Source organism: Corynebacterium alimapuense, assembly GCF_003716585.1.
Lineage (GTDB): Bacteria > Actinomycetota > Actinomycetes > Mycobacteriales > Mycobacteriaceae > Corynebacterium > Corynebacterium alimapuense.
Map to the genome: position 1 here is coordinate 56,449 of NZ_PTJO01000006.1, position 53,586 is coordinate 110,034.

The 53,586-nt window shown below is 56.2% G+C and carries 43 protein-coding genes, 3 tRNA genes and 5 pseudogenes (1 of these 51 only partly in view); 30 read left to right on the plus strand and 21 right to left on the minus strand.

Features of this window, described 5'->3' with window-relative positions; genetic code table 11:
* Positions 1–363, plus strand: the final stretch of a protein-coding gene (gene trpA / locus C5L39_RS09535) for a tryptophan synthase subunit alpha (protein WP_123048685.1). The gene continues 477 nt to the left of window position 1, outside the view; the window shows 363 of its 840 coding nt (coding positions 478–840); its start codon lies off the left edge, out of view; the stop codon is at positions 361–363.
* 1,384 nt (positions 364–1,747) lie between these two features.
* On the plus strand, positions 1,748–2,092 hold the full coding sequence (locus C5L39_RS09540) for a Rieske (2Fe-2S) protein (protein ID WP_123048686.1): 345 nt from the start codon (positions 1,748–1,750) through the stop codon (positions 2,090–2,092).
* 11 nt (positions 2,093–2,103) lie between these two features.
* Here C5L39_RS09540 and C5L39_RS09545 read toward each other — a convergent pair.
* Positions 2,104–3,219: pseudogene (locus tag C5L39_RS09545) on the minus strand (NADH:flavin oxidoreductase/NADH oxidase).
* Between the two features lie 32 nt (positions 3,220–3,251).
* On the opposite strand from C5L39_RS09545, the gene C5L39_RS09550 reads away from it, so the two are divergent.
* Positions 3,252–4,235, plus strand: a complete 984-nt coding sequence (locus tag C5L39_RS09550) for a bile acid:sodium symporter family protein (RefSeq protein WP_123048687.1) — start codon at positions 3,252–3,254, stop codon at positions 4,233–4,235.
* A 277-nt stretch (positions 4,236–4,512) separates the two neighbouring features.
* Positions 4,513–4,833 (plus strand): hypothetical protein, encoded by a 321-nt coding sequence (locus C5L39_RS09555; protein WP_123048688.1) that lies wholly within the window; start codon positions 4,513–4,515, stop codon positions 4,831–4,833.
* On the opposite strand, the gene C5L39_RS09560 is transcribed toward C5L39_RS09555, so the two are convergent.
* The 4 genes from C5L39_RS09560 to C5L39_RS09575 are packed head-to-tail and all read right to left on the minus strand — an operon-like array spanning position 4,830 to position 8,007.
* Entirely contained in the window at positions 4,830–5,192 is a 363-nt protein-coding gene (locus tag C5L39_RS09560) for an AzlD domain-containing protein (RefSeq protein ID WP_123048689.1), read from the minus strand. The genes C5L39_RS09555 and C5L39_RS09560 overlap by 4 nt on opposite strands.
* The gene (locus C5L39_RS09565; RefSeq protein ID WP_123048690.1) at positions 5,192–5,899 is read right to left on the minus strand and encodes an AzlC family ABC transporter permease; all 708 of its coding nucleotides are present in this window, start codon (positions 5,897–5,899) and stop codon (positions 5,192–5,194) included. Before C5L39_RS09565 ends, C5L39_RS09560 begins: the two co-directional genes overlap by 1 nt.
* Positions 5,899–6,510: a YqgE/AlgH family protein gene (locus C5L39_RS09570; RefSeq protein ID WP_281270231.1), complete on the minus strand. Its 612-nt coding sequence runs from the start codon at positions 6,508–6,510 to the stop codon at positions 5,899–5,901. Before C5L39_RS09570 ends, C5L39_RS09565 begins: the two co-directional genes overlap by 1 nt.
* A 12-nt stretch (positions 6,511–6,522) precedes the next feature.
* Complete coding sequence (locus C5L39_RS09575) at positions 6,523–8,007, minus strand: CCA tRNA nucleotidyltransferase (protein ID WP_123048845.1); 1,485 nt, start codon at positions 8,005–8,007, stop codon at positions 6,523–6,525.
* 89 nt (positions 8,008–8,096) lie between these two features.
* Here C5L39_RS09575 and C5L39_RS09580 point away from each other — a divergent pair, with 89 nt between their 5' ends.
* From C5L39_RS09580 to C5L39_RS09610, 7 genes are all read left to right on the plus strand, one after another.
* Positions 8,097–9,017 (plus strand): NUDIX hydrolase, encoded by a 921-nt coding sequence (locus C5L39_RS09580; protein ID WP_123048691.1) that lies wholly within the window; start codon positions 8,097–8,099, stop codon positions 9,015–9,017.
* Positions 9,014–11,638 (plus strand): hypothetical protein, encoded by a 2,625-nt coding sequence (locus tag C5L39_RS09585; protein WP_123048692.1) that lies wholly within the window; start codon positions 9,014–9,016, stop codon positions 11,636–11,638. The genes C5L39_RS09580 and C5L39_RS09585 overlap by 4 nt, the downstream gene beginning before the upstream one ends.
* A 26-nt stretch (positions 11,639–11,664) precedes the next feature.
* Complete coding sequence (locus tag C5L39_RS09590) at positions 11,665–14,946, plus strand: murein biosynthesis integral membrane protein MurJ (RefSeq protein ID WP_197714738.1); 3,282 nt, start codon at positions 11,665–11,667, stop codon at positions 14,944–14,946.
* A 129-nt stretch (positions 14,947–15,075) separates the two neighbouring features.
* Positions 15,076–15,633, plus strand: coding sequence for a sigma-70 family RNA polymerase sigma factor (locus tag C5L39_RS09595; protein WP_123048693.1), 558 nt, complete (start codon positions 15,076–15,078; stop codon positions 15,631–15,633).
* Positions 15,634–15,762: 129 nt separating this feature from the next.
* Positions 15,763–16,698, plus strand: coding sequence for a thioredoxin-disulfide reductase (gene trxB / locus C5L39_RS09600; protein WP_123048694.1), 936 nt, complete (start codon positions 15,763–15,765; stop codon positions 16,696–16,698).
* Between the two features lie 28 nt (positions 16,699–16,726).
* Entirely contained in the window at positions 16,727–17,050 is a 324-nt protein-coding gene (gene trxA, locus C5L39_RS09605) for a thioredoxin (protein WP_123048695.1), read from the plus strand.
* 91 nt (positions 17,051–17,141) lie between these two features.
* Positions 17,142–18,323, plus strand: a complete 1,182-nt coding sequence (locus C5L39_RS09610) for an N-acetylmuramoyl-L-alanine amidase (protein WP_123048696.1) — start codon at positions 17,142–17,144, stop codon at positions 18,321–18,323.
* Between the two features lie 10 nt (positions 18,324–18,333).
* Here C5L39_RS09610 and C5L39_RS09615 read toward each other — a convergent pair whose 3' ends face one another.
* From C5L39_RS09615 to rpmH, 8 genes are all read right to left on the minus strand, one after another.
* Positions 18,334–18,996 (minus strand): hypothetical protein, encoded by a 663-nt coding sequence (locus tag C5L39_RS09615; protein WP_123048697.1) that lies wholly within the window; start codon positions 18,994–18,996, stop codon positions 18,334–18,336.
* Positions 18,997–19,012: 16 nt separating this feature from the next.
* The gene (locus C5L39_RS09620) at positions 19,013–20,170 is read right to left on the minus strand and encodes a ParB/RepB/Spo0J family partition protein (protein WP_123048698.1); all 1,158 of its coding nucleotides are present in this window, start codon (positions 20,168–20,170) and stop codon (positions 19,013–19,015) included.
* Between the two features lie 42 nt (positions 20,171–20,212).
* Entirely contained in the window at positions 20,213–21,193 is a 981-nt protein-coding gene (locus C5L39_RS09625) for a ParA family protein (protein WP_123048699.1), read from the minus strand.
* 100 nt (positions 21,194–21,293) lie between these two features.
* Positions 21,294–21,944 (minus strand): 16S rRNA (guanine(527)-N(7))-methyltransferase RsmG, encoded by a 651-nt coding sequence (rsmG, locus tag C5L39_RS09630; protein ID WP_123048700.1) that lies wholly within the window; start codon positions 21,942–21,944, stop codon positions 21,294–21,296.
* 94 nt (positions 21,945–22,038) lie between these two features.
* Positions 22,039–22,998, minus strand: coding sequence for a membrane protein insertase YidC (gene yidC / locus C5L39_RS09635; RefSeq protein WP_123048701.1), 960 nt, complete (start codon positions 22,996–22,998; stop codon positions 22,039–22,041).
* A gap of 6 nt (positions 22,999–23,004) precedes the next feature.
* On the minus strand, positions 23,005–23,286 hold the full coding sequence (gene yidD, locus C5L39_RS09640; protein WP_123048702.1) for a membrane protein insertion efficiency factor YidD: 282 nt from the start codon (positions 23,284–23,286) through the stop codon (positions 23,005–23,007).
* Entirely contained in the window at positions 23,283–23,648 is a 366-nt protein-coding gene (gene rnpA, locus C5L39_RS09645; RefSeq protein WP_123048703.1) for a ribonuclease P protein component, read from the minus strand. The genes yidD and rnpA overlap by 4 nt, the downstream gene beginning before the upstream one ends.
* Positions 23,649–23,661: 13 nt before the next feature.
* Entirely contained in the window at positions 23,662–23,805 is a 144-nt protein-coding gene (gene rpmH, locus C5L39_RS09650; RefSeq protein ID WP_123048704.1) for a 50S ribosomal protein L34, read from the minus strand.
* A gap of 824 nt (positions 23,806–24,629) precedes the next feature.
* Here rpmH and dnaA point away from each other — a divergent pair.
* From dnaA to C5L39_RS09670, 4 genes are all read left to right on the plus strand, one after another.
* Positions 24,630–26,234, plus strand: coding sequence for a chromosomal replication initiator protein DnaA (gene dnaA / locus C5L39_RS09655; protein WP_123048705.1), 1,605 nt, complete (start codon positions 24,630–24,632; stop codon positions 26,232–26,234).
* A gap of 608 nt (positions 26,235–26,842) precedes the next feature.
* Complete coding sequence (gene dnaN, locus C5L39_RS09660) at positions 26,843–28,030, plus strand: DNA polymerase III subunit beta (protein WP_123048706.1); 1,188 nt, start codon at positions 26,843–26,845, stop codon at positions 28,028–28,030.
* Between the two features lie 26 nt (positions 28,031–28,056).
* Positions 28,057–29,244, plus strand: a complete 1,188-nt coding sequence (gene recF / locus C5L39_RS09665; protein WP_123048707.1) for a DNA replication/repair protein RecF — start codon at positions 28,057–28,059, stop codon at positions 29,242–29,244.
* The gene (locus C5L39_RS09670; protein WP_123048708.1) at positions 29,237–29,770 is read left to right on the plus strand and encodes a DciA family protein; all 534 of its coding nucleotides are present in this window, start codon (positions 29,237–29,239) and stop codon (positions 29,768–29,770) included. Before recF ends, C5L39_RS09670 begins: the two co-directional genes overlap by 8 nt.
* Before the next feature lie 36 nt (positions 29,771–29,806).
* Here C5L39_RS09670 and C5L39_RS09675 read toward each other — a convergent pair.
* Together C5L39_RS09675 and C5L39_RS09680 are read right to left on the minus strand one after the other, a co-directional pair.
* Positions 29,807–31,120 (minus strand): annotated as a pseudogene (locus C5L39_RS09675) (ISL3 family transposase).
* Positions 31,121–31,483: 363 nt separating this feature from the next.
* Positions 31,484–32,086, minus strand: a complete 603-nt coding sequence (locus C5L39_RS09680) for a hypothetical protein (protein ID WP_123048709.1) — start codon at positions 32,084–32,086, stop codon at positions 31,484–31,486.
* A gap of 828 nt (positions 32,087–32,914) precedes the next feature.
* On the opposite strand from C5L39_RS09680, the gene gyrB reads away from it, so the two are divergent.
* Complete coding sequence (gene gyrB, locus C5L39_RS09685; protein WP_123048710.1) at positions 32,915–34,969, plus strand: DNA topoisomerase (ATP-hydrolyzing) subunit B; 2,055 nt, start codon at positions 32,915–32,917, stop codon at positions 34,967–34,969.
* 76 nt (positions 34,970–35,045) lie between these two features.
* Here gyrB and C5L39_RS09690 read toward each other — a convergent pair whose 3' ends face one another.
* The 3 genes from C5L39_RS09690 to C5L39_RS09700 all read right to left on the minus strand — a co-directional run bounded on the left by C5L39_RS09690 (position 35,046) and on the right by C5L39_RS09700 (position 36,246).
* Entirely contained in the window at positions 35,046–35,486 is a 441-nt protein-coding gene (locus tag C5L39_RS09690; RefSeq protein WP_123048711.1) for a DUF6918 family protein, read from the minus strand.
* 257 nt (positions 35,487–35,743) lie between these two features.
* Positions 35,744–36,037 carry a TetR family transcriptional regulator gene (locus tag C5L39_RS09695; RefSeq protein ID WP_123048712.1) on the minus strand — a complete coding sequence of 98 codons (294 nt, stop codon included), beginning with the start codon at positions 36,035–36,037 and terminating at the stop codon, positions 35,744–35,746.
* Positions 36,034–36,246, minus strand: coding sequence for a CopG family transcriptional regulator (locus tag C5L39_RS09700; RefSeq protein WP_123048713.1), 213 nt, complete (start codon positions 36,244–36,246; stop codon positions 36,034–36,036). The genes C5L39_RS09695 and C5L39_RS09700 overlap by 4 nt, the downstream gene beginning before the upstream one ends.
* A gap of 123 nt (positions 36,247–36,369) precedes the next feature.
* On the opposite strand from C5L39_RS09700, the gene gyrA reads away from it, so the two are divergent.
* The 4 genes from gyrA to C5L39_RS09720 all read left to right on the plus strand — a co-directional run bounded on the left by gyrA (position 36,370) and on the right by C5L39_RS09720 (position 39,584).
* Positions 36,370–38,967: a DNA gyrase subunit A gene (gene gyrA / locus C5L39_RS09705; RefSeq protein ID WP_123048714.1), complete on the plus strand. Its 2,598-nt coding sequence runs from the start codon at positions 36,370–36,372 to the stop codon at positions 38,965–38,967.
* Between the two features lie 3 nt (positions 38,968–38,970).
* Complete coding sequence (locus C5L39_RS09710; RefSeq protein ID WP_123048715.1) at positions 38,971–39,315, plus strand: DUF3566 domain-containing protein; 345 nt, start codon at positions 38,971–38,973, stop codon at positions 39,313–39,315.
* A 112-nt stretch (positions 39,316–39,427) separates the two neighbouring features.
* Positions 39,428–39,504 (plus strand) — tRNA-Ile (locus tag C5L39_RS09715).
* 7 nt (positions 39,505–39,511) lie between these two features.
* Positions 39,512–39,584: transfer RNA gene (locus tag C5L39_RS09720), tRNA-Ala, on the plus strand.
* Positions 39,585–39,731: 147 nt separating this feature from the next.
* Here the strand turns inward: C5L39_RS09720 and C5L39_RS09725 are convergent.
* Positions 39,732–40,926: pseudogene (locus C5L39_RS09725) on the minus strand (IS1249 family transposase).
* 278 nt (positions 40,927–41,204) lie between these two features.
* Here C5L39_RS09725 and C5L39_RS10985 point away from each other — a divergent pair.
* From C5L39_RS10985 to C5L39_RS10895, 4 genes and pseudogenes are all read left to right on the plus strand, one after another.
* Positions 41,205–41,327, plus strand: coding sequence for a hypothetical protein (locus C5L39_RS10985; protein WP_484029505.1), 123 nt, complete (start codon positions 41,205–41,207; stop codon positions 41,325–41,327).
* Between the two features lie 835 nt (positions 41,328–42,162).
* Positions 42,163–42,333 (plus strand): hypothetical protein, encoded by a 171-nt coding sequence (locus C5L39_RS10745; protein ID WP_165858031.1) that lies wholly within the window; start codon positions 42,163–42,165, stop codon positions 42,331–42,333.
* Between the two features lie 610 nt (positions 42,334–42,943).
* A pseudogene (locus tag C5L39_RS09735) lies at positions 42,944–43,360 on the plus strand (transposase family protein); the annotation flags it as partial.
* A gap of 106 nt (positions 43,361–43,466) precedes the next feature.
* Positions 43,467–43,990 (plus strand): annotated as a pseudogene (locus C5L39_RS10895) (recombinase family protein).
* Here C5L39_RS10895 and C5L39_RS09745 read toward each other — a convergent pair.
* The gene (locus C5L39_RS09745; RefSeq protein ID WP_126268754.1) at positions 43,980–45,473 is read right to left on the minus strand and encodes a hypothetical protein; all 1,494 of its coding nucleotides are present in this window, start codon (positions 45,471–45,473) and stop codon (positions 43,980–43,982) included. The pseudogene C5L39_RS10895 and the gene C5L39_RS09745 overlap by 11 nt on opposite strands.
* A 204-nt stretch (positions 45,474–45,677) precedes the next feature.
* Between C5L39_RS09745 and C5L39_RS09750 the strand changes: the two genes are divergently transcribed.
* Both C5L39_RS09750 and C5L39_RS09755 read left to right on the plus strand, forming a co-directional pair.
* Positions 45,678–45,738: transfer RNA gene (locus tag C5L39_RS09750), tRNA-Ser, on the plus strand.
* 242 nt (positions 45,739–45,980) lie between these two features.
* Positions 45,981–46,898 carry a cation diffusion facilitator family transporter gene (locus C5L39_RS09755; RefSeq protein ID WP_123048718.1) on the plus strand — a complete coding sequence of 306 codons (918 nt, stop codon included), beginning with the start codon at positions 45,981–45,983 and terminating at the stop codon, positions 46,896–46,898.
* A gap of 99 nt (positions 46,899–46,997) precedes the next feature.
* Here C5L39_RS09755 and C5L39_RS09760 read toward each other — a convergent pair whose 3' ends face one another.
* Positions 46,998–47,744, minus strand: coding sequence for a hypothetical protein (locus C5L39_RS09760; protein ID WP_126268755.1), 747 nt, complete (start codon positions 47,742–47,744; stop codon positions 46,998–47,000).
* Positions 47,745–48,101: 357 nt separating this feature from the next.
* Between C5L39_RS09760 and C5L39_RS09765 the strand changes: the two genes are divergently transcribed.
* The 4 genes from C5L39_RS09765 to C5L39_RS09780 all read left to right on the plus strand — a co-directional run bounded on the left by C5L39_RS09765 (position 48,102) and on the right by C5L39_RS09780 (position 52,782).
* Positions 48,102–49,091, plus strand: a complete 990-nt coding sequence (locus C5L39_RS09765) for a methylenetetrahydrofolate reductase (RefSeq protein WP_123048720.1) — start codon at positions 48,102–48,104, stop codon at positions 49,089–49,091.
* Between the two features lie 95 nt (positions 49,092–49,186).
* On the plus strand, positions 49,187–51,502 hold the full coding sequence (gene metE / locus C5L39_RS09770) for a 5-methyltetrahydropteroyltriglutamate--homocysteine S-methyltransferase (RefSeq protein ID WP_123048721.1): 2,316 nt from the start codon (positions 49,187–49,189) through the stop codon (positions 51,500–51,502).
* A gap of 28 nt (positions 51,503–51,530) precedes the next feature.
* The gene (locus C5L39_RS09775) at positions 51,531–52,055 is read left to right on the plus strand and encodes a peptidylprolyl isomerase (protein ID WP_123048722.1); all 525 of its coding nucleotides are present in this window, start codon (positions 51,531–51,533) and stop codon (positions 52,053–52,055) included.
* Between the two features lie 79 nt (positions 52,056–52,134).
* Positions 52,135–52,782, plus strand: a complete 648-nt coding sequence (locus tag C5L39_RS09780; RefSeq protein WP_245974970.1) for a rhomboid family intramembrane serine protease — start codon at positions 52,135–52,137, stop codon at positions 52,780–52,782.
* Positions 52,783–53,586 lie beyond the last annotated feature (804 nt).

Here is a 53,586-nt window from a genome sequence, read left to right on the forward strand (position 1 = left end):
GCCGAGAAAACCCTTCAAGGCGTAGCCGCTCATTCCAAGGGCTATATCTATGCAGTTTCCCGAGACGGCGTCACCGGTACCGAGCGTGAATCTTCCGTCTCCGGCCTTGCCGAAGTAGTCAACAACGTCAAGCGTTTTGGGGGACCGCCGATCTTGCTCGGTTTCGGAATTTCATCCCCGGCACATGTGCGTGATGCCATCGCCGCTGGTGCTGCCGGAGCAATCTCCGGCTCAGCCATCACCAAGATCATCGATCGCTACGTCGAAGGGGAGCATCCTACTCCAGGACATATTCCCGACATGGCCGGATTGAAGGCAGAACTTAGCGAATTCATCTCCGCCATGAAAGCTGCCACCACATAGTTCTCGGTAGCCAATTTTGCGCCCGCCGAGCAGTGAGGGATTCTCTCACTGCTCGGCGGGCGCTTTCTCATGTTTCGCTACGAGGTGCTAGATTCCGCCCAGCCTCGAGGGAGATGTTTCACGTGAAACGTGCTTGTTTCGTGTTAAGGAATTGGAATAGGGCCATTCTTCTGATCGAGCGTGCTCTTGGTGCGATGAATCTAGCGACCAAAACAGTCCGCCCATTCGCCGCCACTTAGGTCAGGTCTTTCCGAGAATCATACGTTCCTGCATGGCCGGAAACCGCCACGGCCTTTCCATACTGGACGGGTAGCCCACGCTAGACCCGCGAGGAAAACAGTGCCTAAGCCACCACCAGGGGAGGAGCAACTGACGTCTTCTCCACTCACCGCTTGTTCGCTGACGATGGAAGCGTGAAACCAAAAAGCAATGAGGCCTACTCCGGAACCTGACCTCATAGTCGAATCTTCACACCTTCCCACTAGGCAGAGTGACAGCAATCTTCGACACCTTTAGCTCTAGCGCCTATTGCGGCCGGCGCATCACTCGCCCTCACGACAACACTCTCGCAGAATCACAACATAGTCAGCAGTATCTTCCACACACTCAAGACCTGCCGCCACGCCCCCTCGAGATATGCTCGGTCTCCTACATTGGGCCGTCCACCCAATGGGCCTAGACCACGAGGCCCCTATTCGACGTCTCCCTTTGCGCTATCAAGTTTCACGTGAAACATGGATCAGAGCATTCACTACTCCCAGAAGGACGAAGCTACTCAGCTAGGACAGATTCAGGCTGGGGCTAGCTAGATTCCACAAGCTGCCGATTATCGCCTGGCACCTATTCAAAGCTAACGAGCAGGGTGACCCTTAGTTAGGGGATCAAGGAGCACTCAACGGGGGAAGTCGATTTGATATAGGGGTTTAGTATGACCAATAATGGCCAGAACGGAACGCCTCAGTAGGGCTATTTACATGGACTATAATAGTCACAGTGACTAAATTAGAGGCCAGCTTGATATGACTCGATACCGCCCACCGATCATCGCCAACTAACATATTTGAGCAGGCTTTGGCAGGCTTGAGCAGATGTGCCGGTAGCGGCAAGGCATTAGTTTTAATTCAAAATGATAGGCAAATTCCAGGATTTGAAACACTCTTAATATTCCTGGATGCACAGCATGATCGTTGGAGATAAAGATCTGCTTTTCAGATAGTCACTATCGGCAATAGTGGGAGTGCCTTATCATTTATTAAACAAATGATATGGAAAGAAACTTTCTAGCTAATCAGGCATTTTCTTTGTCCCGAAACTGCAGGTGAAAGGGCATAATGGGATTATGCCTGAAATATCTTCTTCCAAAGACATCTCGTGTAATCGCCGAATGTTCCTGCTCGGCACGGCTACCACTTTCGCCGGCGTGTTCCTAGCCGCCTGCGGATCAGAGCCACCCGTGGAAATAGCAGCCACCGAAATTCCAATCGGTAGTGCTGTCATCATCGACAACACTATCTTCGCACAGCCCTCCGAGGGAAATTTCGTCGCTTACTCTACCGTCTGCCCCCACCAGCGTAACCCTATTACTGAGGTCGAAGGCAACACCGTTCGCTGCACCGTCCATGACTCAGTCTTCAATATCGCCGACGGTTCGGTAGTCTCCGGCCCCTCCCGAGATCCTCTAGTGGGCAAACAGGTAGAAGTCTCCAGCGATACCATCACCGCCAGCTAGCTAGGACCTCATCACCAAAAAGCTCGACTGTAGGACGGTGGGTTGGGTAGTTCATTCTTGCCCATCCCCAGCTCATGTCCCGCCCGCAGCGGCCAGACCGGATCCTTCAATGCCTGACGTCCAATCAAGACAGCATCGGCTTGGCCCTGCTCCAGGATGCTCAATGCCAGCTCCGGGCCTTCGATCATTCCGACATCAGTAGTGGGGATACCAGTCCGACGGCGAATCTCCTCCGCAAATGAAACCTGATAGCCGGGCCCGGTCGGGATCTTGACTTGGTCCGCGCCACCGGTGCTCACATCAATGAGGTCGGCCCCTTGTTCCTTGAGCAGGTCAACTAGTTCCACGGACTGTTCCAGATCCCAAGCAGGCCGGTCTTCCACCCAATCGGTTGCTGAGAGCCGTACCAATAGCGGCATGCCTTCGGGAAGCACTCCACGAACTGCAGCAACCATGGCCCAAATCAGTCGGGCCCGATTGGCAAAAGACCCGCCCCCATTGATCCTGTCGATGGTTTGCCAGGGGAGTGAGGAACTGGTGCAGGAGGTAACCATGCGCGGCATGGATTTCCACGAGGTCGACACCGGCATTGACGGTGCGTTGGGCCGCAGCAGCAAACTGACCTGGAATCGCTTCGATTTCTTCGGGCGTCAATTCGCGAGAGGCGGCCCGGCCATCGTTGGCCACCGCCGAAGATCCTACGGTCACCCAACCATCGTGGCTAGGAGGAAGGGTCTCGGTGTCATCCGCTGGGTGATACCCGGGCGACTCTGGGACCATCGAGCCTTTGCGCCCCGCATGATTGAGTTGGATTCTCATCGCGGATCCTCGAGCATGAACGAAATCAACAATGCGAGCCCAGGCTCGCTCTTGCCGGTCATTCCACAGACCAGTACATAGGGCAGTGATCCTAGCCTCGGGGACAATGCCGGCGACTCGGTGATAATCAGCCCGAAACCACCGGCTGCGCGTGCTCCGTAGTGGACAAAATGCCAGTCTTCGGGTGTTCCATTGCCATCAAAGGCATGGTACTGACACATGGGCGGAAGCCAGATGCGGTTAGAAATCCGCAGATCGCGTAGTTGCAAGGGCTCAAATAACCTATTCACCAAATTCAATATAAGCATTTTTCTAGCGGCCAAAATCGTAGACTCAGGGAATGCTGTCTCGACTCAAGCGCCCAGATCCGCTCATCGTGCTCATTGTGCTGGCCGCAGTGATTGCCCTTATCGCCCCTGCCAGGGGAGACTTCGCTGACTGGTTCTCAGTGGCCACCAACCTCGCCATCGCACTACTCTTCTTCCTCTACGGCGCCCGCCTATCTACTCGTGAGGCATTCAACGGACTCCTGCACTGGCGGCTCCACCTCATGATTCTGGCATTCACCTTCCTTGCGTTTCCCCTTATCGGATGGGCATTACAGCCCATGACCTTGATCATTCCTGAAGAGCTCTACCTCGGAATCCTCTACCTAACGTTGGTTCCATCTACGGTTCAGTCCTCAGTGGCTTTTACCTCGATCGCCAAAGGCAATGTTGCTGGAGCGATCGTTGCAGCCAGCGCCTCCAACCTGGCTGGAGTGTTCCTCACTCCATTATTAGTGATGGCGTTTATGTCTGCCGGCGATGGGATTACCGTAGATTCCCAGGTCTTTATCGATATCTCTCTGCTCCTACTTTTGCCCTTCATCCTCGGGCAGCTCCTGCAAAAGTGGGTAAAGGGGATCGCTGCCAACAAGGCCACCAAAATTGTCGACCGTGGCTCAATCACCATGGTTGTCTACTCGGCCTTCTCCGCTGGTGTAGTCGCGGGTGTCTGGCAAACAGTGACCGCAGGAGAGATCATCTTCCTCATCGTCTTCTCCTGCGCCCTAGTCGTATTTATGTTGTGGTTGACCAGATTCACTGCCCAGCGCTTGGGATTCAATGATGCAGATATGAAGACGATTCAATTCTGTGGCACCAAGAAATCACTGGCGACAGGCTTGCCCATGGCGTCAGTCATCTTCGGTGGCGCCAGTTTGGGTTTGTTAATCCTGCCGCTGATGATTTTCCATCAGGTGCAGTTGATGATCTGTTCCTGGCTCGCTGCCCGTTATGCCCGTAGCGCCCAAGAGGGCGAGCAGGAGCCAGCCATCGCTTGAAATGCCTTGCCCCGAAATGGAGTAGGGGAGCTGCCGGCGAGGAGCGCTAAGCATCGGGCTTCATCTCGGACGATCTCCCTCACGATGTCCCTCCTGCCGAATATCGATAGCTAAAGCGGCCGTACCGAATCGAAAGCGCGATGACGTGAGTGTGAAGGGATAGCCACGTGAGGGCCTAGCTCCTCAGAGTTGACTACGACACCTTGAGTAGAGGATCCCCGCCCATACTCGAGGCAAGGGACATCCTGGGTTGCCCTCTCGGAGAAAAGCAAGCACGATGTTTCACGTGAAACAAATCATTCATATTCGTATTGACATGACCATTCCCGGCGCAGGCTCTGTCACCCATATAGCCGAGCTCGAGGAGATCGATAGCAGCACCTGCACCATGCTCCGGATCATTGAGCTCGATCCTTCAGAGAGGATTCACGGCGCAGCAACCCAAAGCTCCAGCGTCGGAATGCCGAATAAGCCGAGCAGCACCGTTCCGCACCCAGATACCTACGCAGACTTTCCAGACATCAAGTCCCGCCCGCTCACCGCAGAAGAGTTCGAAGGCCTCTGGGCTGAAGCCCTGGCGGCATTCCCGGAACTCTAAAAAACTAGGTTCACCAACACCAGATACACCACGGTTCCACCCAGAATGGACAGGCCGGAATCCCTCCGCAGCCAATGCAAGCCTAGGGTAGCGACAACTGCGAGGAGTGCAGCATAGATGCCACCAGGGGCCGCTGATTGTCCCGACAGTGTGTAAACAACCAACACCACCATCACGCCCACTGGCATCATCCGACCCAGGAGTCCAAACAAGTCACTGCCCTTAAGTGCACGGACGAAACCAAAGGGCAGCCACCGCAGCGCCACAGTCACCAACGCGATGGGCACTAACACCGCGAGAGTGCCCACCAGGCTCACTCCCTCCGGCAAGCCGTACTCAGCCAGGATCGACACTCGCATCAGAGCTTCAACTCCAGCTTCCGGTCTAAACCAGGGGAAAAATACCTGGCGATCAACACCAAGAAGTAGGCGCTCAAGGCCACCATGAGTAATTGGCCGGGGATGATTAATGCTCCTAGAACGGCCAACCCGCCAGCAATCAACGGTAGGGAAAGGTCCCGGTTATTCTGGAAAGTCTCCCAAGCCAATACGACAAACAAGGCCACCAAGGCGAACTCCATTCCTTGAATGCTCGAGGGAATAACCTCACCGACCACCGCCCCCACGATGCCGGAGAACACCCAAACAGACTGGCAAAATACCTGAATCGACAGCAGGCGGGAGCCACTCAGCGATTCCGATGATCGCGCCGAAACGATGGCGTAGGACTCATCGGTCAGGGCATAGGTGGAGTAGGCACGTCCCAAGCGAGAGCGAATTCGGTCCCGTGGAAAAGTCAGCCCATAGAAGATATGGCGAAAGTTCACCATGAATCCGGTAATCGCCGCGGACACCGGACCAACACCAGCAGAGACCAAGTTGATGGCTAGAAACTCCATAGAACCGGCATAAATGAGGATCGAGAAGATCGGCGCCCACCACCAAGCGAAACCGACCTGGGTCATCAATAACCCAAAGGCTAATCCCAAAGGCACCAGCCCCAAGGCCACCGCCCAAGCATCGTGGATGCCCTCGCGGATCTCCGTGAGGGTCAATCCACGACCCATTAGTTGTCCACCAACTCCGCAGGGAAGGTGGAAAATAGCGGCAGGGGCATCTGCTGGCGACGCATCACATCGCCCCAGAGGTCAACGGAGCCAGGGGCAATGACATCAGTGGGCAAAGCGGGGGCAACAAACCAATCGCCGCGCTCAATCTCTTCTGCCAACTGACCCGGCGCCCACTCAGCGTATCCAGCAAATAGGCGGATACCTTCAACCAACTCCGTGATGTGTTCCGGATCAACTCTTAAATCAATATGAGCCAGCCGGTTAGCCAATCGCTTCAGCTCCGGCACATCAGCCGGGTCAACTCCGGCCTTAGTCATAGCCAAGCCAACAACAGACTGTTGGTTGAGTGGCCCACCGATATAGAGAGCCTGAGGTTTAGCCACGGCTGGCAGCCACTCGGGCATAACGTTAAATACCGCCACATCACTGCGTGATACGAGGTTGACTCCGAAAGTGAGGTATTCATTGTGCTCAATGATCAGCACAACGCTGCGCGCAAATTCCTCCGACTCCGTCCCTGGGGCAGCAACCAGTAACATCCCCGGTTCTGGCGTGTTGCGCTCAAGAGCGTTGAACATACGGTCGGCGTAGAAATCAAAATCAGACACGCTGCAACCTCTCTAGGAATCTTCTTCGGGCTTGTGCCCCTGTAACTGTTCAGCTTCCCACCACGTGTGCAGTTGTGCAATTGCTTCATCACGTTCAAGAGGACCGCATTCCAGCCTGAGCTCTTTGAGGAAGCTCCATGCACGACCGACCTCTGGGCCGGGGGAAAGACCGAGGATCTTCATAATCTCATTGCCATCAAGATCCGGACGTACCCGGGCAAGATCCTCCCGCGCGCTCAGATCCGCAATGCGTTCTTCAAGGTGATCATAGGTGCGCTGCAAGCGGGCAGCTTTTTTCCTATTTCGGGTCGTCGAATCCGCGCGCACGAGTTTGTGCAATCGAGGCAGCAACTCCCCAGCATCATTGACATAGCGCCGCACGGCGGAATCAGTCCACTGGCCCTCACTGAAACCATGAAAACGCATGTGCAAATAAATCAGCTGGCTGACCTCGTTGATGATCTGCTTGGGGTACTTCAAAGCGCGGAGGCGTCGGCGGATTAGCTTCGCTCCGACGACCTCATGATGATGAAAGCTCACTCCACCTTCGGGCTTAAACTCCCTGGTAGCAGGCTTACCGCAGTCATGCAGCAAGGCTGACCACCGTAGAACCAAATCTGGACCATCATCTTCACGATCCATAGCCTGACGTAGCACCTGCATGGAATGGGCATAGACATCCTTATGCTGGCGATGTTCATCTTGAGTCAGCTGCATTGCCGGTATTTCCGGGAATATCCGCTCAGCGATGCCAGTGTTGACCAACAAGTTTATGCCCGTCCACGGGGCAGCGCCCAACATGAGCTTGTCCAATTCCACTTGGATCCGCTCAGCAGTGATCCGGGAAATCTCCTCGGACATCTCAGTCATGGCCTTTTTCACTCGCTCAGCCACCCCAAAACCTAGCTGGGAGACAAAACGGGCCGCACGCAGCATGCGCAATGGATCATCATGGAAGGAGATCTCTGGAGCAGCTGGAGTATCGAGTCGACGGTGAACAATATCGTCCAAACCACCGACTGGGTCATGGAAGCTAGCAAGCATCTCACCGTTGACCATCGTCAGCTCAACTGCCATCGCATTCGCTCGGAAATCACGGCGAATCAAATCCCCCTCAAGGGTATCGCCGTACATCACCTCAGGATTCCGAGAAGCGCCATCATAGGTATCGGAGCGGAAAGTAGTGATTTCAATCTGCTGTCCATACTTATGAGCGGAGACGGTACCGAAATCAATTCCGGTGTCCCACACGACTTCTGCCCACGAGTCCAAGATTTCTTTAACCACCTCCGGTCGCGCCGGGGTAGTGAAATCAAGGTCGTTTCCTAAGCGGCCTAAAACCGCATCCCGAACTGATCCACCGACCAGATAGAGGGAAAGACCTCGCCGCTGAAACTCACTGGCCAACTCGCCAATTACGGGTTCTAGGCCAACGATTGTCTTCTCAGCCTGCGCCAGTAAAGCCAGGGGTGTCAGGTCGGAAGCGGCATCGAACATCTCCGGGGAATTCACAACGATTCATTCTAGCGGCCAGACACGGGCCCAGAGAATTTCTAAAGGTCCCCCCACCGGATAGGATTCAGAGAATGACTGACAACGATCCGCACCAGGCCCGCCCGCAGGCCAAAGATGGTGCCGGATCCGATTCCGCTGGATCGGATTCCCAGGGCCCGAAACGCCGGCGCCGGCGTCGGCCGCGTCGTCGTGTCTCCGGAAACCAGGCGAATACTTCAAACGCCTCGAATACCTCAAACGCCTCAAACGCGCAGCCGAAACAACAGCAGCAAAAGAAGCAACAAAAGCAGCAGAATCCGGAACAAGGCCAGACACAAGGCCAAGGACACAGCTCCGCCGGGGGAGAGGAAGCAAAGAAGAACACTCGCGGACGTCGAAAATCGGGTAACCGAAACCGACGGCGCAACTCCCAAACACAGCGCTCAGGTCAACGTGGCGCTCGCGGCGGACAGCAGGCGAACAAACGCCGCAACAATCAAAACAGCCGGATGGTCACTCGAGATGAGACCTCAGCTGGAGGGCTCGTTGTCTCTGGACTCGCCGAAGCTGTTTCCGAATCCGGGCAAGTCGACCTGAGCCGTGTTTATGTAGCACTAATCGGCCGACTCGATCGACGCAACCGTCTGCTGTGGTCGATGCCCAAAGGCCATGTCGAACCTGGCGAGGATCGTCGCGCCACCGCCGAACGCGAGGTCTGGGAGGAAACTGGTATTCACGGTGAAGCTTTCGCAGAACTCGGCGTCATCGACTACTGGTTCGTCTCCGAAGGTGTGCGGATCCATAAAACCGTCCACCATCACCTGCTGCGGTTCATTGACGGAGACCTCAATGATGAAGACCCTGAGGTCACAGAGGTGTCGTGGATTCCAGTCTCGGAGCTCATCGAACATCTCGCCTATGCCGACGAACGTAAATTAGCTAGGACTGCGCATAATCTTCTGCCGAAGCTCGCGCGGGAGGAGAAGGCCGCAGGAAAGGCGACACCACGGTGAAGTGGCGGGTCCACGGCCTAGCCGTCGCTACGGCATTGTGCCTGAGCACACCTGCGTGGCTAGCCCTGCCCGCACTCGCTGCCCCGACCCCGCAAAGTCCCACCGATCCAGAGGTAGCCAGCCAGTGGGCCAACCCAGCAATCCGTGCTGAAGTGCCAACAGACCAAGACGGTCAGCAGCTGATCGGGCTAGAGCTTATCGAAGCCGATGACTTAGCTACCGCTGAAATCGAACCTGGTCAACCGCTAACGCTCAAACTGGCGATCACTAATTACGCCGACGCTGCCATCAGCGATATTTCGCTGCAGGCCCGGCGCGCCGATACCGCTTGGACTACCAGTCAAGCCCGTAGAACCCTGAGCTTCGATATCTCCGACTACTCCCAACTGGGTGCAACCCAACAGTTGCTGGAGCCGATAGCCCCTGGCGAGAGCCGAGAAGTAAGTATCACGACGCCTACGGCTATCGATGCCACGGACTCACTACGCCTGAGTCCAGACACTGTGCAGGCCATGATGATCGCGTTGTCTGGCAACCTTGAGTCCGGAGATTACAACGGCAATCAGCTCTTGGCCACAGAACGGATGTTGGTTTCAGTAGGAGACTCGGATCCCGATGAACCCACGATTGCTGAAGACGCCGAAGCTGTAGTCACTCCTGATGAGCAGATTCCAGGCCTCGGTCTGATCTACCCGCTCAGCGCCACCGTCGATATTGTGCCGGGAGAAACCGGCACTGCGCCAGAAGAAGCCCCGTTGATTTTGGCCTCCGAGCAGTTGGCCGGACAGCTTGCACCTGGTGGTCGATTGGATGAACTCCTATCGGTCTACCGCACCGCCACTACGACTGGAAGCGGTGCGACAGAGCTCAACGAGAGCAGTTGCCTGGCCATCGATCCAGCACTAGTGGATACCGTCGAGCGAATGTCTCAGGGCTACACCGTCTCGGAAACTCGTCCTTCTCGAACTCCCACCGCCCAACGCCTGCGCGATAGTTGGAATTCCACTGATGCCAGCGAATCTGGGGAACAGGGCAGTGGCGTAGACGATGCTCAGCGCTGGCTTGAGCAACTACGTGAAACTGCCGCTCAAGGCTGTATCCTCGCACTGCCCTGGGCAAACGCCGATCTCAACGCCGTAGGCGCGACAGCTAATCAGTGGCTTTATCGGGAGGCACTCGAGCGTGGTCCAGCCACCCTGCAGTTAATTCTGGGCACAACTCCGACCGGAAATATTGTGGTCCCTGGGTCTGGATATATCACTGAACAGGCCGCACTGGGACTGGGCTGGGCAGATCAAAGCCAATCCGAGATCCTGGAGAAGGGGATGTCAGGGGCTTGGGAGACAGACGCAGCTACTCACACTTCTCAAGATTCAGACGATACCGAGGACTCATCTTTGGAATCGACCGATACTCCTGCTGAAAATACCGTGACCCCGCCGGAGCCTGCGAGCACGGTGTCCGTCTTAGTTTCCGACAACTCCATCTGGCAGATGCCCACTGCCGACCGTTTTGCCAGTCTCGCGCCGGGGATCAACGGGGTCACTTTCCAAGGTTCACTCGGGGCATTGCTAGCAGCTACTGGGCCGAATCCGAGCACCGTCGGCTATTCCGATCCTGTGGCTCGCTTCGACTACCGCTTGGATTCGGTGACCTCTCGTGCGATCTCGGCGGGTGCTGCCTTGCGCCTGAGTGTGGCGGAGGAGACCTTCCCTGGAGACTGGGCACAAACCGCTCAACCAGTGCTTGCTATTGCACCAACCGATTTAGACCCCACTACCGCTAGTGTTCTACTCGATACCACCTCCGATTTGCTTGCCGACGACCGCGCTAGCGCTTTGCCCATTGATGTTGCGGTAACCCCCACTCCACAGCAGCAGGCTGAGTTGGATTCCCAGCCTCTGACGGCTGGAGGCTCTGGGGTAGAGCGCTTCGGAAGCCCCTACTCCGATCCCACCTCCATCAGCGACACTGAGATTCTCAGCGCCAGCCAGCAGGCACGCTATACCGATGACTTAACCCGAATGACTGTCAATAGCTCCGGCATTGCGCTGAGCAGATATGGCTTCACTCTTCCGCTGCGTCGAGACATTCTCACAGCGTTGAGCGGAACCTACCGAAACAGCATCGGCACCCACGATGAGGCGGTGGACAACAGCAATCAACTTCTCGATGACAACCGAGAAACCCTCCAGGATTTACGCGGCTCGGTCGCGTTGATCCCGCCGGGCAACGTGTACACGAGGGCGTCGGAAAGCTCTCCGCTGTTGATCGTCGCTGAAAATGGTCTGCCTTTGCCTGTTACTGCCGAGCTGGCTTACTCCGGACCGGAAGGCGCTTATATCACTGTTCCTGAGCAAGTCAGCATTCCCGCCAATGGATCGATTACGGTGCAGATGACTGCAGAACTTCCCGCCGACCAAGATCAAACCCAATTGACGCTGTGGCTGTCCACTCTCGATGGCGCGCCGATCTCAACGCCAGTGGATATCACCGTGCAGACGCGGGCCGGTATCGTCAGCACTTATGGCATCGGCTTGTTAATTGTCGTCGGGCTGGCTCTAGCCTTGCTGTTCCGATTCGGCCGCCGTCGACGCGCACAACGCCGCACCCGTAGCTAAAGAACTATCCCGAGAATGGTTAAGCCGTGACAAACTCCAATAAGCCCACCTCTATAGGTCAGCGTTCTCGTTTTGTCACGCCGACCCCGCCAGCACCGGTGCCAACGGCACGAACCACCGCGGCAGCGGCAGCCAAGGAGCGATCACGGCTGGCGGTCGCGCCAGGCGGTTCACCACACTCATCGACCTCCGCGGAAGACAACCACAATGGTGTTGCCTCCGATGCTGACGTGGTCCGTTCTACCGGCTCCATGGCGATAGCGACCTTGATTTCCCGGATGACTGGCTTCCTAAGAAACCTGCTCATCGGTGCTGCACTTGGCCCGGCGGTGGCTTCGGCATTTAACACTGCCAATACTTTGCCCAACCTGATTACCGAGATCGTTCTCGGCGCGGTGCTGACCTCATTGGTGGTGCCGGTTCTTATCCGAGCGGAGAAGGAAGACCCGGATAAGGGAGCCGCCTTCTTCCGCCGTTTATTTACTCTGTCAGCGACTCTGCTGATTGTGGTCACGCTGATCTCAGTGGCGGCAGCTTCACTACTGACTCGATTGGCACTGGATCCCGATGGCCGAGTCAATGTCGTCCAGTCCACGTCCTTCGCCTTTTTACTGTTACCGCAGATATTTTTCTATGGCATTTTTGCGCTATTTATGGCGGTGCTCAATACCAAAGGAGTCTTCAAACCCGGCGCGTGGGCGCCAGTGGCCAACAATGTGGTCTCCATCGCCGTGCTCATCGCCTATTGGACGATTCCCGGCTCCCTAGACCCCAATGCTCCCGCTGGATTATCTGACCCACATGTCCTCCTATTGGGTCTGGGAACCACGCTGGGCGTGGTGGTGCAGACCGCCATCATGCTGCCTTCACTGCGCCGAGCAGGTATTGATCTGCGCCCACTCTGGGGCATAGACACTCGGCTCAAACAATTTGGCAAGATGGCGGTAGCCATCATCGTTTATGTGGCCATCTCCCAAGCTGGATACCTGGTCACTACCCGTATCGCCTCAGTGGCAGATGCCGCAGCGCCGATTATCTACCAGCAGGCCTGGCTGTTGCTGCAGGTTCCCTACGGCATCATTGGTGTCACCCTGCTCACCGCAATCATGCCGCGCCTATCGCGCAATGCCGCCGACGGCGATGACAAAGCCGTGGTCGGCGACCTGAATCTGGCCGCCAAACTGACGTTTATTGCGCTCATCCCCGTGGTGGTGTTCTTCACCGCCTTCGGTCCGCAAATCGGTAACGCTCTCTTTGCCTATGGCGCCTTTGATCCCGAATCCGCCACGTTGCTCGGATTGACCCTTAGCTCATCTGCTTTCACGCTGCTGCCTTATGCCCTGGTCCTACTGCATCTACGTGTGTTCTATGCCCGCGAAGAAGCCTGGACTCCGACCCTAATTATCGCTGGAATCACGGCTACTAAAATCTTGCTGTCAATGCTTGCTCCTTTAGTAGCTGACTCGCCTTCCCGCGTGGTCATTTTGCTCGGTGCTGCCAATGGCTTCGGGTTCCTTGCCGGTGCTGTCATCGGTTCGCTGCTGCTGCGTCGAAAGCTCGGAAACTTGGGAGTGCGTTCCCTGCTGCGTACCACCCTGTGGGCTGCTGCAGCTTCCTTGATCGGTATCGCCGTTGCACTATTGGCTGACTTCTTCTTATTGTCGCTGGCGGGAACACAACTACAAGCGTTGGGTTCCATAGGCTTTTTGCTGCGCATGGGCCTCGTGGGAGTGGTCTTCCTCATCATCACCGGCATCGCGCTATCGTTCTCGCGGCTACCTGAGGTTCAAAACCTCGGCCGCGCATTGGGCCGCATCCCCGGCCTGTCACGATTTATCCATCCCAACACTGATCGCGAAATTAAGCTTGAACAGCCCACCGACAGTGAGCTTTCCAGCCAATTGTTGGCGATGGATAGCTTCAACTCTTCTCCAGTGCCGCCACCTATGTCAGCCGGTGTGGTTCGCGGACCCCGGTTGGTACCGGGTGCCCCGGTCTCCGACGGCCGCTTCCGACTGCTAGCAGATCACGGCTCTGTCCCCGGGGCCCGCTTCTGGCAGGCGCAGGAACTAGCCACTGGCCGAAAAGTGGCACTGACTTTCGTCGATACCACCGGCAACGCTCCCTTGGCGCCGGCAACCCCAGCAGCAGCTGCTGGCGTTGCTTCAGAGGTATCGCGCCGCACTCGCAAGCTCGCGGATCTAGAGCACTCTGGCATCGCCACGGGCATCGAAGTCCTGGCTTATCGTTCGGGTTGCCTGATCGTTGCCGATTGGGTGCCCGGCTCTCCGCTGAAAACTGTCGCTGAGGAAGATGGCCCCCTCGACCCACAGGCAATTGCCTTGGCTGTTGCGCCATTGGCGGATGCTGCAGCGGCCGCACATGCTGCGAAGACCCCTCTGGGATTGGATAACCGAGCACGCATTCGCATCTCCACCGACGGTGCTGCCATCCTGGCTTTCCCAGCCGTGCTGGTTGATTCTTCAGTCGAGGCTGACCGCCGTTCAGTGGCCTCCACTCTCGCATTGTTGGCCTCCTCAAGTAGCGGACTCAATGACTTAGTCTCGGCTGCCCGAGAAAAGGACGTCGATATGCAAGAGCTGGCCCACCAGCTCTGGCAGTTCGGCGGTGTCAAATATGGCGAGCAACCGGTAGAAGAAATGCTCGTGGTCGAGGCCGAGCCTTCTCCGCACCCCAGTGCGCAACCTGGTTTTGGTTCTAAGTCCTACTCCGGAAAAATGACCGCGCTAATCGCACTACTAGCGATCGGCGCAGTCATGCTCGTAGCTAGCCTGACGGTTTCGCTCACCAGTCTGTTCTCCAATGAAGCAGATAACTCTCCGGGTCTGAGCGAAACGATCCAAGATTCCCAGACCGGGACGATTACCCGACCGCTACCCATCGTCCAGCCGCTGTCCTCTGCCAGTGACCCCGAGGTAGCCGACAATGAACAAGAGACCACGTGGAGTACTGATGACTTCCCAGATGGGGTAGTGCTCAATCTCCAAGACTTGGCCTACGTCGAGCGAGTACTGATCCAGACCACCTCCGAGGGAGCATCCTTCGAGATCTATGCCATCCCGGCAAATACGGAACCTTCGACGGTCACCGGCACCGCTGGTCTCTCGATCTTGGCTGAGGGAATCTTCCGCGACGGACGCAACAACATCGAATTCACGCGAGAGGTAGCCACCGACGGAATCTTGGTGTGGATTACCGACCCTGCTGATGGTGAAAGCTCCGCAGAGATCACCGAAGTACAGGTAATCGGCCGTAACGAAGAAGCTGGCGCCCCGCTGGTGTCGTGACTGAGCCAGCACTATTGCTGCAGATTTCCCCCTTCCGCCCACCACAGTGGGCGCCACGCCCCGTCCGGTGGCGGCCTCGTTGCCGCTAAGGTCCAATAGCGGTCAGGCACTATTTTCGGGGGGGAAATAATGACACAACCGGACGGCGCTCTAGTCCACGCCTATGTAGCGGGGGACACCCGCGCCTTCAGTCAGATCGTGGAGCGCCATCGCGCCCGTCTGCTGTGGGTGGCCCGCAAATACGGCAACAATGAGGATGACGCCAATGACATCCTCCAGGAGGCGTGGCTGCGGGCCAGCCGCAAACTTCACACCTATCGGTACGAAGCGAGCCTGAGCACCTGGCTACACCGCCTAGTCATGAATTCTGGCTGGGATTTCATCAACCACCGCCACCAATTGGAATCAGTGACTCTCGACGACGACGTTGTCCCACACGAGGTCAATCTTCGTCTCTCGGTTAATCCCATTGAGCATCGAGACGTCATCTTGCACTTGGAAGAATCATTGGCCAAGCTGCGCCCAGATCAACGTTCAGCGCTTTGGCTCATAGATATCGCAGGTTATTCCATTGCCCATGTCGCCAAGCAGGAGGGGGTGCGCCCCGGTACCATCAAGTCCCGCCGTGCCCGAGCCCGGGAGAGTCTCCGAGAAGACATGTGGGGTACGGCTGTCCATCCCGTCTGAGCTAACTCGGCGGAATGATTTTGCCCTTGGGCAGGTTGCACAACAATAGGATCATCAAGACCCAAGAATTTTTCATCACGCCAGTTTCACTGGCGAAATCAGATCAATAACTTCCAGGAGAACCACCACATGACTGCACCTGACACCGTCCACGACGTGGCCATCATCGGATCCGGACCAGCGGGCTACACCGCAGCGCTCTATGCGGCCCGTGCGGAACTCAAACCCATCGTGTTCGAGGGCTACGAGTATGGCGGATCGCTGATGACCACCACGGAGGTGGAAAACTACCCAGGATTCAAGGCCGGCATCATGGGTCCAGAGCTCATGGAGGAAATGCGTAGTCAGGCCGAGCGCTTCGGCGCAGACCTGCGCATGGAGCTAGTAGATCACGTCGAGCTGGACGGAGAGATCAAAAAGATCCACGTCGGCGACGGGATCTACCATGCCCGCGCAGTCATCCTGGCCACTGGCGCAGCTCCGCGCCTGCTGGGAGTACCCGGCGAAGACACTCTCATGGGCCGTGGTGTGTCGACCTGTGCAACCTGTGATGGTTTCTTCTTCCGCGGCAAAGACATCGCCATCATCGGTGGTGGCGACTCCGCAATGGAGGAGGCCATGTTCCTAACCCGTTTCGCCAACAAGGTCAGCATTGTCCACCGGCGCGAAGAATTCCGCGCTTCGGCGATCATGCTCGATCGGGCACGCGCTAATGACAAGATCGAGTTCATCACCAACAAGACCGTAGATCATGTCATCGAGGCAGATGGCAAGGTCGGCGCACTCAGCCTCCGCGATACTGTCACCGGCGAGCTCTCCGAACTGGCAGTAGCCGCAATGTTCGTCGCCATCGGCCATGATCCTCGCTCTAGCTTCCTCGGAGGCCAGGTCACGCTGAAAGAAGACGGCTACGTCAATGTGGATGAGCCCTCTACCAACACCAACCTCTCCGGCGTGTTCGCCTGTGGTGACCTGGTCGATGATCACTACCAGCAAGCAATCACCGCTGCTGGCTCCGGCTGCCGCGCAGCCATCGACGCTGAGCACTACCTCGCTAGCCTCTAAAAATGTACTCTGAGCAGGAGAAATAATCATGAGCAATGTAGTCAACGTCACTCAGGACACCTTCAAGGCCACCGTCATCGACTCGGATAAGCCGGTCATCGTCGATTTCTGGGCGGAATGGTGTGGGCCGTGTAAAAAACTCGGTCCCATCATCGAGGACATCGCCGATGAAATGGGCGAGAAGATCACCGTAGCCAAGGTCGACGTAGATGCTGAGCGCACGCTTGGCGCAACCTTCCAGATCATGTCTATCCCCTCTGTCCTGATTTTCAAGGGCGGGGAGAAGGTCGACGAGTTCATCGGACTGCGTTCCAAGAAGCAGATTGTCGCGAAACTTGAAGCACACCTGTAACTGGTAGCCTTGATGTTTCAAGAGGCATCACCGGTCGGCTTTAGCCCGCTCGGATGAGTTCTGTCGGCATCTGAGTTTGGAAAGGCGCGCCGTGACGAGGATATTTCGAGTAGGCGACCGGAGCCCGCGTGTAGCGGAAGCCCGGTCTACTCTCGCACGCCTAGGGTTAGTACCTGGGTTTGAAGGCGACGTCACGGACTGGAAGTCCCAAAAGTACGACGAGTCCGACATGCTCTTTGATCTTGAGCTCTCCAATGTTCTCAAGGCCTTCCAGCAATCTCGCGGAACCGTCCCCAGCGGCAATATTGACGAGATAACGCTGCGGGAATTGCGTCAAGCTTCCTATCAGCTCGGCGCCCGCGTCCTTTCCTATCAACCCGGTAGTGAACTGGTCGGCGATGACGTCTCGCAGCTACAAAATCAGCTGCAAGAACTTGGCTTCTACTCCCACCGGATTGAAGGTCACTTCGGTCAGTTCACGCACGAAGCTCTGATGAATTTTCAGCTCAATTCGGGTCTGCAAGATGATGGAATCTGTGGCCCCGACACCATCCGAGCGTTGAAGCTGCTGGGACGTCGGATAACTGGTGGCTCACCCCTAGCCATTCGTGAGCGCGAACATGTTCGTAGCGCAGGCCCCATGCTTGCGGGCAAGAGAGTAGTCATCGATCCTGCATTTGGCGGTGAAAACAAGGGGCGAACTGTCAATGGTCTGCACGGAGAAATCACCGAAGAGGAGATTGTCTGGGACTTGGCTTCTCGTATCGAGGGCCGGATGATTGCTGCTGGCATGGAGTGCATTATTTCCCGCCCGCGCATGGATGACCCCTCGACCAAGACCCGGGCCGAAATAGCCAACGCCTTCGGTGCTGACCTGATGCTCTGCCTGCAATGCGATTTCTATCCGAACGACAATGCTTCCGGGGTAGCTTCCTTCTACTTTGGCTCCGAGTTCGGTGATAGCTCATTGACTGGAGAGACACTCTCTGGCTATATCCAACGCGAGATCGTTGCCCGCACCAGCTTCCAAAACTGCGGTAATCACGGGCGAACATGGGAACTTCTTCGGCTGACGCAAATGCCTACCGTGGAACTGGTAGCTGGCTATCTCAGCAATCCAGGTGATATATCTCGATTGACTGACCCATCAGTGCGCGATGCGATGGCTGAGGCTGTTGTAGTAGCGGTTAAGCGCCTCTATCTGCTTGATCGAGATGACCAGCCCACCGGTACTTATAAGTTCTCAGAGCTGCTTCAAGCAGAGCAACGCTAACCTACCTGCTTCAGCAGGCTTCCACGCGCTCGCGCAGGAACTCGAAATCCGCCACCGATAGTAGATCCCGTTGGGGTGGTAATTCGAGGCGGAGCCTAGGCAGAACTGGGTGATCCGCTACCACTTTGAAGCCGGCAGCTTCCAACACGGAGACAGACATTAGTCCGATCTCCGGGGTAGAGCGCAAAATATCACCCACTGGGCCAGAGAGCAGTTCATCGGCATCCGTGCGATTAAAGAAGTCATCACGCCAGCCGAATGCTTCGATCGCGGAGATCTCTCGTCCCACCAGCTCCATGATGGCCGCATCGATGAGCACAGCTTCCATGCCGATTCCAGCAAACCCAGGATCTATGAACAAAGAGCTGAGCAACTCTGCGTCCGAGGACACTGGCGCGGTGGGCAGCTGAGCTGATCCTGGGGCGTGTTCACGCGCGCAATAAAAGACCGTGGCCACCGCATAAGCAGAGTCTGATCGGGTGGCGGAGAATCCGCAGGGACCATGGTCAATGAGAATCCCAGAGAGCCAGGCTTCCTTCTCAAATATCGGGTCACCAGAAGTAATCACCGTCGCGGCAGTCTCAGCATCGAGCTCCCAGAAAATCGACCGGGCTGCCTGCGGATGAATCCGTCCGAGGTTTTCCTGGTCCACCGGAATCAGAGTGACCGACACTGACAACCTGCCCTCATTAGTCTTTGCGCTCGATCAAGGCGAGGATGCGCTCAAAATCATCTTGGTCGCCGAATTCAACCACCATGCGGCCCTTACGTTTGCCCATGCTGACGGTAACCTTGGCATCCCACTCATCGGTGAGCCGGCCAGCCGCGCGAGTAAATACCTCGGGCTGAGCAACGGGTTCTACCGGCTTTTTCTCTGGTGCTTTTCCCGAATGATTAAGCAGGGTTACTGCTTCTTCGGCAGCGCGGACACTTAGTCCTTCGGCGATGATCTGCTCAGCAAGTTTTTCCTGGCTGAGAGTGGTCTCATCCCCAAGTCGGATGCCGAGCAAGGCTCGGGCATGTCCCGCAGAGAGCCCACCTGCTGCTACCTGCCGCTGGACTGGCAACGGCAGAGCCAACAGACGAATCATGTTAGTAATCACTGGACGAGAACGGCCGAGTCGTTGTGCCAGCTGTGCCTGGGTGACCCCAAATTCTTCCAGGAGCTGCTGGTAGGCGGAAGCCTCTTCCAGCGGATTGAGCTGAACTCGATGAATATTCTCCAGCAATGCATCACGCAGCATCGCACCGTCATCGGTGACCCGGACAATCGCGGGAATCTTAGTCAATCCAGCTCGGGTGGCTGCCCGCCAACGACGCTCACCCATGATGAGCTCATAGCCAGAATCATCAACCGCCGGACGAACAACGATCGGCTGCATGAGACCGAACTCGCTGATCGAATGGACTAACTCATCGAGCGCTTCCGCGTCAAAAACGCTGCGGGGCTGTTGTGGATTGGGGACAATCTCCCCGATGGGGATCTCGCGGTAGGTCGCACCGAATTCAACATCGGAAGCAGCCTGAGGCGTTGGCGTCGGCGTCGGCGTCGGCGTCTGAGTCGATGCCTTGCCTGCCTCCTCAACCTTGAACGGAGGCGCCTGAGTCGATGCTGGGCTAGGTCCAGTTGAGGTCTCTGCCTTCGGCTGCGAGACAGATGGGATAGGGCTAGCAGGGGAGGGGCTAGTCTGCTCCTGGCTGTCTCTGCGACCGCGGGCACCCTTGGTGCCGCCGAGGATGACATCCGCGGCGGATTCACCCAACCGAGGAGATTTCTCCGACGGGCCAGACGGGATTAGGGCGGCGAGGCCGCGGCCGAGTCCACCCTTGCGCGTTTCCTGTGACATGACGTCGGTGTGCCTTCCCGGACCTTCCAGGCCCGTTAGCTCTTAATCGGTTTCTGCAGATAAATCCGCCGGGCTTGCTGCCTCAGCGGAAAGACGAGCGGCCGTAGCTTGGCTAACGCCAATAGGTCCGGTGGATTCTACCGGCAGATAATCGCCGCGGGAAGCAAACTCGCGGGCAGCATCTAGATATGCCCTAGCCCCACGAGAAGTCGGTTCGTATTCCAAGACGGTCTGCCCATATCCCGGAGCCTCAGAGACCTTCACTGAACGAGGAATAACATTGTTCAGCACAACATCACCAAAGTGTTCTTTGACTTCACTAGCCACCTGCTCAGAGAGCTTGGTACGAGCGTCATACATGGTCAACGCGATAGCCGAGATATGGAGATTGGTATTGAGGTGCTTGCGAATCATCGCAATATTGTTGAGCAGCTGGCCCACACCCTCGAGTGCGTAGTACTCACACTGGATAGGAATGAGTACTTCATCGACTGCAGTCATCCCGTTGATGGTCAACAGACCCAACGAAGGAGGGCAGTCAATGATGACGAAATCAAAGCCAGCCTCATCTACGAAACCGGTGCGCAGCGCATCATGCAGACGATATTCACGACGAACCAGGCTAACCAGCTCGATCTCAGCACCAGCCAGATCGATGGTCGCTGGAATGCAGAAGAGATTCTCATTCGACGGTGACTGTTGAACAGCCTCCGCCGCAGTAGCCTCGCCGATGAGCATTTCATAGCTGGAGGTAATCCCCGCACTATGCGCAACACCCAAAGCGGTGGAAGCATTGCCCTGCGGATCCAAGTCAATGACAAGAACCTTCAACCCATGCAACGCTAGGCCAGCGGCAAGGTTGACGGAGGTGGTGGTTTTACCCACCCCTCCCTTCTGATTAGCAATGGTAATCAGGCGGGGTTGTTCCGGCCGAGACAATTTGGGCGGGCGCGAGCGTGTTGCCCGTGCGGCGCGGTGTCCCGGCGTGGCGATCTGGGTATCATCCCACTGCTGATCTTCCATGGATGTGCCCTGACCTCTTTCTTAATGTCTCACGTGCTATTGACACCGGCCGCTTAACGCGACCGGGACCTGCTCCCACCTTAGTGCGTGCTGATGAACATCACCGCACCCGTGGTATCCGCACCAACGTAGTCGGCTCAGAAAGCTGCGCGTTACCTACGGTGAGGATTTCTGGGCTGCCGCCACCAACCCGACGAATAGCTTCGCCATCGCGATCAAGTTCCTCAGGTGCGGTAGATCCCTTCATCGCCAGCATGCAACCGCCGATTCTGGCCAACGGCAAAGACCAGCCAGCTAATTTTCCTAGCGGTGCAACTGCCCGAGAAGTCACCACATCAACCCGACCCAAGCTCTGACGCAGTGATTTTTCCTCAGCACGACCCCGGATAACGGTGACGTTAACCAAGGAAAGCGAGTTGACCACCTCAGTTAGATACACCGACCGCTTGAGCAAAGGTTCTATGAGGGTGATTTCTAGATCTGGGCGAGCCAACGCGAGAGGAATTCCCGGCAATCCGGCGCCTGAACCGACGTCGACAACCGTGACTCCATAATCCATTGCTTCACCGATGACCGCACAGTTGAGAATGTGTCGTTCCCATAGGCGCGGTACCTCCCGCGGGCCGATAAAACCCCTGGTAGAGCCGTCCGTAGCCAGGGAGAGATGATAGGCCTCGGCAAGGCTCAGCCGGTCGCCGAAAATTTCAGCAGCGACGGCGGGGGTCGGCTCCAGATTGTGGGTCTCAGTCATAATCTAGACACTACCGGCACCCTGGACAGAAACTGACACAGCCACCGTATTCCGGTTCTGGAATGCGGTGGCTGTGTCAGAGTTGCTGTAAAAACTACTTCTTCTTCTTTTTTTGCACCTTACGGGCGCCTGGTGCAGGCGCTGAGGTTCGCTTGAGTGCCTTGCGAGCCTCTTCCTCGGCAGCTTCTTCAGCGTCCATTTTTTTGAAGATATAACGCTGCTGGAAGTAAGTCCAGATGTTGTTCGAGACCATGTAGAACAGCAGTCCGATGTGCCACAGGAAGCCGGTGAACAAGATGGTCAGGGGCATGACCCACAGCATCATCTTGTTCATCATGCCCATCTGATTCTGCATCATTTGAGCTGCATCGCCAACCGGTGCGGCCTGCTTACCGGAAGCAATCCGTGCCTTCTGCCGATCAATGGAGATACGGGCGTTGAAGTGAGTAGCCACCGCAATGACCAGGACCAACGGCACGGCCACCATGATGATGTCCCACCGACCGAAATCGACCGGCTGGAATGCCTGGTACATATCTTCCGGCATGGAGATATAGGCAGAAAGCGGCACGCCAAACAAACGAGCGTCGATAAAGGATTGAACGTCTTGGACAGAGAAGATGTAGTTCGGGGTGTTGTAGTTTTCCTCGATCGACATTCCCAGCTGACCGACGCCTTCACCCGTACGGTTGAAGGAGCGCAAGACGTGGAACAAACCGATGAACACTGGAATCTGCACCAGCATCGGCAAACAACCCATGACTGGGTTGACGCCCATCTCTTTTTGGAGCTTGCGCGTCTCCTCCATCATCTTCTGCTGGTCATTTTTATACTTGGCGCGAATTGCCTGCATCTGCGGCTGCATGTCCTGCATCTTCCGGCTGGAACGCAGCTGGTTGATGGTCGGCTTAAACAGCAGAGTCTTGATGGTAAATGTCAGGAAGACAATCGCGAGCACCCAGGAGATGCCAGAATCTGGATCCAACACGAAGCTGAAAACTTTGTGCCAGAACCACAGGACGGCCGAAATTGGCCAGTAGATGAAGTTGAGCACCGTGTGTCAGAACTCCTTGATATCAGTTGATGTCGGGTCATGTGTACAGACCGGGTCATATCCACCCGGATGCCAAGGACCACATTTGCTCAGCCGAGCCACCGACATGATGACGCCTTTAATCGCACCGTGCCGGGAAACCGACTCCAGAGCATAGGCGCTGCACGTAGGTTCGAAACGGCAGGTCGACCCCATCTTAAGGGGTGACAGATATTTTTGGTAGAAGCGAACCGCCGCCACCAGGACGTGTGCAATAGGCCCCTTAGGGGCCGGAATCTGCTCACTCATCCCAAAATCGCTAGCTTCCGCAGGGCTCGCCGCAGGTCACGTTCAAGATCGCTTGACGACGCCGCCCCTGCCGCCGGCAGTGCCCTCACCACAAGGTCTGTGGTGATTGGAAGATCATCGAAAAACGATGAGCAGACATGCCGAAGCCGCCGGGAGGTGCGGTGACGGATCACTGCATTCCCGACGGCTTTGGAAACTATGAGCCCGACTCGAGGCCCACCCTGATGGGAGACCTCAGCGCCTGCTGCTCGGGAGTGGTCCATTGCATGGACCACCACGGTGCGCGTTCCGGTGCGGCGTCCACGCTTGATCGTCCGGCTGAATTCAGCTGGCGAGGTGAACTTGTGCTGCTTCGGAAGCACCGAGGTAACTCCTTTAAGCAGTCAGCTTGGCGCGACCCTTACGGCGGCGTGCCGAAACGATGGCGCGACCTGCGCGGGTGCTCATGCGGGTACGGAAGCCGTGCACGCGTGCACGACGACGGTTGTTCGGCTGGAAAGTCCGCTTGCCCTTTGCCACGGTAAAACTCCTCTGTGTAACGCGGCGACCGAGCGGGTTCGGTCATCCGTTAGATGAAATGTACGGTTCGAGATGCCTCCGACCGGAACCGAATTTAGGTTCCCGCCTGCGGCGCGCATAGTCCACACAAACGCGCGACGTTGATTACCCGGATGAGGGTTCGCCGCGGCCCGAATTCGGTGCCGACTTTGCTCTCACTCACATCCTCCGGCGGGCCGCCCTCATGTGGTTAAGACATGGGACTGCGTGCCCGGTGATGCGATAGACCATGTCAGACTACGCGTATTCCACAGTTTCGAACAAATCAAAGACACCAGCCCTCTACCACTTTCCATGGGTGCCCCTGAAATGACAACCATGAGATTAGGGGCAGGTCACTACCCAAGTTTCCCTGACGAGAGGGTGCCCTGGGGCGGCTTACACCTGCTTTCAACAACATCATCCATGCTCAGCGTTAGACAGCGGACGAGGCCACCGAGTAACAATAGAATAATCACAGAAAATCACAGACCGCTCATTGCTCGCCTGTGGACAACTTTTAGTTTTCCGTTGACCACTATTTATATCGACCGAAATGACGCAGGTCAACGCTAGAAATAGCGTAAATAGTGTTATCCACAGACATTCAAGTAGGCTGTGGACAACGAAAATCGCAGAATCTATCCACAGGTGTGGATACTTCTGTGCATGGCGAGGTAGCAGCCACAATCCCGTGCGGACAGGCCTGTGGAAACACGGTGGAAGTTATCCACCGTTAGACCCGGCAGCCACAGCCCAAAAGGGGAGATATGGGATGTCTCAATAACCCAAGGAACGAGGAATTAGTGTCGGATCAGCAAGCATCATTGGTGCAGACCTGGCGGGAAATCAAGGCCGAACTGCTCGAGCAGTCCGAACGGCCAGACTCTGAGATACCCACCTTTACGCACCAGCAGCGAGCATTCCTCGGACTGGCACAACCGATCGTTTTGGTCGATGGATATGCGTTGTTGGCCACTCCACATGCCATGGCCAAACAAGTCATCGAAAATGATCTCGGCGAGCATATCGTCAAGGTGCTCTCCCAGCGGACAGGTCGCCCCTGCAGCCTTGCGGTAAGCGTTCAGCCCGAGGCAATTCCGGATCCTCCAGCTACTCCGGTACAAACTCAAATGGATATGCCGATGTCCAACCAGCGGCCGACTTCTCGGGCGACTCCGGAGTGGACTACCTCGCATGCCCACGTTGAGCAGCCACCAGCTCCCGCGCCTAGCCCAGCCCCGTCTGCGCCAATGAATCAAGCGCCGGCGCAAACTCCGGGAAACCCAGTGCCGTGGGGTCCTGGACCATCATCGCCTGGCTATAATCAAAGCCAGCGATTGCCGCGAGAAAAGCCTGCTCATGACCCAAATAGAGAGAAATCTCTCAACCCGAAGTACACCTTCGAGAGCTTCGTGATTGGCTCCTCCAACCGTTTCGCTAACGGTGCAGCGGTGGCGGTATCCGAAAACCCCGCCCGGGCCTACAACCCGCTATTTATCTGGGGAGGTTCTGGCCTAGGAAAAACCCACTTGCTCCATGCGGCTGGCAACTACGCTCAGGTTCTGCAACCAGGACTGCGGGTGAAATATGTATCCAGCGAGGAATTCACCAACGATTACATCAACTCAGTGCGCGACGACCGCCAGGAATCTTTCAAACGTCGCTACCGCAATCTGGATATCCTCATGGTCGATGACATCCAGTTTTTGGAGGGCAAGGAAGGAACTCAGGAAGAGTTCTTCCATACCTTCAATGCGCTTCATCAGGCAGATAAACAGATCATTTTGTCCTCCGACCGTCCGCCTAAACAGCTGACCACGCTTGAGGATCGACTGCGCACTCGTTTTGAAGGTGGGCTGATCACAGATGTGCAACCTCCGGATCTAGAGACTCGCATCGCGATTTTGGAGAAAAAAGCCCAGGCCGATGGAACTCATGTCGACCGCAGTGTTTTGGAGCTCATTGCCTCCCGTTTTGAGTCTTCGATCAGGGAGCTTGAGGGCGCATTAATTCGTGTCTCTGCCTACTCATCGTTGATCAATGAGCCGATTAATCAGGAGATGGCGGAGATCGCTCTTCGCGATATCCTCCCGGATGCCGCTGATGTTGAGATCACCGCAGCCACCATCATGGAGGTGACCATTGAGTATTTCAGTATCACGATGGACACACTCACTGGTGCTGGAAAGACCAGGGCAGTAGCCCATGCCCGTCAGCTGGCAATGTATCTCTGTCGGGAGCTTACTGATCTCTCGCTTCCGAAAATTGGTGCTCATTTTGGTGGCAAAGACCACACCACCGTCATGTACGCAGATCGAAAAATTCGTAAAGAAATGACCGAAAAGCGCGATACCTACGATGAGATTCAGCAGCTCACGCAGATGATTAAAAATCGCGGCAGGCTTTAAGCCTAGGACTACTGAGATAACCCCAGACACCTTGAGGTGTCTGGGGTTTTGTCATTTTCTAACTGGGTTTTTCAGCTCGAGCAGCTGAAAAACAAAAAATTTGGTTTTTCTGCTCAAAATTGTCCACAGATTCACTCACACCTGTGTAATTACACTTTTGTAATTAGGAGATTCACGTCACAAATCTCATCTGCTGAGAAGCTTCCAGGGCCTGTGGATAACTACATCTTTCCTGTTAAAACAAGGTGCACAACCAAATGACAATTGTGGAGAAACCTCGGAAGCCAAAAGTTATCCACAGTCGGGAAAAGTTATCCACAGGAATCTGACACCTAGAATCACATCCTGGATTGGCACGGCTACCTTGTGATTTAGGGTCCCATCCACAGATTGCACAGGACTTACTGTTACTGCCGTCTTTTAACTAGTAATTCTCCTAGAAGAAAGAGAGTGTGGGGACAAGTTGCAAAAGCTTCGGCCATCAAGGCCGAGGCGAAGATCAAATGACAAAAAGCTGATGCGGCTGAGCATCGGCCATGAGGTACGTTGGAGTTTGTTATTCGCTCGGTTGTTGAACCGATCACAAAGACATCGAGGAGTCCGACAGCATGGAGTCGCAAACAGTGTCGTTCCGGGTGGCCAGGGATGACCTCGCCAACGCGGTAGCGTGGGTAGCTAGGAGCCTGCCCAATAAGGTCACCCAACCTGTCCTGCGAGCTATGTTGATTACCGCTGATGACGCAGGCCTAGAATTTGCAGGATTCGACTACGAAGTTTCCTCTCGAGTACGCATCGCAGCAGAGGTCAACGAGCCCGGACGTATCGCAGTAGCCGGCAAGCTCATTGCAGAAATTGTTAATGTGCTTCCCAACAAGCCGGTTGAGCTTCAGGTCGAGGGTTCCAGGGCGCTGCTTTCCTGCGGCTCATCTCGCTTTGAGCTCCCGCTAATTCCTTTGGATGATTACCCACAGATTCCTAGTCTTCCTGAGGTCACCGGCACGATTGATCCTCGTTTGTTCGCCGAAGCTGTCACTCAGGTGGCTACTGCAGCGGGCAAAGATGAAACTCTGCCGATGCTGACTGGCGTGCATATTGAGATCAATGGTCCCTACCTGAGTTTGGCTGCGACTGACCGTTTTCGGCTAGCTTTGCGCACCTGCATGTGGGAGCCTTCTTCTCCCGATATCCAGGCCAAGCTACTCATTCCGGCAAAGACACTTTTGGAAAACGCTCGCACCCTTGACAGTCACGTTACTGATCCTGTCGAGCTCGCTGTGGGTACTGGTGAGCAGGTTGGAAGTGCTGGTCTATTCGGTGTGCACACCGAAAACCGAGAAACTACCACCCGTATGCTGGACGCTGATTTTCCCAATATCCAGCCGTTGTTGCCAAAAACTCATACCGCTATGGCTTCGGTCGAAATTGCTCCGTTGCAAGAAGCTATCCGTCGTGTCAGCCTGGTCACTGAACGCAATGCCCAGATTCGAATGGAATTTACGGAAGGTGAAGTAGTGCTTTCCGCTGGCGGTGCAGATTCTGGCCACGCTGAAGAGCGTCTTCCTTGCGCATTTGTCGGCCGCGATGAGCTCACCATTGCCTTTAACCCTGGGTACCTCCGAGAAGGCCTCGGTGTCGTTCATACCAATCGTGTGGTCTTTGGTTTTACTGAACCTTCACGGCCTGCGATTTTGGTACCGGAACCTGCTGAGCTGCCGGAAGCTGATGCTGATGGAACCTTCACCACTCCGGAGACGGAATTTACTTATCTGCTCATGCCGGTGCGGCTGCCGGGTTAGACCGGTTGACCGGGAGGTGACTGAGCATCTACATCAGAACACTCGAGCTGCGTGATTTTCGGTCTTGGCCCCAGTTATCGCTAACACTGGAGCCTGGAATCACCCTTTTCGTTGGTAGAAACGGCTTTGGCAAGACCAATATTGTTGAAGCCATCGGCTATGCCGCGCATTTGGGATCTCACCGGGTTTCACATGATGCACCGTTGGTACGCACTGGTTCTGATAGCGCGCGCATCTCGATCACCGCAGTAAACCAAGGACGAGAACTTACTGCTCATCTGCTGCTCAAAGCACATTCGGCTAATAAAGCACAGATCAATCGCACGAAGTTGAACACTCCTCGAGAATTACTTGGGGTCGTACGCACCGTGCTATTTGCCCCAGAAGATCTTGCGCTGGTCCGAGGCGAACCAGCGGAACGGCGACGTTATTTGGATAATATTATTGCTACTCGCACTCCGCGTTTAGCTGGCGTGAAAGCTGATTATGACAAAGTTTTGCGTCAGCGCAATGCTCTGTTGAAATCTGCTGGCGGGACACTTCGGCGTGGTTATAGAGATGCCGATGGAGCAGGGGCTCTAGCTACTCTTGACGTATGGGATTCGCAGCTATCGGGGTTGGGTGCTCAGATCATCGCGGCTCGTCGTAGTGTGGCTTCGCAGTTGGCAGAACACATCGATGATGCCTATGTGGCAATCGCCCCTGAATCCAGATCGGTCCAGGTTGACTACTCTTCTACGGTGCCTGCAGAAGGCAGCGATCCGGAAATTGTAGAGGCTGCAATGCTTGCTGAGCTGGGAAGAATCCGCCAACGAGAGATTGATCGGGGAACCAGTTTAGTTGGACCCCATCGTGATGATCTACTGCTCAAACTTGGTGATCAACCAGTCAAAGGTTTTGCTTCTCACGGCGAGACTTGGTCATTTGCTCTGGCGTTAAGGTTGGCAGAGTTTGGCCTACTCCGTTCGGATGGCACTGATCCAGTCCTTATTCTTGATGACGTTTTTTCTGAACTAGACGCAGGACGGAGGGAAAAGCTCGTCACTTTGGCAGCCGCTGCAGAACAAGTGCTTATTACTGCCGCAGTTGATGGTGATCTTCCTGTCAGTTTGGCCGATTCTCCAAAGACTCCAGTTAATCGCTATGTAGTCGAGGTTAAAGACGAACAACAAGGACGAATCAGTGTGCTTGAGCAGGAGGGCGTAGATGGCTGATCCAGTCGATGATGCTTTCGAGAATATGCGTAAAGCAGCTGCGCAACGCAATGGCGGAAAACCGCCGGTAGCGCGGAAAACGCCACCTGCTAAGAAAGCGACCGGAGCTGGTTATCCAGGTATTCGTCGACGAGGTATCCCCAGCGCAATGGATGGCCGTCGTCGTAGGCCGTTGGAGGTCTCGAATGTCGGGTCGCTCATCGGTGGAGAAATCCGACGTCGTGGCTGGTCACAAGGTATTGCTGGTGGCTGGGTCTATGGAAACTGGGATGAGTTGGTGGGGGAGAAGATTGCCCAACACACGCGAGTAGAGATGGTCAAAGACAAGACGGTTTTTATTACTTGTGACTCCACCGCCTGGGCAACCAACCTCCGAATGATGCAGCGACAGATTCTTCAGGCCATTGCGGAAAAGGTTGGCCCCAATATGATTGTGGAGCTGAAAATCTTTGGTCCGAAGGCGCCAAGTTGGCGAAAAGGACCTCTTCATGTCAAAGGTCGCGGGCCACGAGATACCTATGGATAGGGCTTCGGATAAATCAGAAAACGGGCCCTTCCGGAATCAGAGTGCATTGATCCGTGCCTGAAGCTGACCAGAATGGATGAGTGACCGCAGGATGTAGTTCCGTAGGTTTCGGAAGCCCAAAGCGATCCCGCGGAGGTGCTCGAGGCGACCGTTGATGGCCTCGACGGGGCCGTTGGAGGCCCGCGTATCGAAGTAGGCGAGGATCTCCGCCCGGCGCCTCCACATCGACCTGCCGAGCTGTGCGAGCTCGGGAAGTTCCCTCGGCACACCAGACTTGATCGACTTGAGAAGTTTGTACATCGCGATCTTGCCCTCACGCTTGCCGGAGGCCTCGTAGGCATCGATGAGCCGCTGGTAGACGCCGTAGACGACCTCGACGCCGACGTGCGCATCATGGGCAGTGAACGCTTCCCATAGTCGCCTCTTCTGCTTGTCAGTCAGCAGCTCAGCACGCGTGTTCAGCGCCCTGCGGATCCCGTACAACGGGTCGCCGGTGCGGCCGCGGTGCCCAGTGGTCTCGTGCTGAATGCGCTGACGACACAGAGTGAGCTTCTCGGCCGCTAGATGCACTACGTGAAACGGATCCATTACCGTGCGAGCTGCAGGAACGGACTTGGCCGCAGCAGAGTGGTAGCCGGCGAACCCGTCCATGGTCACCACCTTGATCCGGTCACGAAATACCTGGTCACGCGCGGTGAGTCAATCGTTCATCACCTTCGCCGAGCGCCCCGGGATCATGTCCAACAATCGGGCCGGGCCAGTGCCGTCCACTACAGGTGTAAGGTCCACCAGGACGGTCACAAATGATTCGCTGCCATCCCCGCGAACGTGCTTCCACTTGTGCTCATCCACCCCGAGAATCCGAACACGGTCGAAGTGCCCAGGCTGGTCGTAGACCATGTCACGGATCTTCGACAACGCCAGGTCGTTAACCAGATCCCACCCCAGGCCCAGAGCTTTCGCGACGGCGGAGACGCTGGTGCGGTCGACGGCCAAGCGTTGCAAGATCCAGCGAGTACACCGGCCGGTGGTCTTGGCGCGGGCCTGTGCCAACAACGGCATGCGCTGCTGGAAAATCTTCAATTCGCACTCGTCGTTGTTGCAGGTGAAACGTGGTACCCGAATCTGCAATCTGGTCGGATAGCCCACGATCGGCAGGTCGGTGACCTTGCGTTCGACGTGGTCTCGCAGAGTGCCGGCCACTTCGCATTCGGGGCACGTCGGATCAACGATCGCTGGGGAACAGAACAAGCGAGTCTGCTCTCCGTCGAGCGCTGCACCGGTGATGGTTACTCCGAGTTCGACGGTGCGGCAGATGGTGTCAGCGGTCAGGCTGGCGGTAGCGTTCAAAGTGGGTCCTGGGGGTGTGAGATGTTGGTGTAGGAACTCGCATCTTCACACGCCCCAGGACCCCTCGAACCCTCGCCTCACCGCATCATCGGAAAACCCCCGCTACGCACTTCGGAACCGGAAGGGCTGCCAATGCACGCAAAGATCGAAAGAAACGCCTGAGCTCTGAATTATCAGTTAGCCTACCGAGGCTGGTTGCGGGCGGTCTTCCTGTTGATGTAATAGGCCCCGGCCGAACTGAGAGCCATTACGCCGCTGGCCCAAATTGCTGGAGTCCAATCAATCATCTGGAATACCGCGAGAGCTATCATGGTTCCCGCGACGATAAGTGGGAACATCCAATGGTTATTCCTCGAATCGTTCTTACCGGCAGGCAGCGCCACGGACATTCCCCCCCCATGTGAATTCGATCAGCATACGCTGATTGTTCGGGCACACGCCCCTAGTTCCAACGTAAGCCATCGCGGCGCCAGCTACCGCGCCAGCGATTCCACATGCGGCTCCGAAACTACCAGCGCAAAGGGCTGCGGCGAGGAACCCTGTGGCCCCGCCCGCTAGCATTTGCTGCTCGAGGGGTGTCAGTTCGATCCATGGACCAGCAATGGCTGGGCCGCCACTGACCAAGGGGGATGGCTGGGTTAGCGCTGCTGGAATTCCCAGTTCTCGGCCGTCCTCCAAGGTGTAAACGAAAAATTCCACATCTCCGACGACGTCCACGCGCCGCGCGAGGTCGGACTGTTCGAGTTCGTGCGCTGCTTCGGATAGCGCTCTTTCGAACTCCTTGGAGTCGAGCCCGTCTGCAGAAACGCGCTCAATCGTACTGGGGGTCGTGTCGGTGATAGCGGCCGGGTTGCTCGCTGGCATTCCGTCGTCCGGAGCTGCCGAGGCAACTCCACTAGAGAACGTAAACACAAGCGCAGCAATTGTGGCCGCAGTTCCTGAACGAGAAAGAACTGTCGAACGCATAGCACCTTTCAAAGGTAGTGGGCCGTAGTAAGCGGCACTTACTTCGGATGTCAAGAGGGATCCTACGACATATTGCGGGCCCCTGGGCGTCATTTAGATCTTCTAATGTCGTTAAGGTTAATCGAAGGCTGTTTGATGGCCTATATCGTTTTCGGGAATAAGTTTTCCTAGCTTAGTAGCCCGCTAGGGTTGACGGTGGGAGAGGTTCGGTGAGCGCGGTTGTCGGCTGAGGGTTGTGCCTCGTGAACAGAGAATGCGACACCGGATCTGCCCCGCCGCCACATGGCCCGTTTGAAGGGATTTGACGGACCGGCCTGGCAGAGGTCTTCTGTCGACTGGTCGCGCCGGATGATACGTAAGCACAGGCACACCCTGGCGGCGACACCCTCGACCGATTGCTGGCCGCGGGCGCCGATGGCCTGCGGTGGCAGCGGCGCAAGAAGGGGCCGCGGCGACGGGATGCTCCCGGGACCGATAAGTACACAGGAAGCCACGTCCGCTCTTCCCGATGACGCGGCGATGCGTTCCGTGAGGTAGCGCGTGGCGGAGGAATTTGGGGGTCCTGGGGGTGTGAGGATGGCGGTTCCTACTCCTGCACCCAAGACCACCCAGGACCCCCTCATCTCCGCCTCACCGACACGTCAGTGGACGCCCGCTACGCACTCCGGATCCGGAAGGGCCAGAAAACGCCCAAAAATATCTGGTTATCCATTCAAAAACGCGTGTCAGTGGCCCTCGGAGACGTTTAGGGTCTTGGCTGGTAGGCACCCACAGGGTGTAGAATGAATAAGTCTGAAACTAACTGCTAGCGAGGAGTGCTCGTTCAACGTGGCTACCGCTGATAACCATTACGATGCATCATCGATCACCATTCTCGAGGGTCTCGAAGCTGTACGTAAACGCCCTGGAATGTACATCGGTTCAACCGGTCCCCGAGGTCTGCACCACCTGGTATGGGAGGTCGTGGATAACTCTGTTGATGAGGCAATGGCGGGTGAGGCTACCAAGGTTGATGTAACCCTGCTGGCTGATGGTGGCGTCCAGGTGGCCGATGATGGCCGTGGTATTCCGGTCGAAATGCACCCCAGTGGCGCACCAACCGTTCAGGTTGTCATGACCCAGCTGCACGCCGGCGGCAAGTTCGACTCTGATTCTTATGCGGTTTCCGGCGGCCTCCACGGCGTCGGTATTTCCGTGGTCAACGCCCTATCCACTCGCGTTGAAGCGGATATCAAGCGCGATGGAAAGCACTGGTTCCAGAACTTCAATTACTCCATTCCGGAAGAATTGGTTGAGGGCAATAATGCCCGAGGAACTGGCACTACGATTAGGTTCTGGCCGGACGCTGAGATTTTCGAGACCATCGATTTTGACTACGACACGATTGCGCGTCGTCTTCAGGAGATGGCTTTTCTCAATAAGGGACTGACGATCACCCTCAGGGATGAGCGTGTCAGCGAGAAGGAATTGGAGCTTGAAGCTCTAGCTGAAGAAGGCGATACCGCTACTTCTTTGGACGGTCCTTCCTTCGACGACACCGAGGTCGTAGACGTTTCTGCCGGCGAGGCGCCGAAGCCGCCGAAAAAGCGTGAGAAAAAGACTGTCTATCACTACCCGGACGGCCTAGCCGATTATGTCGACTACCTCAACAAGAGCAAGACCAAGATTCACCCGTCAATCGTGGCTTTTGAAGCCAAGGGTGATGATCATGAGGTCGAGATCGCAATGCAGTGGAACTCCGGCTACAAGGAGTCCGTGCACACTTTTGCTAACACGATCAACACGCATGAGGGCGGCACTCATGAAGAGGGTTTCCGTTCTTCGCTGACCAGCTTGATGAACAAGTATGCCCGCGATCATAAATTGATCAAGGACAAAGAACCCAATGTGACCGGCGAGGATTGCCGTGAAGGCCTAGCTGCCATCGTGGCAGTGCGCGTGGGTGATCCTCAGTTTGAGGGTCAGACCAAGACCAAGCTGGGTAATACGGAGATCCGTTCTTTCGTTCAGCGCATGGTCAATGAGCATGTGGGCCATTGGTTGGAAGCCAATCCGGCGGAAGCTAAGGCGATTGTTAGCAAGGCAGTTTCCTCCTCCCAAGCTCGTATCGCCGCACGTAAAGCTCGGGAACTGGTCAGGCGCAAGTCTGCTACCGATTTGGGCGGACTGCCCGGCAAGCTCGCTGATTGTCGTTCTAAGGACCCAATTGCCTCTGAGCTCTACATCGTGGAGGGCGACTCCGCAGGTGGTTCTGCGAAGGCCGGCCGTGACTCGATGTACCAGGCGATCCTTCCGCTGCGAGGAAAAATCCTCAATGTTGAGAAGGCTCGAATGGACAAGGTACTCAAAAACGCCGAGGTTCAAGCCATTATTACGGCACTGGGTACCGGTATCCATGAGGAATTTGATGTCGCTAAACTGCGCTATCACAAGATTGTCCTCATGGCTGACGCCGACGTCGATGGCCAGCACATCGCAACCCTGCTGCTGACTCTGCTATTCCGCTTCATGCCGCAGCTGATCGATGATGGTCACGTCTACTTGGCTAACCCACCGCTTTATAAGCTCAAGTGGTCTAAGGGCGATCCAGGATTCGCCTACTCGGATACCGAGCGCGACGAATTGGTTGCCGAAGGTCTGGCCGCTGGTCGCAAGATCAACACCAATGATGGCATCCAGCGTTACAAGGGTCTCGGTGAGATGAACCCCTCCGAGCTCTGGGAGACCACCCTAGATCCGACCGATCGCATCCTGCGCCGAGTCGATCTAGTCGACGCCCAGCGTGCCGACGAGCTCTTTTCCATCCTCATGGGCGATGACGTCGCTGCCCGGCGATCCTTTATCACCCGTAAGGCCAAGGATGTCCGCTTCTTGGACGTCTAGGAAGCTCGGCTGAACTAGTTTTTAGCGCCGCCACTGAAATACTCAGTGGCGGCGCTAAAACGCTATCTAAGGGTAGTTAAGCCATGTGCTTTTGCAGGATGCGGCCAAACTCTGGGATAGCTGGTTCGATGAACTTTGCACCTTTTCCACGCAAGCCGTTATAGGCCTTAGCCAGTGGGGCGATAGTGATCTGCTCGGCGTTTCGGTCAGCCACTGACATCACTGAGTCAACTACTTGGCTGCTACGACCTGCGAGAAAGTCTCCGAAATCCTCCGTGGGAGCGTCCTGGAAATCTTGCCAGTGACGTTCTAACTCACCGAGGATCTCTGGCAGTAGACGGTTAACACCTTTGGTGATGATATTTGAGTCAAGCTTCTTGGCGGTAGCGATCGCACCCTTAAGCGCGATGCCTGAAATACCAGATTGTTCAGCGACCGTGGCATCAGCAAAAGTGGCTAGGTCGGCGGCAACTGCGGGGCGAGTGTCCTCGTTGAGCAGCTGGGACAAGTTAGACATGGGGGATACCTTTCCGGTCGAATCCGATGAGATATCCAGTCTAGGAGGGTTTTTGCTTGGTGGTTGATAGCAAACAGTCTAAGTCGCTCGAGCAAGCATAGAAAAGATGGAAGTTGTGATTCTTCCGCCATAGTCACTTTGGTAACACTAGTTAACTATAATCACAACGATCGCCAACTTTACACAAATGTCATCGGTTTTGTGTCGACATGAGTTCAAGACTTTTTGGTAGCAATATTTGCTTCATGCGGGGCAATTTAGCTGCTTAAGCGCCGGTAGATCTTTGTGCAGGCGTGAGCGAACTCGACATTCTTCCCGCTTAAGGGTTCTAGAAGGACCAGCGTCTGCGCCAGTGCAGTTTCAGCGGCTGTGGGGTCGGCATGTACCGCAATGCCCTCGATTCTGGCGCCAGGAACTGCGGCGGCCGCCACCAAGGCGGAAAAACTGCGCACCCGAACTCTGTGAACTTCACAAAACTGATCGGCAATGATCAGTAGCTGCTCGGGGCTTAAACCTGCGATCGGGGAGTGCAGCGATGTGGTTTGTTTCATGGGCGGGCTTGGCGGATTGTGGCCTCTAGGTTCGTGCGGCCAGGAATGAGATCGCGGGCAAGTTGAGCTACCACCTCGTCGTTGAGGAGTCGGGCGGCAGCGGAAGCAATGGCGCGCACGGCAGCTTCGTGTTTGCTTGATCCTTGTGCTTGAGCCAGTAGTGCTAATGCGCGATCTTGTTCGGGAGTGAGTCTCAACGTCATGGCCATGCCTCAGTGATACCAGAATGGTGGCAGATTCTGGAGATCGGGGCGTCGATAAGCATACTGAGAGCCCTTGTGGAGGTATGGGGGCTAAGATAGAGGTATCTAAACCCCTACAAGAAGGTGACTATGAGCGACGACACCACCGGTGGCGAGAAACTCTTCGACCGTGTCCTCCCGATTGACATCAACGAGGAGATGCAGACTAGCTACATCGACTATGCGATGTCGGTCATTGTGGGCCGTGCACTGCCCGAGGTGCGCGATGGTATGAAGCCCGTCCACCGCCGCATTATGTACGCGATGTTTGACTCCGGCTACCGCCCGGAGCGTGGTTATGTAAAGTCCGCCCGTCCGGTTTCTGACACGATGGGTCAGTTCCACCCGCACGGTGACGTGGCAATTTATGACACTCTCGTGCGTTTGGCCCAGCCGTGGAACATGCGTTATCCGCTGGTTGATGGCCAGGGTAACTTCGGTTCTCGCGGCAATGACGGCCCCGCCGCCATGCGTTATACCGAGTGCAAGATGAGCCCGTTGGCCATGGAAATGGTCCGGGATATTCGTGAGAATACCGTCAATTTCTCTGCGAACTATGACGGTAAGACTCAAGAGCCAGACGTTTTGCCGGCTCGCGTTCCCAACCTGTTGATGAATGGTTCCGGCGGCATCGCCGTCGGTATGGCCACCAACATCCCGCCGCATAACCTCAATGAGCTGGCTAATGCCATCTATTGGCTGCTTGAGCATTCCGATGCGGATGAGAAGGAGGCCCTCGAGGCCTGCATGTCCTTCGTCAAGGGCCCGGATTTCCCGACCTCCGGTCTGATCGTCGGTGACTCAGGCATTAAGGATGCTTACACCACCGGCCGTGGTTCGATCCGGATGCGCGGTGTGAGCTCCATCGAAGAGGTGGGTAACCGCCAGACCATTGTGATTACTGAGCTGCCTTACCAGGTCAACCCAGACAACCTCATCGCCAATATTGCTGAGCAAGTTTCCAACGGCAAGCTTGCTGGCATCTCCAAGATCGAGGATGAGTCCTCCGATCGCGTGGGCCTGCGCATTGTGGTCACCCTTAAGCGTGATGCTGTGCCGCGTGTGGTGCTCAATAATCTGTTCAAGCACTCTCAGCTGCAGACCAACTTCGGCGCCAATATGCTCTCCATCGTTGATGGGGTGCCGCGCACTCTGCGGTTGGATCAGATGCTGCGCTACTACGTCGCGCATCAGATCGAGGTCATTGTCCGACGGACCCAGTACCGCCTTGACGAGGCTGAGAAGCGTGCTCACGTCCTGCGCGGCCTGGTTAAGGCCTTGGACATGCTCGATGAGGTCATTGCCCTGATTCGCCGTTCCCCGACGGTCGATGTGGCGCGTACCGGTCTAATGGAGCTTCTCGACGTCGATGAGATCCAAGCCGATCACATCCTCGCGATGCAGTTGCGTCGCTTGGCTGCTCTAGAGCGCCAGAAGATCGTCGATGAGCTCGCTGATATTGAGTTGGTCATCGCTGATCTCAAGGACATTCTGGCTAGCCCTGAGCGCCAGCGCACGATCGTTCACGACGAGCTGGAGGAGATCGTCTCCCGCTACGGCGATGAACGACGTACCCAGATCATTGCCGCCACCGGCGACGTATCTGAAGAAGACCTCATTGCCCGGGAGAACGTGGTGGTCACCATCACCTCTACCGGCTACGCCAAGCGCACCAAGGTTGACGCTTATAAGTCTCAGAAGCGGGGTGGAAAGGGTGTGCGCGGAGCAGAGCTCAAGCAGGACGACATCGTCAAGCACTTCTTTGTCTCCTCCACGCATGACTGGATCCTGTTCTTTACCAACTTTGGCCGTGTTTACCGGCTCAAGGCCTATGAGCTTCCCGAGACCTCTCGTACCGCTCGTGGCCAGCACGTGGCCAACCTGTTGGAGTTCCAGCCGGAGGAGCGGATCGCTCAGGTTATTCAGCTTCAGTCCTACAATGATGCTCCTTACCTGACGCTAGCTACCGCTCACGGTCGAGTGAAGAAGTCCCGTCTGACGGATTACGAGTCCGCTCGTTCTGCTGGCTTGATCGCCATTAACTTGGGTGAGGATGACCGGCTCATCGGTGCTGTCCTGTGTAGCGAAGATGATGATCTTCTCTTGGTCTCTGAGCATGGTCAGTCCATTCGTTTCACCGCCAGCGATGATCAGCTGCGACCCATGGGTCGGGCCACCGCAGGCGTCAAGGGCATGCGCTTCCGTGATGATGACCAGCTATTGGCCATGAGCGTGGTCCGCGACGGTGACTACCTACTGGTGGCTACCTCCGGCGGCTATGGCAAGCGCACTCCGATGGCCGACTACTCGGCTCAGGGCCGTGGCGGGCTCGGTGTGGTTACTTTCAAGTACACCCCCAAGCGTGGCCGCCTTATCGGCGCACTAGCCGTCGATGAAGACGATCAGATCTTCGCTATTACTTCCGCCGGTGGCGTTATTCGCACCGAGGTCAACCAGATTCGTCCTTCCTCGCGCGCGACGATGGGTGTGCGCCTGGTCAATCTTCAAGATGACATCGAGCTTCTGGCTATCGATAAGAACGTCGAGCATCAGGGCGAAGAGGCTGCAGAGGCCGTTGCTAAGGGAGACGTTGATGGACCAGCTGATCGAGCTAAGCGCAATCAGGGCAAAATAGAGGGCGTTGCGGGCGTAGAGTCAGATGAAATCAACCCGGATTCCAAGGAGTAACGCATGCCGGCACGAGACGTAGCGGTCACTCGCATCTCGCCCCTGTCCGCCTTCCGCGTCGGGCTCGCCATGTCCCTAGTGGGACTGGTGGCCTGGTTACTAGCGGTAGTTCTGCTCTACTTCGGGATGGGCGCGGCGGGAGTCTGGGATCAAGTCAATTCCCTTATCGGTGGTGTCGGCGGGGACCAGGTCATTACCTTCGGCATGGTTATCTCCGTGGCGACGCTGCTGGGCGCGATCGGGGCAATTCTTACCAGCGTTCTAGCTCCGCTGTCTGCAGTGATTTACAACGCCATCGTTGACCTATTTGGCGGGCTGACAGTCAGCCTGCAAGAAGAGGCTGAATAGAGTTTAGATCTGGCTTTTTAAGGTGTCGCTTGGTGGCAGCTTTATTGCTGTTAACCAGGCGATTTGCCTTAATCTCGGGCTAGTGTGTAATGTTACATTTCGTTCCCAGCAAGGGCCTATAGCTCAGTCGGTTAGAGCACATCGCTGATAACGATGGGGTCGCAAGTTCGATTCTTGCTAGGCCCACCAGGGACATGGGGCATTAGCTCAATTGGTAGAGCACCTGCTTTGCAAGCAGGAGGTCAGGAGTTCGATTCTCCTATGCTCCACAGATAGAAAGATAGATCAGGGTCATCTTCCAGAAAGTTGGAAGGTGGCCCTTTTCTTATGCGCTGAGCAGATCGGGGGTTAAGGGAGGGTTAAGGGACAAAAAGTGTGTCGATCCCGGGCGTGTCCGCTGGCTTATCTCCCTAGGTTTAGCGTCCTGCCCAGCATTTCTGGATGCCCATAGCGTGCTGATAATCAGAATCAACCGCTGTGTTCTCGTACCCTGCAGGTGCACCGATCTCGTTGTTATCTAGGTGGGTGCTTTCATGCTCTGTCAAGCAACGCTCCCTGGAAAGTGCAGCTTGACCCCATGATTGACTCCTGGTGACCTGGACTGGGTCGTCAGGAGTCTGTGTTTTTAAATGCAACCGCCAGTCAACGACTGTGCGTTGATGCGGTGTCGATAAACCACGATGCCGGCGAGCAAGCTCTTTGATAGGCGCGTTGAACCCGTCTTCTAGAACATTGGTGGTTGCCGCGAATAAGCCGGGATCACATGCCTGGGCTGGGTGCTGGAGGTAGTTAAACAGCAGGTTGCGCCGGCAGAGCGATAACAATGAGCGATAAGCCGCGCGAACCTGTTTGTGGGTAAAGACCTGCTGATACCGGCGTGTGACTGGGTCTTGGACGGTGGTTTTGTGGTTGAGCCAGTCGTGGTAGATAGCACCGAAGTCCTGCAGGTTTGCTACCCATTGTGCTGCGTGGTCCAGGGTGTGGATCCTGGTGAGTGTCAGCGCTAGATGGTAGATACTTTTTCCTGCTGCGGTACGTGGGCGGCTGGTGGTGTGGCGGCGAACAGCGCGTTGGGCGTGGACTTGAGCAGCGTTGGATCGTGGTGGCCGGCCAGAGTGCTGTGATGGCTGAGTAGGCACCCTGGCCGCCGTCGATGACGACCATCAGGGGTGCGGGGATGTCGTTGATAAGTTCGCGGTAAGCGGCGGCGTTTTCGGTGTGTGCCCAGCACCAGTTGATGACGTGGGTGGTAGTGGAAGCGATGAGCAGGCATCCGCTGGCCATGAAGGTCGCGTCCATGAAGATCTGGTCGTGGATGCGCTGCGTATCGATAGATGAGGGTGGAGTGATCCACCAGCATCACTGGAAACAGCGGGATAGGGTTGCCCTGGTCGTGTGATGGGTTTGTGCGCAGTGGGTGAGGGATTGGTCGCTGGTGGCCCAGGTGATGAAGGTTCTCATTGTGGTGGCGTTGGGGTGGTCTTGTTGGGTGGTGCGTAGGAAGGAGTGTCCGCAGTCGGTGCATCGTCAGCGGGTGGTTGCTTTGCTGGTGGTGCCGTTCTTTTTTGTTGTGTGTCCGCATATCGGGCAGCGTGGTCGGTTTCTGCTCACCTGGATATGAAACCGATGGGTGCTTAGCACGGGTTCTAGGTGTGGTCGGTGAGGGTGGTTGGTATTGCTCTGTGGGAGCAATATATCCCTGATATTGGTGGGTTAGCCTGGGTTTATCAGGAATTCCCGACACATTTCTTGTCCCTTAACCCAAGGAAAGATTCCCTATGGTATGACAATCCGTCCGTCCTGACTGTCCGACGGAGGACATGAGTAATTATGGCACGGTTATGGCACGCAATTTCTGAGGTTCGACACGGAACCTGCCTAGCAGACGGATCCAGGTTCGATATCTTGGACCGGACGGAAAAATCTACAAGGCACCCGACACATTCCCGGACAAACTCGCTGCTCTCGCATGGCTGGGGGATGTGCGGAAGACCATCGATCTCAGATCCTGAGAGCCGCAGGCGCTGGAGAAGGTGAGGGGCACTGTTCCAACGGTGGGCGAAGCCGTGGGACATTGGCTGTCAGTGATGAGGGCCGGTGTGCGTGATTCGACGTACGCCACCTACTCAGCGGTGGTCACCAACCGCGTGTTGAACGATTAATCCCTGTGTGCGGTCCTCGTTGGCCGGCTCACGGTGGCAATGGAGGGGGAGTGGTGGGATCGCATCGTCACCCGGTTGGCTGGATACGTCACCCGGTTGGCTGGATACGTCACCCGGTAACCGCTCCGCATACGAGAAGCTCCGCGTGGCTATCGCGAGGGCAGCGAAGTACGGGTACCTTGAACACAACGTCGTGAACCTCCGAGCTGCGCGCCAGTGGGTGAAGCCGAAGACCAAGGAACTGCCGGCTACCGCTGACATACTCTCGATACTGAACAAGACTCCGCATTGGTACCAGTTAGTCACTGTGTTGTGTCTGTTCCACGGTCTGCGCCTCGGAGAAGCCCTGGTGATCCGGAGAGGCAATATCTCCCTCCGGAGCCGAATCCATCACAGTGGAAGGGAGCCGTGTCCGCGCCCAAGACTAAGATGGGCATTCCACAATGGTCCACCATGAGCCGAAGGCACAGGCCGGCTACAGGACGGTTCCCGTGCTGTCTGAGTTCATCCACATTGTCCGCGATCACGTGGGCACCTAACAAGCCCGATGAGGGCTGCTACGCCACCACAATCGCTACTGAGGGAGCCTGTGATGGACCACGGTGTACCGGAAAAGGTCTTCCCCGCGGCCCCGGACCGCGCAGGGGTCACCGCGCGGATCACCCCCCACTACGAGCGTAACTAGTTGAATACCCGGCTCTCTGAAGCCGGAGCCACCCCGAAGAAAATTGGTCGGGTCCTCGGTCAGGAGAGCATCTCCACCATCGTCGGTGTCTACATGTGTGTCCGGGAATTCTGCCCCGCCGAGCTCATGAAGAGAATCGACACCGCAGACGACAACCCGGGATCGCCCTAGGCTGCTCCACGGTGGAGTTAGGCGCGGCCGGGTCTTTTCTTCCTTGCTGGGTACCTTCAGGGTGCCGTGTGCGGTCGGTCGCTGACTCTTCGGCCAGCTCCACCACTTACCGATGGTCGGAACCTTGGTGATTCCTCCGCTCCTTAACCGGCCACCGCAAGAAGGGTAAAGCTTGGTGCCCTCCCTCTTTGGGTGTTTGATCCACTGGCCAGTGAGAGGCCCGGTGTTTCTCACAACAGCCGAAGACGATCGTCCCCCACCCGGGGGACCGTGAAGTCACGGATGCTCTCTTTGTCTCAGTTCGGATTAAGGACCGCCGAAGCCGGTCCGTTCATCTTCACTGCGCTGAAGGGAGAAGAACGAAGTTCCCCGATTGCAGGAAACCTCACTTAAGGAGATCTATAAGAGGGCGGAACTTGCAGATTTCATCGCTCTGAACTGGGAGTTTGTTCAGCGTTGCAAGTTCGATCGCAAGTTAACTGGTTCTTCACGATCTAGAGTGCGTAGCTGACCGCGGGCTAGGGATCGGGGTGGCACAACATGCCGGGGCCCTGACAGGTCACAAGATGAGAGTTACGACGCTTCCACCCAGCCGAACCAAGACCCTACTGTGCATTATAGTGGCAACCTTGTCGCCGACACCCTCTGCCAGAGCGGGCGAAATCGGACTGAAGATCACAGGTGCGACCGATGCCGGAAATATCACCATCATCGACGCCACAGCGGTGGCCGTGAGCAACGCCTGTACTGAATGTTCCCGACGCGGAGAGCTTCGAGACTATGTCACCCGACAGCTCGTAGATCTTCCCGTCGTCGGGTTCCCTACCCGTCTGCACGTCAGCGTCCGCGCTTCACCTGCACGGACACCATCTGCGACAGGAAGATCTTCCAGGCCACACTCAGATGCGCCGATGATGGCGCGAAGCTGACCCACCGGGTCACCCGATGGGTCCTCTAGCGCCTGGCCATCGACCGAATGAGTGTGTCCGCCACGGCGAAATCACTCGGGATGGGCTGGGAACTCGTCTAATAGGTCGCCGTCGATGCCTGCCACAAGCTGGTCTACGATAACTGGCTCTTCACGATTTAGAGTCTAATTAGATATTCACCAACCGGCGAACAGGACACACGCCATGTGCGTCGAATATCAGCGAGTTAGCACCATCGACCAGAACACAGAGTGACATCTCGATGGCGTGGCCGTCCAGCGTATGTACATCGATAAGGCCAGTGGTAAGGACGCTAATTGTCCTGAGCTTGTGCGCTTGCTTGATAATGCGCGCGAGGGGGGGGGACATTACGAGTTGTTCACTCGATGGATCGCTTGGCGCGAAACCTTGAGGATCTGCGCCGGGTGGTTCGTGAACTCACGGGCAAGGGTGTTGCGGTGGAATCTCATAAAGAAAACTTGAAGTTCACGGGTGAAGATTCTCGGATGAACACGCTCTTGCTCTCGATGCTTGGTGCCGTGGCTGAATTTGAATGATCCATGCTCCTCGAGCCACAGCGCGAGGGAATCACCATTGCCAAGGCCAAGGGTAAGTACAAGGGTCACAAGACGGTGCTGTCTTCTGAACAGGTCGCTGAACTCAGAGCCATGCGCCAGGCCGGGGATTCCGTAGCCGCGATTGCCAAGCACTTTGGTATCAGTCGGTAGATGGTCTAGAATTATTGTCCTTAGCTGCCTGCTGAGCCCTCCAGAATGCTTCCCCTTTGAGAGGCTTCTTTCGCAAGTTCCAAACTTCAGATAACGGGGCAAAAAACAAATCCTGCTCGATGGAAACTCCCGTTTCTTTCTCAAGTCGAACTTCTCTAAAGCCACCTGATTCGGAGACCACCTCGAAGGGAAGAAACATCATCGCGTAAGCTCCCGATCGGGACAGCGCGCTTAGTTGTACGCCTTCTTTACGCTCCGGATCAAGTGATGCCGGGTATAGAGCTCCATCTCTTGTGGTTCTAAACTCCGATACCCAAGTTTCGTTAATCATTACAACTGTATCCGCGCTACATCTCATAGCGGTGTATGCAATTTCAGCGGCGATCGCGCGTTTACCCTGCGCATCTAAGGTCATGTGGATACGAGTATCGACTTGTATCCCTGATCGGAAATAGTGGCTGAACCAACCGTGGTCCTCGCCAGAGAGCAAGATTCCTTTCGCAATTTCTGAGTATACGGAAAGCAGAGTTCGAAGCTGTTCCGGCTTTTGTGCTGTCCCGATTTTCTCGTAAGGAAATTTTGGTAGGGTCCCATACTTACCACTCATTGCGACTTCTAGGGCGACTTTAGAGTCGATTACAGCGGGCACATTTCGATACTCGGTTACTTCGCTGCCGTCGAAGTATCTACGGCGAGTGGAGCGAAAACCACGTGTGCTGGTCATGCAGGGTAGTCGACCGTCAGATTCTATGTCCTTGTAACTTTTGCATTTCGTGTTCTCAAAGGTATCTGTGCAATCTTTTTCTTGTTCTAAGGTGATCTGATGTGCACGAATTATGAGAAGTCGGAGTTGAGAGTAGCAGTAAGTGAGGACCGTTAGAATTTCATATTCTGGTAGAGATTCCTCGACCCATTGACGTTCCAAATATATAGTAATCCGCTGCTGAATGCTCAGCGGGAGATGCTCAAGGTGTAGGGACTCAACTATTTCATGCAGAGGCATTTCGACAGGTTTGGCTTCTCTTTCGTCCTTATTCTCTACTATGGATATGTTAGGGAGTGAATTCCAACTGTCAAGTTCCTTTTTTAGGATTTTGGCTTCGTCGTAATAGTCTCGAATTACTGAGACATAACTCTCGGAAAAGGTGGTTAAATCTCCTTGTTTTACAATCTTATTTCGAGATTCAACAATCCATCGTAGAAGCGAATCCTCACGCATTTTGGCTTGCTCACTTGGGTACCAATCTTCAAATTTTGATATCAGCGATTTGCTGCTTTGGAGTGCAAATGTAACGTTTCTCAAGGATTGGATTAGGGCGTTAAGGCTTATGCGAAAATCTTCAGGATCATGATAATTATCTCCGCAGGCATGCCAGTGCCGATGCGCTTCGCGTAGTTTCTTTTCGGCGCTTGAAAGGACGCATGTTGAATCGCACAGAAAATCATCATATTCGCACCATGATTGCCGAGATTTTTCTTTCATGCGTGTGATTTCCTTCCAGGGTTGTTTCGCGATCGAGGGAGCCTGCGAGTGCGGTCTTCACCGCAGTTTGGGTAAACACTCTTTCTTAGCGAGATAATAGATCAGCAGACGCTATTCGGACTATCGGAATGGCACGTGTATGGCACGCCGGGGTCTACAGTGTCGTCTCATGAGCTCGACTCTCACCAGATAATGTCTCTAGCTGCATGGTTGCTCCACCTGCTTTGCAAGCAGGAGGTCAGGAGTTCGATTCTCCTATGCTCCACAGATAGAAAGATAGATCAGGGTCATCTTCCAGAAAGTTGGAAGGTGGCCCTTTTCTTATGCGCTGAGCAGATCGGGGGATCTGGTCGCCTGAGTTTTTTTGGTGTGCGTTCTATTTGGCGCAGGGTTAGATCAAAAGGATCTAGCGTCTCGCACGTCCTGTGAAGGGGATGCTGTGGTTATCGGGATCTGCGCACACATGTTCTCTAGCCTCCGGAGTGATGGGGGACTAGCTTGGGAAGGATGGACCAAGAAGCCAGCCACGGCCACTCTCACGGCCTTGGGGATATCCATGTCGCTACCGGACCCATGGGGGCACTCTCAGTGGCTCTCGCGGTCACTGGAACAGTGTTTCTTGTTGAGCTGATCGGAGGACTGCTCTCCGGCTCGCTGGCTCTGGTCTCAGATGCCATGCACATGCTCTCGGATTCCGCTGGATTAATCATCGCTCTTCTTGCCGCACTGATCGGCCGTCGTGCAGCCACGGCGCGTGCAACCTATGGTCACCGTCGGGTAGAAGTCTTCGCTGCACTCATAAATGCGATTACCGTCAGTGCGGTTGTGGTTTGGATCCTTATCCAGGCATTCGCTCGTCTCGGAGGTGAACACGAGATCGATACCGGCTTGATGCTCATCATCGCGGTGATTGGGCTATTAGCGAATGCGATTTCCGCCTGGGTGCTATCTCGACAACAGGAGGAGAGCCTGAATGTTCAGGGAGCTTTCCTGCATGTAATGGCGGACCTGATTGGTTCAGTGGTGGTCATCATCGCAGCATTGGTGATTCGCTGGACGGGGTGGACCCCGGCGGATACGCTCGCCTCTCTGGTCATCGTGGCATTGGTCCTGCCTCGTTCATTGCGCTTGTTGTGGCAGTCCTCTGAGGTGCTGTTGGAACGAGTTCCCCATGGAGTAGACACCGAGCGGGTAGCCGAATCCTTGTCAGCATTGCCCGGGGTGGCAGCTGTTCATGATCTGCATGTGTGGTCCACCGACGGCATGACTCCGCTGGCCACCTGTCATTTAGTGATTGACCGTGACCAAGGCATTGGCGCTGGAATTTTAGATCTTGCCCAGGCGCAACTGCGTGAGTTTGGTATTGAGCACTCCACGATCCAGTTGGAGTATCCAGAACATTTGGGGCATGAGCAGATTTGTTGATCTGCTTTCAACCAGAAGAAGCCACGGTTTTGAGCGAGAGCCTCGCTGAAAACCGTGGTCCGTGGATGTTCTAGCGCTTTCCCGGCGGCTCGGGCTGGATTAGGCCTTAGAGTCCTTTTCTTCGGTCTCTTCAGTTTCTTCGCTTGCATCATCGGCGGTAGTCGGCGACTCATCCTGGTCCTCGCCAGCCTCATCCAGGGCGGCAGAGCGGTGCTTTTCTAGCTGCTCCTCGAGCGAGTTCAACAGTTCTTCATCGCGTACTGCTGGGTCCTCGGCCAGTGGCCCGGCAGTCTGCTCAGAGCCATCGGTGGGGGTCGAGGTGGAATAGACCAGAGTGGACTCGGTGGTGGTTTCCCCGGTCTCATCAGCAGCAGAACCAAGGAAGTCCTGGATGCTCGGCGGGGTCTCACCTGGCTCCGGGCGACGATTCAACCAGTAGTAGGCTGCGCCACCAGCTGCTCCCAGCAGTAATGCCAGGAGGCCGACTTTTCCGAAGCGACCCTTTCGGGATGTGGCCTTGGCCGGCTTTTCTTTCACCGGCAGGTTCTTCTTTGCTTTTTTGAGTCCCTTTCCAGCCTTATCTGCAGCCTCCTCGCGGTGTGCTTCCAATTCTTCAAGCGCCTTGTCCAAGCGGACTCGAGCCGCGCGGGTGACATTGCCGGCCTCTCTGCGGGAATCGTCGAGCAAATCTGAGGAGCGCTGCTGTAGTTGATCGAAATCAAAACCTGAAGCGGCCTCGGCGAGCCGGTCATAGGCCTCGCGAGCTTTTTCCTCGCGGTAGTTCTTGACGCGGCGGTAGGCGGCGGACGCCGTGGACAAAGCCATTTTGGCTGATGCGTTTTTCACTGGGACTCCTTGGCTGACTGGTTGCTTCTCTGCCGACCAGCCTAGCTATTTAACCGGGGATACGGCTGGGAAGCATGGCAAATTTAGAGCCCCCGACGGGTGTAATGCGTCGAGTTTTCTAAAGGGGTGAAAAAAAATGGACAGCTTGGTTCATTTTTAGGTGAAAATCGTTCATTCGTAATTATTTATATTCACCTTTTGCTAGGCTGATTGTTGCTGGTTGAGAGTATTTTGACAGATAATACCAATCCAAAAAATACCCTCCGTGAACGCTTCGCTTGCTACATTCGCAATCACTTCAGCAAACGGGCATTCTGCCCATCCGAAATAATCCACGAGAAGCAAGAAGGAGGCCACATGAACGCGCCAATGCCACGTCACCGCGCTAATTCGCGTTTTTCAGCCTCTGCTCCGTTGGATTCTTTCGACAATGAGGACACCGTTGGATTCTCGGCCCCCAGGGCTACGGCTCCGCGCCGTACCGCTCTGTCTTTCGAAGTCATGCCCCCGCGTCGCAATGCGGATCAAGAGGCTATCTCCGAGCTGCTGACCACCCTCGAGTCCTATAACCCGGACTATGTCTCTGTCACCAGCTCCCAGAACTCGGGCTGGTTGGAAGGCACGGCAGAGTTCATCTCCAAGATCTCCGCTACCACCAGGATGCGCACTTTGGCGCACTTAGCCTGCACCGCTGGCACCCGCGAGGAACTTATCGGCTGGATTAACCGGCTCATGGATGCCGGAGTGAGGGGACTGCTTGCTCTGCGCGGTGATTTCGCAGAGGGACAGCATGAACTACCTCAGGGCTATCTAGCTCATGCAGACCAGTTGGTGCGCCTGATCCGAGAATTAGAAGGTAACCAAGCTGCACGTTTCGGTGCCGGTCGCCTGGCGATCGGGGTGGCTGCCTACCCCAGCGGCCACGCCGAATCACTCAACCTTGATCAGGACATTGATGTTCTGTTGGCCAAGCAACGATGCGGCGCGGATTTCGCTATTACGCAGTTGTTCTTCGACGCGGAGGATTATCTGAGGTTTCAGGAACGCGCCCGGTTGGCGGGAGTACGCATTCCGCTCATCCCGGGAATCATGCCCATGACCTCGGTGCGCAGACTGCACCGAATGGGCCAGCTCTCCGGGCTGACCGTCCCCGACCGGCTTATTCGCCAGTTGGAGGAAGTAGGACCGGAGGGCGAACACCAGACCGGGCTCGACCTCACCGCCGAACTCGCTCAGACCGTCCTTGACGCTGGCGCTGGCGGTCTGCATGTCTACACCTTCAATAGATCCGACGTCACCGAACAACTGCTTAGCCGCATAGGCATCGCACCCCAACTTCAAAGTTGAGGCTCGAACCACCTACTGCCGGCGCCGGGAGCCCCCGCGAAAAGCAGTTTGGGTTTCATTCACCTGCACATTTTCCCGAAAGGTATTCCTAACTAATGTCTGCCACTTCTTTCCCCACCTTCACCATCGAGGGTTACCCGCGCGTTGGCGCTAACCGTGAGCTCAAAAAGGCACTGGAGTCTTTCTGGGCCGGTCGCATTGATGAGGAGACCTTTACTTCCTCCGCGCACTCCATTCGCTTGGATAATTACGCACGGCTGCGTGAACTGGGACTGAGTGAGGACTACGCCATCCCGGCCGATGTTGCTCTCTATGACCAGGTCTTGGAGACTGCAGTAACCGTCGGACTGATCGGCGGCGACGATGAGCAGATCGATCTAGTCGAGTACTTCGCACTGGCTCGCGGCAACGCTGATCGCGCACCGCTGGAAATGACCAAGTGGTTTGATACCAACTACCACTACCTCGTTCCCGAGGTTACCGAGACCGGTGCCATCACCCCTCGTGCACAGCGCATCATCGATATCGTTACCGAGGCTAAGGCTGCTGGTCACACCGTTCGTCCGTTCCTCGTCGGCCCGGTTACCCTGCTGGCATTGTCGAAGCCGGCTGAAGGCTCCAGCGCTGACTTTAATCCGTTGACCCGCCTGGCTGAGCTCACCGAGGCTTACCAGGCAGTGCTTGCCGCACTGGCCGAAGCAGGAGTCGAGTGGATCCAGCTGGCTGAGCCAGCTTTGGTCGCTGACCTGACTGTTGCTTCTGATGAAGAGCTGGCCGACTACGCTGCCACTGCCTACGGCACCATCTTGGGTGCGAGCAACCGTCCGCAGGTCCTGCTGAGCACTCCTTATGGTTCCTTGCACAAGGGCCTCGACGCCTTGGTCAAGGTTGCTCCGGAGGCCCTCCAGGTTGATCTTGCCCCGGTCACCTTGGCTGCTGACACCGATTATGTCGAGCGCGTTGCAGCTGCTGTGGCCGGCACCGACATCACCCTTGCCGCCGGCGTTATCGACGGTCGCAACATCTGGGCTGCCGATCTGCGCGAGCGTCTGAGCGTGCTCGAGGCGCTGAAGAACGGCGGCGTCGAAAAGCTCGCTGTTTCTTCCTCTGTTTCCTTGCAGCATGTGCCCCATTCCGTCGCCGTGGAGACCGCATTGCCGGTCGACGTCGCCGGCTGGCTTTCCTTCGCCAATGAAAAGATCGGCGAGGCCAAGGCCCTGGCCACCGCGCTCAACGAGGGCACCGTCGCCGCTGCCGATGATTTTGCTCGCTCCGACCGCGCAGTGCGCACCCGCAAGGAGTCTGCTCGCACCCATAACCAGGCCGTTCAGGATCGTGTTGCCGCTTTGCCTGAGGGCGAAGTTGCTCGCCAGCCTGCCTTCGCTGAGCGCATTGTCGCCCAGGAAGTCCTCGGCCTGCCGAAGCTGCCGACCACCACCATCGGCTCTTTCCCGCAGACCCCGCAGATTCGTAAGGCACGCGCTGATCACCGCGCCGGCTCGCTGACCGATGAGCAGTATGTCGATGCCCTCAAGGACGAAGTTCGTCAGGTCATCGAGCTGCAGGAGCGCCTGGGCCTGGACGTCCTCGTTCACGGCGAGCCAGAGCGCAATGACATGGTTCAGTACTTCGCTGAGCTGCTCGACGGCTTCGTGACCACCGAGTTCGGCTGGGTCCAGTCCTATGGTTCCCGCTGTACCCGCCCGTCGATCGTCGTCGGCGATGTCTCGCGCCCCAAGGCCATGACCGTCGAGTGGGCCAAGTACGCCCAGTCCCTCTCCGACAAGCACGTCAAGGGCATGCTGACCGGCCCAGTGACCATCTTGGCTTGGTCGTTCACTCGTGACGACGTCCCGAAGTCCGTCTCCGCTGATCAGATCGCCTTGGCATTGGCCGACGAGGTCAAGGACCTTGAAGAAGCTGGCATCGAGATCATTCAGATCGATGAACCTGCCCTGCGTGAGCTGCTGCCCCTGCGCGCTACTGCACGTCCGGCCTACCTCGACTGGGCCGTGCGCTCCTTCCGCTTGGTCTCCATCGACGCGACGCCGAAGACCCAGATCCACACCCACCTGTGTTACTCGGAATTCGGCCAGATTATCGACGCCGTCGCTGGTCTAGATGCCGATGTGACCTCCATCGAGGCCGCTCGTTCCCGCATGGAGCTGCTCACCGATTTGGATGAGTCCTTCCACTCCGAGATCGGCCCGGGCATCTGGGACATCCACTCTCCGCGCGTCCCGGATGTTGCTGAGCTCACCGAGCTCATCAAGGCCGCACTGGTCAATGTTCCCACCGAGCGTCTTTGGATCAACCCGGACTGTGGCCTCAAGACCCGTGGCTACGCTGAGGTCGAGCCGGCCTTGCGCAACCTGGTTCTCGCTCGCGACCTAGTGGTCGAAAGTCTCTAATCAATTCGTTTCCGTTAGGATGGCTCGCATGACTAATAAGACTGCTACCGCAACACTGAAAACCAACCGCGGTGACATCGTCATCGAGCTGTTCGGGAACCATGCCCCGGTCACCGTCGAAAACTTCGTCGGTTTGGCTGAAGGCACCAAGGAGTACAAGGCCGCTAACGCCAAGGGCGAGAAGACCGGACCGTTCTACGACGGATCCATCTTCCACCGCGTCATTGAGGGCTTCATGCTCCAGGGCGGCGACCCGACCGGAACCGGCCGTGGCGGCCCCGGCTACCAGTTCGCTGATGAGTTCCACCCGGAACTGCGCTTCGACCGTGCATACCTGTTGGCCATGGCCAACGCTGGCCCGGGCACCAACGGCTCGCAGTTTTTCATCACCGTGGGTCCGACCCCGCACCTGAACAATGCCCACACCATCTTCGGTGAAGTCACTGACGCGGAGTCCCGCAAGGTCGTCGACGCCATCGGCAAGACCCCCACCGACCGCATGGATCGCCCGACCGAGCCGGTTGTTATCGAGTCTGTCACCATCTCCGAATAAGCCTCTCGGCTTTTTCTAGCCCGCGCCGCGTTTTCTTTAGGAAACGCCGCGCGGGCTTTCTCATTTTCAGGAGCCTCTGTTGAAAAATCTGCGTCGCTGGTGGCGGGATGCTCCCGCGACCACTCTGTTCACACTGACTGCGGTCGTTGTTTGGCTGATCACCGCAGTGCAGTCGCGTTCGATTACCGCCAATCTCTCTGATTCTGCCCTGGCCGATCGTTGGCTGTTATGGGGTCCCTTGGTCTCTGCTGATGGCTTTGACTGGCTACGCGCCCTTGGGTCAGTGTTTTTGCACGTGGATTTGGGACACCTGGCGATCAACTCATTCCTCTTGGCACTGATTGGCCGAGAGATCGAGAGATATACGGGCACACCACTGTTTGTCATGGTTTTTCTCACCGGCGGGATCGGCGCTTCGGCAACTGTGTTGTGGATGGACTATCTGACACCGACAGCTGGCGCATCGGGCGCAATCTTCGCGCTCATGGTTTTGTTAGTCGGCGTGAGTCTGCGCCAGGGACGTGATTTACGCGCTCCCTTGATTCTGATCGCAGTGAACGTGGCTTATACCTTCTTGGCAGCGTCGGTATCCGTGTGGGGACACCTGGGAGGCCTACTGACAGGCGTCCTGATGGTGGGTTTTGTGATTTCTTCTCGTTCTGGGGTGTGTTGGTTCGGGGTGTCAGCAGTGTTAGCTGCGGCCTGCTTCGCAGTGGTGGCTGTTTAGAGATTTATGTAATTCACCAGGTGTGTAGATTTAGCCCCAAAGTTATCCACAGGCTGTGGGGAAAACTGTGGAATGTGGTGAATCTACACCAGTGGAAAATTAGTGCACAGCCTGTGGATAAACCTGTGCACTGTTTTCCCCACCTGCACGTTTGTTCGATATTTTCGGGAAAATCCCATTTTAGAGGCCATTACTGTGGGGTTGTTGGCCGCTTGGGCAGTAAATTACATCTTTGTGATTATCCACAGTGTGAACAACCTCTGTGGAGAACTTTTGGCGCCCGGTGCCCAAAATCCACCGGTGGATAACACGCCGAGGCTATCCACAAGCTAGTGGATAACTGGGGGATAACTGGGGGATGTGGGGGCTTGAGGCGGGTCCGATATCAGTTGGCAGGGATCACATGTTTGGCTTCTGGGCTGCTGTTGGTTGTGGACTCTTCTAGATTCTGATGCTGCACTTTCCTCCAGGCGGCCTTTGACCGGCGCCCAAAGATCACCTTCCTTTGCCTGGACAAGTGGGTTCCGAGCTTCAGATTGCTAAGGCCGAGTGAAGGTGGTTGTTTGCCCAGCAGTTGTGTCCGATAAACAGGGCTACGCGGGTTCTCCTGCGGTGCGACTAACCGGGTGGGCGTGGTGCTGGTTAGTCGCGCAGCGCTAAGGCCGAAGGAGTGGCGCTACCGGAGGCTAATTGCGGTGCGACTAACCGGGTGGTTATTTGCCCGGCAGTTGTGCTCGATAGACAGGGCTGTGCGGGTTCTTCTGCGGTGCGATTAACCGGGTGAGCGTGGTGCTGGTTAGTCGC

Coding starts and splice junctions, on each gene's coding strand:
- C5L39_RS09775 (WP_123048722.1), top strand. CDS start 51,531: ATGACTAATAAGACTGCTACCGCAACACTGAAAACCAACCGCGGTGAC.
- C5L39_RS09620 (WP_123048698.1), bottom strand. CDS start 20,170: ATGTCACAGGAAACGCGCAAGGGTGGACTCGGCCGCGGCCTCGCCGCC.
- C5L39_RS09625 (WP_123048699.1), bottom strand. CDS start 21,193: ATGGAAGATCAGCAGTGGGATGATACCCAGATCGCCACGCCGGGACAC.
- C5L39_RS09745 (WP_126268754.1), bottom strand. CDS start 45,473: ATGAAAGAAAAATCTCGGCAATCATGGTGCGAATATGATGATTTTCTG.
- C5L39_RS09710 (WP_123048715.1), top strand. CDS start 38,971: ATGCCGGCACGAGACGTAGCGGTCACTCGCATCTCGCCCCTGTCCGCC.
- C5L39_RS09580 (WP_123048691.1), top strand. CDS start 8,097: ATGACTGACAACGATCCGCACCAGGCCCGCCCGCAGGCCAAAGATGGT.
- yidD (WP_123048702.1), bottom strand. CDS start 23,286: ATGAGTGAGCAGATTCCGGCCCCTAAGGGGCCTATTGCACACGTCCTG.
- trxA (WP_123048695.1), top strand. CDS start 16,727: ATGAGCAATGTAGTCAACGTCACTCAGGACACCTTCAAGGCCACCGTC.
- C5L39_RS09540 (WP_123048686.1), top strand. CDS start 1,748: ATGTTCCTGCTCGGCACGGCTACCACTTTCGCCGGCGTGTTCCTAGCC.
- C5L39_RS09575 (WP_123048845.1), bottom strand. CDS start 8,007: ATGTTCGATGCCGCTTCCGACCTGACACCCCTGGCTTTACTGGCGCAG.
- C5L39_RS09695 (WP_123048712.1), bottom strand. CDS start 36,037: ATGAAACAAACCACATCGCTGCACTCCCCGATCGCAGGTTTAAGCCCC.
- C5L39_RS09550 (WP_123048687.1), top strand. CDS start 3,252: ATGCTGTCTCGACTCAAGCGCCCAGATCCGCTCATCGTGCTCATTGTG.
- C5L39_RS09700 (WP_123048713.1), bottom strand. CDS start 36,246: ATGGCCATGACGTTGAGACTCACTCCCGAACAAGATCGCGCATTAGCA.
- C5L39_RS09765 (WP_123048720.1), top strand. CDS start 48,102: ATGAACGCGCCAATGCCACGTCACCGCGCTAATTCGCGTTTTTCAGCC.
- C5L39_RS09690 (WP_123048711.1), bottom strand. CDS start 35,486: ATGTCTAACTTGTCCCAGCTGCTCAACGAGGACACTCGCCCCGCAGTT.
- C5L39_RS09670 (WP_123048708.1), top strand. CDS start 29,237: ATGGCTGATCCAGTCGATGATGCTTTCGAGAATATGCGTAAAGCAGCT.
- C5L39_RS09680 (WP_123048709.1), bottom strand. CDS start 32,086: ATGCGTTCGACAGTTCTTTCTCGTTCAGGAACTGCGGCCACAATTGCT.
- C5L39_RS09755 (WP_123048718.1), top strand. CDS start 45,981: ATGGACCAAGAAGCCAGCCACGGCCACTCTCACGGCCTTGGGGATATC.
- gyrA (WP_123048714.1), top strand. CDS start 36,370: ATGAGCGACGACACCACCGGTGGCGAGAAACTCTTCGACCGTGTCCTC.
- trxB (WP_123048694.1), top strand. CDS start 15,763: ATGACTGCACCTGACACCGTCCACGACGTGGCCATCATCGGATCCGGA.
- C5L39_RS09565 (WP_123048690.1), bottom strand. CDS start 5,899: ATGGGTCGTGGATTGACCCTCACGGAGATCCGCGAGGGCATCCACGAT.
- rsmG (WP_123048700.1), bottom strand. CDS start 21,944: ATGACTGAGACCCACAATCTGGAGCCGACCCCCGCCGTCGCTGCTGAA.
- C5L39_RS09555 (WP_123048688.1), top strand. CDS start 4,513: ATGTTTCACGTGAAACAAATCATTCATATTCGTATTGACATGACCATT.
- C5L39_RS09595 (WP_123048693.1), top strand. CDS start 15,076: ATGACACAACCGGACGGCGCTCTAGTCCACGCCTATGTAGCGGGGGAC.
- dnaN (WP_123048706.1), top strand. CDS start 26,843: ATGGAGTCGCAAACAGTGTCGTTCCGGGTGGCCAGGGATGACCTCGCC.
- metE (WP_123048721.1), top strand. CDS start 49,187: ATGTCTGCCACTTCTTTCCCCACCTTCACCATCGAGGGTTACCCGCGC.
- C5L39_RS09560 (WP_123048689.1), bottom strand. CDS start 5,192: ATGCGAGTGTCGATCCTGGCTGAGTACGGCTTGCCGGAGGGAGTGAGC.